At 70.6% G+C, this 54118-nt stretch carries 56 protein-coding genes, 1 tRNA gene and 2 pseudogenes (1 of these 59 cut by a window edge); 29 read left to right on the top strand and 30 right to left on the bottom strand.

The annotated features are described in order from the left end of the window. The 3 genes and pseudogenes from sod to ACQUS7_RS12915 all read right to left on the bottom strand — a co-directional run. Positions 1–203: pseudogene (gene sod, locus ACQUS7_RS12905) on the bottom strand (superoxide dismutase [Mn]); the annotation flags it as partial. A 223-nt stretch (positions 204–426) separates the two neighbouring features. Beyond that, positions 427–1116 (bottom strand): DUF7546 family protein, encoded by a 690-nt coding sequence (locus tag ACQUS7_RS12910; RefSeq protein ID WP_435147529.1) that lies wholly within the window; start codon positions 1114–1116, stop codon positions 427–429. 6 nt (positions 1117–1122) lie between these two features. Continuing rightward, positions 1123–2553, bottom strand: a complete 1431-nt coding sequence (locus ACQUS7_RS12915) for a heme o synthase (RefSeq protein ID WP_435124772.1) — start codon at positions 2551–2553, stop codon at positions 1123–1125. 120 nt (positions 2554–2673) lie between these two features. Between ACQUS7_RS12915 and coxB the strand changes: the two genes are divergently transcribed. Both coxB and ACQUS7_RS12925 read left to right on the top strand, forming a co-directional pair. Beyond that, a complete protein-coding gene (gene coxB / locus ACQUS7_RS12920) occupies positions 2674–3486 on the top strand; it encodes a cytochrome c oxidase subunit II (RefSeq protein ID WP_435147531.1) in 813 nt (270 codons plus the stop codon). A gap of 139 nt (positions 3487–3625) precedes the next feature. Continuing rightward, positions 3626–3772 carry a hypothetical protein gene (locus tag ACQUS7_RS12925; protein WP_435124767.1) on the top strand — a complete coding sequence of 49 codons (147 nt, stop codon included), beginning with the start codon at positions 3626–3628 and terminating at the stop codon, positions 3770–3772. A 170-nt stretch (positions 3773–3942) separates the two neighbouring features. Here ACQUS7_RS12925 and ACQUS7_RS12930 read toward each other — a convergent pair whose 3' ends face one another. Further along, complete coding sequence (locus tag ACQUS7_RS12930) at positions 3943–4221, bottom strand: amphi-Trp domain-containing protein (protein WP_435147534.1); 279 nt, start codon at positions 4219–4221, stop codon at positions 3943–3945. A 200-nt stretch (positions 4222–4421) separates the two neighbouring features. On the opposite strand from ACQUS7_RS12930, the gene ACQUS7_RS12935 reads away from it, so the two are divergent. Further along, positions 4422–4700, top strand: a complete 279-nt coding sequence (locus tag ACQUS7_RS12935; protein ID WP_435126093.1) for a PadR family transcriptional regulator — start codon at positions 4422–4424, stop codon at positions 4698–4700. A 122-nt stretch (positions 4701–4822) separates the two neighbouring features. On the opposite strand, the gene ACQUS7_RS12940 is transcribed toward ACQUS7_RS12935, so the two are convergent. Then, entirely contained in the window at positions 4823–5974 is a 1152-nt protein-coding gene (locus ACQUS7_RS12940; RefSeq protein ID WP_435147536.1) for an AI-2E family transporter, read from the bottom strand. Between the two features lie 208 nt (positions 5975–6182). Between ACQUS7_RS12940 and ACQUS7_RS12945 the strand changes: the two genes are divergently transcribed. Together ACQUS7_RS12945 and ACQUS7_RS12950 are read left to right on the top strand one after the other, a co-directional pair. Next, the gene (locus ACQUS7_RS12945) at positions 6183–7466 is read left to right on the top strand and encodes an MgtC/SapB family protein (protein WP_435147538.1); all 1284 of its coding nucleotides are present in this window, start codon (positions 6183–6185) and stop codon (positions 7464–7466) included. A 72-nt stretch (positions 7467–7538) separates the two neighbouring features. Continuing rightward, positions 7539–8894: an aminotransferase class III-fold pyridoxal phosphate-dependent enzyme gene (locus ACQUS7_RS12950; RefSeq protein WP_435147540.1), complete on the top strand. Its 1356-nt coding sequence runs from the start codon at positions 7539–7541 to the stop codon at positions 8892–8894. A gap of 81 nt (positions 8895–8975) precedes the next feature. On the opposite strand, the gene ACQUS7_RS12955 is transcribed toward ACQUS7_RS12950, so the two are convergent. After that, entirely contained in the window at positions 8976–9296 is a 321-nt protein-coding gene (locus ACQUS7_RS12955) for a hypothetical protein (RefSeq protein ID WP_435147542.1), read from the bottom strand. Positions 9297–9349: 53 nt separating this feature from the next. Beyond that, complete coding sequence (locus ACQUS7_RS12960) at positions 9350–9502, bottom strand: hypothetical protein (RefSeq protein WP_435147544.1); 153 nt, start codon at positions 9500–9502, stop codon at positions 9350–9352. A 130-nt stretch (positions 9503–9632) separates the two neighbouring features. Between ACQUS7_RS12960 and ACQUS7_RS12965 the strand changes: the two genes are divergently transcribed. From ACQUS7_RS12965 to ACQUS7_RS12975, 3 genes are all read left to right on the top strand, one after another. After that, positions 9633–10547: an A/G-specific adenine glycosylase gene (locus ACQUS7_RS12965; protein ID WP_435124749.1), complete on the top strand. Its 915-nt coding sequence runs from the start codon at positions 9633–9635 to the stop codon at positions 10545–10547. 165 nt (positions 10548–10712) lie between these two features. Then, complete coding sequence (locus tag ACQUS7_RS12970) at positions 10713–10859, top strand: DUF7563 family protein (RefSeq protein ID WP_435124747.1); 147 nt, start codon at positions 10713–10715, stop codon at positions 10857–10859. Between the two features lie 205 nt (positions 10860–11064). Next, complete coding sequence (locus ACQUS7_RS12975) at positions 11065–11625, top strand: hypothetical protein (RefSeq protein ID WP_435147546.1); 561 nt, start codon at positions 11065–11067, stop codon at positions 11623–11625. A 125-nt stretch (positions 11626–11750) separates the two neighbouring features. Here the strand turns inward: ACQUS7_RS12975 and ACQUS7_RS12980 are convergent, their stop codons facing one another. Next, positions 11751–12716, bottom strand: coding sequence for an NADPH:quinone reductase (locus tag ACQUS7_RS12980; RefSeq protein ID WP_435147548.1), 966 nt, complete (start codon positions 12714–12716; stop codon positions 11751–11753). Positions 12717–12913: 197 nt separating this feature from the next. Here ACQUS7_RS12980 and ACQUS7_RS12985 point away from each other — a divergent pair, with 197 nt between their 5' ends. The 7 genes from ACQUS7_RS12985 to ACQUS7_RS13015 all read left to right on the top strand — a co-directional run bounded on the left by ACQUS7_RS12985 (position 12914) and on the right by ACQUS7_RS13015 (position 19567). Continuing rightward, positions 12914–13207 carry a hypothetical protein gene (locus tag ACQUS7_RS12985; protein ID WP_435147550.1) on the top strand — a complete coding sequence of 98 codons (294 nt, stop codon included), beginning with the start codon at positions 12914–12916 and terminating at the stop codon, positions 13205–13207. A gap of 202 nt (positions 13208–13409) precedes the next feature. Further along, entirely contained in the window at positions 13410–14558 is a 1149-nt protein-coding gene (gene sucC, locus ACQUS7_RS12990; protein ID WP_435147552.1) for an ADP-forming succinate--CoA ligase subunit beta, read from the top strand. Beyond that, entirely contained in the window at positions 14555–15424 is an 870-nt protein-coding gene (gene sucD, locus ACQUS7_RS12995; protein WP_435124734.1) for a succinate--CoA ligase subunit alpha, read from the top strand. Before sucC ends, sucD begins: the two co-directional genes overlap by 4 nt. A 293-nt stretch (positions 15425–15717) precedes the next feature. Continuing rightward, positions 15718–17577: a GAF domain-containing protein gene (locus ACQUS7_RS13000; RefSeq protein WP_435147554.1), complete on the top strand. Its 1860-nt coding sequence runs from the start codon at positions 15718–15720 to the stop codon at positions 17575–17577. Between the two features lie 387 nt (positions 17578–17964). Beyond that, positions 17965–18564, top strand: coding sequence for a DUF7282 domain-containing protein (locus ACQUS7_RS13005; RefSeq protein ID WP_435124731.1), 600 nt, complete (start codon positions 17965–17967; stop codon positions 18562–18564). Between the two features lie 123 nt (positions 18565–18687). Then, a complete protein-coding gene (locus tag ACQUS7_RS13010; protein ID WP_435147556.1) occupies positions 18688–19287 on the top strand; it encodes a DUF1684 domain-containing protein in 600 nt (199 codons plus the stop codon). 103 nt (positions 19288–19390) lie between these two features. Continuing rightward, positions 19391–19567 (top strand): hypothetical protein, encoded by a 177-nt coding sequence (locus ACQUS7_RS13015; RefSeq protein ID WP_435124726.1) that lies wholly within the window; start codon positions 19391–19393, stop codon positions 19565–19567. A gap of 78 nt (positions 19568–19645) precedes the next feature. Here the strand turns inward: ACQUS7_RS13015 and ACQUS7_RS13020 are convergent, their stop codons facing one another. The 5 genes from ACQUS7_RS13020 to ACQUS7_RS13040 form a co-directional block, all read right to left on the bottom strand. Continuing rightward, a complete protein-coding gene (locus ACQUS7_RS13020; protein ID WP_435147558.1) occupies positions 19646–20392 on the bottom strand; it encodes an HpcH/HpaI aldolase family protein in 747 nt (248 codons plus the stop codon). 135 nt (positions 20393–20527) lie between these two features. After that, the gene (locus tag ACQUS7_RS13025; RefSeq protein WP_435124720.1) at positions 20528–20767 is read right to left on the bottom strand and encodes a hypothetical protein; all 240 of its coding nucleotides are present in this window, start codon (positions 20765–20767) and stop codon (positions 20528–20530) included. A 162-nt stretch (positions 20768–20929) separates the two neighbouring features. Further along, positions 20930–21286 carry a DUF6360 family protein gene (locus ACQUS7_RS13030; protein WP_435124718.1) on the bottom strand — a complete coding sequence of 119 codons (357 nt, stop codon included), beginning with the start codon at positions 21284–21286 and terminating at the stop codon, positions 20930–20932. A 9-nt stretch (positions 21287–21295) separates the two neighbouring features. Continuing rightward, entirely contained in the window at positions 21296–23074 is a 1779-nt protein-coding gene (locus ACQUS7_RS13035) for a nitrite/sulfite reductase (RefSeq protein ID WP_435147561.1), read from the bottom strand. Between the two features lie 89 nt (positions 23075–23163). After that, positions 23164–23466 (bottom strand): hypothetical protein, encoded by a 303-nt coding sequence (locus ACQUS7_RS13040; protein ID WP_435124712.1) that lies wholly within the window; start codon positions 23464–23466, stop codon positions 23164–23166. A 319-nt stretch (positions 23467–23785) separates the two neighbouring features. Between ACQUS7_RS13040 and ACQUS7_RS13045 the strand changes: the two genes are divergently transcribed. After that, the gene (locus ACQUS7_RS13045; RefSeq protein WP_435124711.1) at positions 23786–23941 is read left to right on the top strand and encodes a hypothetical protein; all 156 of its coding nucleotides are present in this window, start codon (positions 23786–23788) and stop codon (positions 23939–23941) included. 277 nt (positions 23942–24218) lie between these two features. On the opposite strand, the gene ACQUS7_RS13050 is transcribed toward ACQUS7_RS13045, so the two are convergent. Both ACQUS7_RS13050 and ACQUS7_RS13055 read right to left on the bottom strand, forming a co-directional pair. After that, on the bottom strand, positions 24219–25628 hold the full coding sequence (locus ACQUS7_RS13050) for a PQQ-binding-like beta-propeller repeat protein (protein ID WP_435147563.1): 1410 nt from the start codon (positions 25626–25628) through the stop codon (positions 24219–24221). 457 nt (positions 25629–26085) lie between these two features. Further along, positions 26086–26234, bottom strand: a tRNA-Met gene (locus ACQUS7_RS13055). Positions 26235–26406: 172 nt separating this feature from the next. On the opposite strand from ACQUS7_RS13055, the gene ACQUS7_RS13060 reads away from it, so the two are divergent. After that, positions 26407–27477 (top strand): DUF7115 domain-containing protein, encoded by a 1071-nt coding sequence (locus ACQUS7_RS13060; protein WP_435124705.1) that lies wholly within the window; start codon positions 26407–26409, stop codon positions 27475–27477. A gap of 84 nt (positions 27478–27561) precedes the next feature. Here the strand turns inward: ACQUS7_RS13060 and ACQUS7_RS13065 are convergent, their stop codons facing one another. Then, positions 27562–27942 carry a DUF5830 family protein gene (locus tag ACQUS7_RS13065; RefSeq protein WP_435124702.1) on the bottom strand — a complete coding sequence of 127 codons (381 nt, stop codon included), beginning with the start codon at positions 27940–27942 and terminating at the stop codon, positions 27562–27564. Positions 27943–28080: 138 nt separating this feature from the next. On the opposite strand from ACQUS7_RS13065, the pseudogene ACQUS7_RS13070 reads away from it, so the two are divergent. After that, positions 28081–28740, top strand: a pseudogene (locus tag ACQUS7_RS13070) (VTT domain-containing protein); the annotation flags it as partial. A gap of 53 nt (positions 28741–28793) precedes the next feature. On the opposite strand, the gene ACQUS7_RS13075 reads toward ACQUS7_RS13070, so the two are convergent. Further along, on the bottom strand, positions 28794–29393 hold the full coding sequence (locus ACQUS7_RS13075; protein WP_435147566.1) for a GNAT family N-acetyltransferase: 600 nt from the start codon (positions 29391–29393) through the stop codon (positions 28794–28796). After that, entirely contained in the window at positions 29390–30757 is a 1368-nt protein-coding gene (locus ACQUS7_RS13080; RefSeq protein ID WP_435124699.1) for a DUF92 domain-containing protein, read from the bottom strand. The genes ACQUS7_RS13075 and ACQUS7_RS13080 overlap by 4 nt, the downstream gene beginning before the upstream one ends. A 157-nt stretch (positions 30758–30914) precedes the next feature. Between ACQUS7_RS13080 and ACQUS7_RS13085 the strand changes: the two genes are divergently transcribed. Continuing rightward, the gene (locus tag ACQUS7_RS13085) at positions 30915–31523 is read left to right on the top strand and encodes an undecaprenyl diphosphate synthase family protein (protein ID WP_435147568.1); all 609 of its coding nucleotides are present in this window, start codon (positions 30915–30917) and stop codon (positions 31521–31523) included. A 93-nt stretch (positions 31524–31616) separates the two neighbouring features. Here ACQUS7_RS13085 and uppS read toward each other — a convergent pair whose 3' ends face one another. The 4 genes from uppS to cofG all read right to left on the bottom strand — a co-directional run bounded on the left by uppS (position 31617) and on the right by cofG (position 35969). Continuing rightward, positions 31617–32561: a polyprenyl diphosphate synthase gene (gene uppS, locus ACQUS7_RS13090; RefSeq protein WP_435147570.1), complete on the bottom strand. Its 945-nt coding sequence runs from the start codon at positions 32559–32561 to the stop codon at positions 31617–31619. A 166-nt stretch (positions 32562–32727) separates the two neighbouring features. Further along, positions 32728–33600 carry a mechanosensitive ion channel family protein gene (locus ACQUS7_RS13095; protein WP_435147572.1) on the bottom strand — a complete coding sequence of 291 codons (873 nt, stop codon included), beginning with the start codon at positions 33598–33600 and terminating at the stop codon, positions 32728–32730. Positions 33601–33738: 138 nt separating this feature from the next. Continuing rightward, complete coding sequence (locus ACQUS7_RS13100) at positions 33739–34617, bottom strand: mechanosensitive ion channel family protein (protein WP_435147574.1); 879 nt, start codon at positions 34615–34617, stop codon at positions 33739–33741. A 119-nt stretch (positions 34618–34736) separates the two neighbouring features. After that, positions 34737–35969: a 7,8-didemethyl-8-hydroxy-5-deazariboflavin synthase subunit CofG gene (cofG, locus tag ACQUS7_RS13105; protein ID WP_435147783.1), complete on the bottom strand. Its 1233-nt coding sequence runs from the start codon at positions 35967–35969 to the stop codon at positions 34737–34739. A 225-nt stretch (positions 35970–36194) separates the two neighbouring features. Here cofG and ACQUS7_RS13110 point away from each other — a divergent pair, with 225 nt between their 5' ends. Together ACQUS7_RS13110 and ACQUS7_RS13115 are read left to right on the top strand one after the other, a co-directional pair. Further along, complete coding sequence (locus tag ACQUS7_RS13110; RefSeq protein WP_435147576.1) at positions 36195–37241, top strand: ring-cleaving dioxygenase; 1047 nt, start codon at positions 36195–36197, stop codon at positions 37239–37241. Then, complete coding sequence (locus tag ACQUS7_RS13115) at positions 37234–37899, top strand: alpha/beta hydrolase (RefSeq protein WP_435147578.1); 666 nt, start codon at positions 37234–37236, stop codon at positions 37897–37899. Before ACQUS7_RS13110 ends, ACQUS7_RS13115 begins: the two co-directional genes overlap by 8 nt. 3 nt (positions 37900–37902) lie before the next feature. Here ACQUS7_RS13115 and cofC read toward each other — a convergent pair whose 3' ends face one another. The 4 genes from cofC to ACQUS7_RS13135 form a co-directional block, all read right to left on the bottom strand. Beyond that, positions 37903–38529, bottom strand: coding sequence for a 2-phospho-L-lactate guanylyltransferase (gene cofC, locus ACQUS7_RS13120; RefSeq protein ID WP_435147580.1), 627 nt, complete (start codon positions 38527–38529; stop codon positions 37903–37905). A gap of 4 nt (positions 38530–38533) precedes the next feature. Further along, a complete protein-coding gene (locus ACQUS7_RS13125; RefSeq protein WP_435147582.1) occupies positions 38534–39328 on the bottom strand; it encodes a hypothetical protein in 795 nt (264 codons plus the stop codon). Next, positions 39297–40478, bottom strand: coding sequence for a tubulin/FtsZ family protein (locus ACQUS7_RS13130; RefSeq protein ID WP_435124676.1), 1182 nt, complete (start codon positions 40476–40478; stop codon positions 39297–39299). Before ACQUS7_RS13130 ends, ACQUS7_RS13125 begins: the two co-directional genes overlap by 32 nt. A gap of 359 nt (positions 40479–40837) precedes the next feature. Beyond that, a complete protein-coding gene (locus ACQUS7_RS13135) occupies positions 40838–41749 on the bottom strand; it encodes a complex I NDUFA9 subunit family protein (protein ID WP_435147585.1) in 912 nt (303 codons plus the stop codon). A 112-nt stretch (positions 41750–41861) separates the two neighbouring features. On the opposite strand from ACQUS7_RS13135, the gene ACQUS7_RS13140 reads away from it, so the two are divergent. The 6 genes from ACQUS7_RS13140 (at position 41862) to ACQUS7_RS13165 (ending at position 47556) form a co-directional block, all read left to right on the top strand. Then, positions 41862–42887: a hypothetical protein gene (locus tag ACQUS7_RS13140; protein WP_435147587.1), complete on the top strand. Its 1026-nt coding sequence runs from the start codon at positions 41862–41864 to the stop codon at positions 42885–42887. A gap of 116 nt (positions 42888–43003) precedes the next feature. After that, positions 43004–44668, top strand: a complete 1665-nt coding sequence (locus tag ACQUS7_RS13145; protein ID WP_435124668.1) for a CTP synthase — start codon at positions 43004–43006, stop codon at positions 44666–44668. Beyond that, the gene (gene guaA / locus ACQUS7_RS13150; RefSeq protein ID WP_435147589.1) at positions 44668–45585 is read left to right on the top strand and encodes a glutamine-hydrolyzing GMP synthase; all 918 of its coding nucleotides are present in this window, start codon (positions 44668–44670) and stop codon (positions 45583–45585) included. Before ACQUS7_RS13145 ends, guaA begins: the two co-directional genes overlap by 1 nt. Positions 45586–45733: 148 nt before the next feature. After that, on the top strand, positions 45734–46063 hold the full coding sequence (locus tag ACQUS7_RS13155) for a DUF7126 family protein (protein ID WP_435124664.1): 330 nt from the start codon (positions 45734–45736) through the stop codon (positions 46061–46063). A 137-nt stretch (positions 46064–46200) separates the two neighbouring features. Next, positions 46201–47067 (top strand): hypothetical protein, encoded by an 867-nt coding sequence (locus ACQUS7_RS13160; RefSeq protein WP_435147592.1) that lies wholly within the window; start codon positions 46201–46203, stop codon positions 47065–47067. Between the two features lie 159 nt (positions 47068–47226). Continuing rightward, complete coding sequence (locus ACQUS7_RS13165; RefSeq protein ID WP_435147594.1) at positions 47227–47556, top strand: cupin domain-containing protein; 330 nt, start codon at positions 47227–47229, stop codon at positions 47554–47556. A gap of 94 nt (positions 47557–47650) precedes the next feature. Here the strand turns inward: ACQUS7_RS13165 and ACQUS7_RS13170 are convergent, their stop codons facing one another. Further along, entirely contained in the window at positions 47651–48031 is a 381-nt protein-coding gene (locus tag ACQUS7_RS13170; protein ID WP_435124658.1) for a 30S ribosomal protein S8e, read from the bottom strand. Between the two features lie 164 nt (positions 48032–48195). After that, positions 48196–48888 carry a DNA repair and recombination protein RadB gene (gene radB / locus ACQUS7_RS13175; RefSeq protein ID WP_435147596.1) on the bottom strand — a complete coding sequence of 231 codons (693 nt, stop codon included), beginning with the start codon at positions 48886–48888 and terminating at the stop codon, positions 48196–48198. A gap of 108 nt (positions 48889–48996) precedes the next feature. On the opposite strand from radB, the gene ACQUS7_RS13180 reads away from it, so the two are divergent. Continuing rightward, positions 48997–49734 carry a hypothetical protein gene (locus ACQUS7_RS13180; protein ID WP_435124654.1) on the top strand — a complete coding sequence of 246 codons (738 nt, stop codon included), beginning with the start codon at positions 48997–48999 and terminating at the stop codon, positions 49732–49734. A 6-nt stretch (positions 49735–49740) separates the two neighbouring features. On the opposite strand, the gene larC is transcribed toward ACQUS7_RS13180, so the two are convergent. Next, the gene (gene larC, locus ACQUS7_RS13185; RefSeq protein ID WP_435147598.1) at positions 49741–51180 is read right to left on the bottom strand and encodes a nickel pincer cofactor biosynthesis protein LarC; all 1440 of its coding nucleotides are present in this window, start codon (positions 51178–51180) and stop codon (positions 49741–49743) included. Between the two features lie 276 nt (positions 51181–51456). Here larC and ACQUS7_RS13190 point away from each other — a divergent pair, with 276 nt between their 5' ends. Next, positions 51457–53685, top strand: coding sequence for a CDC48 family AAA ATPase (locus ACQUS7_RS13190; RefSeq protein ID WP_435124650.1), 2229 nt, complete (start codon positions 51457–51459; stop codon positions 53683–53685). Between the two features lie 373 nt (positions 53686–54058). On the opposite strand, the gene phoU is transcribed toward ACQUS7_RS13190, so the two are convergent. After that, positions 54059–54118 carry the final stretch of a phosphate signaling complex protein PhoU gene (gene phoU / locus ACQUS7_RS13195; protein ID WP_435124648.1) on the bottom strand. The gene runs 615 nt beyond the window's last position, so only the last 60 of its 675 coding nucleotides appear in the window; the start codon falls outside the window, past its right edge; it ends in the stop codon at positions 54059–54061.

Raw genomic sequence — 54118 nt, forward strand, 5'->3', positions numbered from 1 at the left:
TGCGTCACGTCCCGAATCGCGCCCGCAGACGACGACACGTCCCCGGACTCACGGTTCGCCTCCAGCGTCTCCTCCGCGCTGTTCCAGCCGTTCACGTACCCCTGATGGTGCGTGTCGTGATGCCACGTCAACACCTGCTCGGAAATGTGCGGCTCCAGCGCATCGTACTCGTACGGCAACGGATCAAGTTCGTACTCGCTCATGTGCAGTTGAACCAACGGCCCTCCGCACAAAGAGCGTTTTCTGAAGCCCGATTTAGTACAGGAGTTGACAGGTGTGCGGAGCGGCTCGAAGTGCCGGCTCGGCCGCCATCGCAAACGGCGGCTGGACGCGGTCGACTACGCCGGCTGTCCAGTCAGTCCCGACCGGGATTGGCCAGCCGGCTGCGACACGAATTGTCCGACCGGCCGCGTCCGTCGTCCGGACCTACCCGCGCGTGAAGAAGCCGGCACCGGGGCGCCACCAGAGGAGCGCGACGGTGACGAGGAAGACGAGCGTGGACGGCCCGTAGCCGAAGCCGGTGGTGGCCGCGACGAGCGCGCCGCCCCCGCCGAGCAGCGTCGCGGCGGCGCCGGCGACGAGCGGGAGCGTACAGGAGACGCAGGAGAACAGGCCGAGCACGCCGGCGACACCGGCGCCCGCGGCGTCGGCGACGGCGCCGTACAGCAGCAGTGCGAGCGCGGCGTAGCCGAGCACTTTCGCCGGCATCAGAATCGCGTCGACGCCGAACCCGGTGACGAGCAGCGCCGGCCCCCAGCCGGGCGGGAGGAGCGCGACCGAGAGGCTCGGCGTCGCGTTCGCGGACGCGGCGCCGACGACGCCGCCGACGGCCGCCAGGACCGCGAAGTACGCGACGGCGACGGCGGCGGCGCGGCGGCGCGTCGACCGGGCCGCGTCGGGGGCGTCGAACCCGGCGAACACGACGAGGGCGGTGTTCACCCAGACCAGCCCGTACAGCGTGAACGCCGGCGAGGTCATCGCGGCGTTCGTGAACGCGAAGTAGGCGACGACCGCGGCGAGTTCGACGTTGACGACGAGCGTGCCGAGCAGGACGGCGCGCCGGGAGAGCGAGACGTCGCGGCCCGCGAGCGAGACGGAGACGACGGCGTCAGTCATGGCGGGTCAGACGACGAGGGCGTCGACGACGACCGCGAGCAGGACGGCGCCGAGGTAGGCGTTCGACGCGTGGAACGCCCGGAACGCGGCGCGTTCGGTCTGTTCGTAGTGGAGCCGGACGACAGTCCAGAGGAAGACGGCGCCGACTGCGGCGCCGGTGAGCGCGTACAGCCAGTCGAGTTTCCCGATGCCGACCATCGCGGCGCCGACGGCGAGCGTCGCGCCGAAGTACCAGACGATGTGTCGCCGGGTCGCGGTCTCGCCGCGCACCACCGGCATCATCGGGAAGCCGCCGCGCTCGTAGTCGTCCTTGTAGGCGAGCGCGAGGTTGTAGAAGTGCGCGGGCGTCCACAGGAAGATGAGCGCCGCGAGCGCGAGGCCGCCGACGCCGACGCTGCCGGTGACGGCCGCCCAGCCGATGAGCGCCGGGAGCGCGCCGGCGGCGCCGCCGATGACGGTGTTCTGGACCGTGTTCGGCTTCAGGACGACCGTGTAGACGACGGAGTAGAACGCGATAGCGACGAGGCCGAGGACGGCCGCCAGCAGATTCACGGTGGCGAACAGACCGACCGACACCGCGGTGAGCAGCAGGCCGAACGCGACCGCGCTGCGCACCGAGACGAGGTCGACCGCGAGCGGCCGGTCGCTGGTGCGCTGCATCTTCCGGTCGACGTCGCGTTCGAGGACGTGGTTGAACGTCCCGGAGGCGCCGATGCTGAGCGCGCCGCCGGTGAGCGTCGCGGCGACGACGCCTGGGGAGAGCGCGTCGCCGCCGGCGAGCGCCATCGCGGCGGAGGCGACGAGACAGAGCAGCCACATCAGCCGCGGCTTCATCAGCCGGAAGTACGCGGCTGCGGTGAGGCGGCCGCGGCGGAGCGGCGCGTCGGCCCACGACGGGACGTCCGGCGCGCCCGCGTCCGCGGCGTCGAGGTCGTCGGCCTGCTCCGGGTGGCCCGTCGCCGGCGCGTCGTCGGCGCCGGTTTCGGCTTCGAGTTCCCACGCGAGCGCGGCGAGCAGCCCGGCGAACAGGGCGAGGCCGCCGAGCAGGTGAATCGCGGAGACCGTGACGGCGACGCCGGCGACGGTGAGGAGCGTCCCCGCGCCGCCGGTGGCGACGTAGGCGCCGAGCAGCGACTGCGCCGGGTACAGCGCGGTGGAGGCGGCGAGCGCGGCGGCGACGCGGCGGGGCGGCCGGACCCGAATCGCGGTGACCGCGGTGGCGACGACGAGCAGGCCGACCGCGGCGGCGACGACGCGGTGCCCGACGGCGACCCATCCGGCGCTGGTCGACGGGGCGGTGAGGCCGTCGCCGCAGGCGGGCCACGCGGCGCAGGCGGACGCGGCGTCGGTGACCGCCGTCGTCGCGCCGACGACAAGCAGGAGGTACACGCCCATCGCCGTCGCGGCGAGCAGGGCGGACAGCCGGGACCGGTTCATTGTTTGAGGCTACGTGCGGCGACATATCAACCCCGCGTTTCCGTCGTGAAACACGGCGACGGCCGTGCGAACCAGGCGACAACAGCAGCTATTTACGTCCCCTATTCCAAGCCGCCGGTAATGAAGGGCAAGCGTCTCGGGACCCTCTTCGCGGCGCTGGTCGGCTCGCTGCTGTTCGCCGGTACGGCGGCCGCGCAGCCGTCCACGACCGCGGGACTCATCAACGAACTCAACGTGGAACTGCTGTGGGTCGCGGTTCCCGTCACGATTTTCGTGGAGGCCGTCCTCATCTACACCGTCCTGAAGTTCAAGGACGCGGACGAGGCCAAGCCGACGAAGGAGAACCGCCGGCTCGAAGTGACGTGGACCATCGCCACGGCCGTCATTCTGCTGTTCGTCGGCGCCGCCTCCTACGGCGTCCTCGCGGACCCGGCCGTGACCCACACGAAGGACATGGAGATCGCACCGGACGAGAACGACGTGCACGTCGAAGCCGTCGCCTACCAGTGGAACTGGCGGATGAACTACCCGGAGCACAACATCACCGAACTCACCGCTGAAGAAGTCAACGTGAAGCGGGCGCAGGGACTCGAAGGCCCGACCATCGTGGTGCCGAAGGGGCAGCAGGTGTACTTCACGACGACCTCCGAGGACGTCATCCACTCGATGCACGTCCCGAAACTCGGGCTGAAACAGGACTCGGTCCCCGGGCAGCGGAACACCATCATGACCACGCCGCTGAAGACCGGCGTCTACCAGGGGTACTGCGCCGAGTACTGCGGCGTCGGCCACTCCCGGATGTACTTCAACGTCGTCGTGGTGACCCAGGACACGTACGACACGTTCATCGAGAACCAGACGCAGCCGGAGTCAAGCGGCAACAGCACGTCCACGTCCTCCGACCTTGCCGCGCCGTCCGGCCTCGCCGCGTAACGCCGCCCGCTGTTCTCTTCGACGCCAGTTCCGAACGTCGGCTCCGCGACTGCCTCAGCGACCCGCCGAGGCAACCTTCCGGGACGACCCGCCGACTCGGCTGACCGGATTGAAGTCCGCGTCCGCACAACGTGGCGCTATGCGAGACGAAGAGGAGATCCGCGAGCAGTACGAGTTCGTCCAGGAGCAGTTGGCGTCCGAGGAGATGCGCCACGAGGGCGTCAGGCAGATGTTTACGTACTACAAGCGGGCGCTCGGCTGGGTGCTCGAAGAGGAGCACATGTAGCCGCGTCGCGATACCCCGATATCTTTATCCGTGTACCGTCGATACGGAAAGGTGACGCTTCGCTTTGGAGGGCCGAAGCGTCAGCGGGGACCAGAAGGGCGACTGCGCCGCGGATTCGCGGCGCACTCCCTTTCACTTTCACTTTCGCTGGTTCGACGCCGTTGGTGACGCTACTCGATACGGACCGGTGAGTCGTCGGTGTCGGCGTCGCCTTCGTGCCACTCCAGTTCGAATTCGACGCTGAGTTCGTCGGCGCCGCCGGCGCCGGTTTCCCGTTCCGCTTTCACTTCGAAGTCGACGGTTCCGGGGACGTCGAGGGTCAGCGAGTCGTCGCCGGCCGCGAGCGTCACGGTGCCGTCGTCGAGGCGGTCGGCGGCGTCGCGGAGCAGCGCCGCGGCGTCGGTTCGGTCGAGTCGGTCTTCGCTCTCGAAGAGGACTTCTTCGGGCATACGCGTCACCAGGGGCGGCGACGTGATAACGTCGTTGGCGTGTCGACTCGCGGATACTCCGGCTCTCCGAATCGTTTCAGCGTGCGTAGTAGTTCGATGTGCCTCGGAGCGCCGGTTCGAACGGGGGAGCGGACGGTACGTCCGCCCAACTCCGATATACTTATTTCGAACCGACACGAATCGGGATGCAGACAGTACAGATGTACGACCTGACAGGGTTCCAGCGAGACCTCCTGTACGTCATCGCGGGGCAAGACGAGCCGCACGGCCTCGCCATCAAGGACGAACTGGAGGACTACTACGAGAAGGAGATTCACCACGGCCGACTGTACCCGAACCTCGACACGCTCGTCGACAAGGGCCTCGTCGAGAAGGGGCAGCGCGACCGCCGCACCAACTACTACACGCTGACGCGGCGCGGCCGCCGCGAAATCGAGGCGCGCCGCGACTGGGAGTCGCAGTACGTCGACCTCGAATAGCCCGGCTCACCACCGCCTTCTCTCCCGCCCTCCGCTGCCTGCCGTCTCTGTTCCCCGCCGTCCCCGCTCCCTCCCGTCTCTGTTCCTGCCGCCTGCGTCCTCTTCCGTCCCGCTCGCCGCCCTTACTCCTCTTCGACGTCGCCGAAACGGAACGGCCCCTCCGCGGTGAGATACGACGGGTCGACCGCGTACGGCTTGATCGGTTCGCCGGTGAGCAGCTCCGGGAGCACGATGCGCGCGAAGTGCACCGCGAGCACCAGCAGCATCGGCATCAGGAAGATGCCGTACCAGCCGAACAGCAGCGGGCCGAGCGTGTACGCGAGCATGACGGCGCCGACGTGCAGCGACCGGCCGGAGACGTACGGCCGGAGCACGAGGTCCGGGATGGTGTCGACGACGACGAACGACGCCAGCGCGAACACGGCGACGAACCACAGCGTCCCGACGTCGCCGTTCGCGGCGGCGCGAATCGCCATGAAGCCGGCGACCGGGAAGTACACGAGTTTCATACCGACGATGGGGACGAGGCTCGCGACGCCGGCGAGCAGGCCGACCAGCGCCGCCGCTGGGATGTGGTTGCCGGCCGGCGCGGCGACGTTGAGCAGCGAGTAGACGATGACGCCGATGGTGCCGGTGAGCATCGCGTTCAGAATGTTGCCGAAGAAGATGCTGCGGTAGTCCCGGTCGACGGCGCGGCCGTACGCCTGGATGACGCCGTTCTGGTCGGCGAACCGCGTGAAGAACCGGGAGAGCCGGCCGCCGTCGCGGAGGAGGTAGAACGCGAGCGCGAGCATCACGAACAGGTGGATGGCGCCGGTGCCGAAGAACGCCACCGCGTCGAGCACGTTCGAGACGGACCCGGCGAGCCGACTGATGGTGTCGACGGTGAGATACTGCCCCCAGTCGAGCGCGAGAATCGCCTCGGGGTCCGACAGCGTGTCGAGCAGCTCCTGGTCGATGCCGGGGATGCGCGTCGGGTCGAACACGCCGCGGTTCGTGAGGTCGTACAGCTGGTTCGCGACGATGAGGAGGGCGTAGCCGACGAGCAGCATCGCGGGGAGCGCGAGCGCGAAGATGGCGACCGCGGCGGCGACGCTCGGCTGCGGAATCCGGCGGCGGATGCGGTTGTACACCGGCCGGGTGGCGTAGTAGATGAAGACGCCGAAGACGAACGTGCCGACGAACGAGTAGACGACGTAGGTGAGCGCCGCCACGAGCAGGCCGCCGACCCCCCACCAGACCGCGCGGGACCGGTCGACGTCGTTGAAGGGCATACCGTGACACCTCCGCGGAACCGACTAAAGTGTATCGTGGCCGAGAACCCGGCGGCGTCGACGAGCGGTCTCGGAGCGGCGTCGACGAGTCACGTCTGCAGCGGTGTCGGCGAGCCGCGTCTGCGGCGGCGTCACAGAGTCGCGTCGTCGCCGGCGGCGAGTCGCCACGGCCCAATTTTAAATACGGTGGTCGAGTCAGACACAGCCCATGGCTACGGTGGAGACGTTCCTCGCGGCGCCGCTGTCAGAGCCGGTCGTCAGGCTCGTGTTAGCGGCGGCGCTCGGGCTGTTCTTGGGGCTCGAACGGGAGTGGTCCCAGAAGTCCGCCGGCATCCGGACGTTCTCGCTGACGAGCCTCGTCGCCGCCGTGTTCACGCTGCTCGCCGAGCGGTCGACGGTCGGCGAGTCGCTGCTCGTCGTCGGCGGCGTGCTCGTCATCGTGCAGGGCGTGCTGCTCGCCGCCCGCGGCCTCCGGATGGGCTCGGAGTACGAGTCGCTGTCGCTGACGACCTCGGTGTCGCTGCTGGCCGCGTACGGCGTCGGCGCGCTCGTCGCCGCCGGCTACATCCTGGAGGGCGTCACGGTCGCCGTCGTCTCCTCGACGCTGCTCGTGTTGAAGCGGGAGCTGCACGGCTTCGCCGGCGGGCTGCGACGCGAGGAGCTCCGGTCGATGACCGAGTTCGCCATCCTCGCGTTCGTCGTCTACCCCTTGCTGCCGGCGGGCGAGATGGCCGTGTACGGCGTCCCGTTCGATCCGCGGGTCGCCTGGCTGATGGTGGTCACCGTCGCCGGCATCGGCATGGCGAACTACGCGCTCATCCGGACGTACGGCGGCCGCGGCATCGCAGTCACCGGGTTCTTCGGCGGGCTGGCTTCGTCGACGGCGGTCGTCGGGTCGATGCTCGACTACGTCACCGAACGCGAGGACGCCGTCTCGTACGCCGTCGCCGCGGTGCTGTTGGCGGACGCCGCGATGGCGCTGCGGAACCTCGCCATCGCCGTCGCGTTCACCGTCGGCACGGACGCGCCGGTGCTGGTGGGCGCGCTCGTCCCGCTCGGCGTCGTCGTCCTCGGCAGCGTCGCGGTCGCCGCCGTCACCGCGGACTGGCGCGAACACGTCGACGTCGACCTGGAGTCGCCGTTCTCGCTGCGGAACGCGCTCGCGTTCGGCTCCGTGTTCCTGTTCATCCTCGCGGGCAGCACCGTCGCGCAGTCGGAGTTCGGCACCGCCGGCCTGTACGTCACCGCCGCCGTCTCCGGGCTGGTGTCGTCGTCGGGGGCGACGACGTCGGCGGTGCTGCTGTACCGCGGCGGCGCCATCGACTCACACACCGCGGTCGTCGCCGTGCTGCTGGCGACCGCCTCGAGCGTCGTCGTGAAGGCCGGACTCGCCGCCGCGGGGCCGCGGACGTTCGCGCGCCGCGTCGCCGCCTGGAGCGCCGCGCTCCTCGTCGCCGCCGGCGTCGCCACCGTCGTCACCGGGCTGCCGTGACCGGGTCCGCGGCGTGAGGCGCGCCGGCAACATTTACCACGGATTTATCCGGAGGCCACGCCTGCGGTCGGTATGGACCGCGACACTGCCGAACCTCGGGTGACCGAGATGCCCGGCGAGCGCGCCCGCGAGTGGGCCGACTACCACCGCGACGTCGCCGCGACCAGCACCTACGTCTACGACTTCGTCTGGGACATCACCGCCGACGCCGAAGGGCCGTTCTGCACCGACGTCGACGGCAACGTCCTCCTCGACTTCACGAGCCACGTCGCCGCCGCGCCGCTCGGGTACAACAACCCGAAGATCGTGGACAAGATGGCGGAGTTCGACCTGACCGACCCGACGAAGATCGCGGGGCAGGACTTCTACGTCTCCGACGGCGCCGACCCCGGCGAGTCGACGCTGCCCGGGCCGACCGACCTGATGCACCGGCTCACCGACCGCACCGGCCACTACGGCCTCGACACCGTGTTCCTGTCGAACTCCGGCGCCGAAGCCGTCGAGAACGCCATCAAGATCTGCTACGACAACAGCGGTGGCGGGAAGTACGGCGTCACGTTCGACGGCGCGTTCCACGGCCGGACGCTCGGCGCGCTCTCGCTGAACCGCTCGAAGTCCGTCTACCGCCGCGACTACCCGGAGATTTCCGGGGTCAGCGACGTCCCGTTCTGCGACTCGCGGACCTGCGGCGACGACGCCGGCGACTGCACCTGCGGGTTCTTCGTCGACGGCGGCGACAGCTCCGCGCTCCGCGAGAAACTCCACCCGGAGCGCGGCAACGTCGACCCCGAAGACGTGTCGTACATCATCGTGGAGCCGATTCAGGGAGAGGGCGGCTACCGGTTCCCGTCGGACGCCTTCATGGAGGAGCTCGCCGCCGTCAGCGACGAGTACGACGTGCCGCTCGTCGCCGACGAGATCCAGTCCGGGATGGGCCGCACCGGCGAGCTGTGGGGGTCGGACCACTACGCCATCGAGCCGGACGTCATCACGGCCGCGAAGGGCGCCCGCGTCGGCGCCACCATCGGCCGCGACGACCTGTTCCCCGACGAGCGCGCGCGGCTCTCGTCGACGTGGGGCGCCGGCGACGTCGTCTCGGCGATGCAGGGCGCGTTCACCCTCGACGCCATCGACGAGTACGACCTGCTCGACAACGCCGTCGCCCGCGGCCGGCAGTTCATCGAGACGGTGCGCGACGCCGACGCCGCCGGCGTCGACGACGTCCGCGGAAAGGGGCTGATGCTCGCCGTCGAGTTCGACACGAAACAGCGCCGCGACGCCGTCCAGGAGGCGGCGCTGAAACGCGGCCTGCTCACCCTCGGCTGCGGCCGGTCCGTAATCCGCATCCTCCCGCCGCTTGACGTCCGCGAACGCGAAATCGACATCGGCGCGTCGATGCTGCTCGACAGCATCGCCGACGCCGCCTGAACGCGACGCTCGTTCGCTCCGGCCGCACCGACATCCCGCCTCGCGTCTCCGACCGCGTCGCCGCCGCGGACCGCTGCGCCGTTACTGCTGGTAGCGCCGCTCGTCGCTGCGCTGCGGGTACTGGTCGGCGCCGGTCATCTCGTCGTACGTCATGCCGGCGAGGTACTCGTCGTAGGTGACGTCGAACGCCTCCCGGAGGTGGAAGTCGAGGTCGCCGGTGTCGACGGTGCTGCGGAACAGCTGGTGGATGCCGCGGCGGAACAGTTCGTCGCGGTCGCCGCCGAACGCGGCGACGAGCAGCGCGAGCTCGTTTTTCGTCTCGCGGTCGAGTTCCACGTCGACCTCGTCGTTCATGTCGCCGTACGCCTCGGCAACCGCTTCGTCGAGCGCGTCGAGTCCCATACCGGGCCGAGCGGCGGACGCCGGATACCGGTTACGCTCCAGAATCCGTCCCGTCAGCCGTCGGTGGTGAGCGCCGCCGCGACGGCTGCAGAGCCGGCGAGTCCCGCGAGCACGCCCGCTGCACCGAACGCGGCTCCGGCGGCGAGCGTGAGCGGAGCGCCGAGCGCACCGACGCCGGCACCGAACGAGACGGGAGAGTCAGACACGTCCGAGAGGGAGGCGCCGCCACTGGTAAGTCTTGTGCGCGCAGCCGACGCGGACTCTGACGCCGACGCCGCTTCGGCCGCTCCGCCCCCGGACCGAGAGCCATAAACGCCGGGCGGCGTACCTCCGCGTATGACCGACCGCCTCCCCGACGGCGCGGAGCGCGACCGGGTTCGCGAGGCGCTGGTATCGTGGTACGAGGCGGACCACCGCTCGTTCCCGTGGCGCCGCACCGACGACCCGTACGCGGTGCTGGTGTCCGAGGTAATGAGCCAGCAGACCCAGTTGAGCCGGGTCGAGCAGGCGTACGAGGCGTTCCTCGACCGGTGGCCGACGGCGGCGGACCTCGCGTCGGCCGACCGCGGCGACGTCGTGTCGTTCTGGTCGGCGCACTCGCTCGGCTACAACAACCGCGCGAAGTACCTCCACGAGGCGGCCGACCAGGTCGTCTCGGAGTACGGCGGCGAGTTCCCGGAGTCGCCCGACGAACTGCAGGAACTGATGGGCGTCGGCCCGTACACCGCCAACGCCGTCGCGTCGTTCGCGTTCAACAACGGCGACGCCGTCGTCGACACGAACGTCAAGCGGGTGCTCCACCGCGCGTTCGACGTCCCTGACGACGACGACGCCTTCGAGCGCGCGGCCCGGGTGCTCATGCCGGACGGCGAGTCCCGCGTCTGGAACAACGCCGTCATGGAGCTGGGCGGCGTCGCCTGCGGGAAGACGCCGAGCTGCGACGAGGCGGGCTGCCCGTGGCGCGAGTGGTGTCACGCCTACGAGACCGGGGATTTCACGGCGCCGGACGTCCCGGAGCAGCCGAGTTTCGAGGGGAGCCGCCGGCAGATGCGGGGCCGCGTGATTTCGACGCTGAAGGAGTACGACGAGCTCCCGCTGGACGAGCTCGGGCCGCGCGTCCGCGTCGACTACGCGCCGGACGGCGAGTACGGCCGGGAGTGGCTGCGCGGCCTGCTCGACGACCTCGACGGCGACGGCCTCGTGGACGTCGACGACCGCGGCGACGACGCGGTCGCGAAACTCCGGCGGTGAGCCGTCGCAGCCGGGCGGCGGCCGCCCCTCGAAGTTCGTTGTGTGACGTTGAGATGTTCGGTCGCCGGGCGCGCGGTTCGGCCGTGTCAGCGCGACCCAAGTGACGGCGTCACACCGACGCCGTGGACCGGAAACGGTTTATTCGGCGTGTTCCCCGGACGTGGTATGCCGACCTGCCAGAACTGCGAGTCGTTCGTCACCGAACGATACGTGAAGGTGTTCGAACCCGAGGGAATCACCCGTCCCCGCGCCTGCCCGCACTGTGAGGACATGGTTCGCCGCGGGAAGGACGTCCGCGCGAAGAAGAACTGACGCCGCTGCCGACGCCGACTCGACCGCGCCACCGACTCGACCGCGCCACCGACTCGACCTGGCTGCCCCATCGACTCGACAGCCACGTCACCCCGAACGCCCCGTCGACTACCGCACCGCTCTCCGCTCCCGGTTCTCTCTGCTTGGCTCGGCGAATCGACGCCCGACCGACACCTATTCGTAGCGGTCCAGACAACGCTCGGACATGTCCGGTCCCCCCTCCAGCGACCAGTCTGCGTTCGGCAGCCTCCACCGCCTCGTCGAGCACTACACGCCGGACGGCACCCTCGGCCGGCTGCTGCTCGGCGTGCCCGCGCTCCTGTGCGCGCCGGTGCTGTTCCTCGGCGGCATCGCCACGATGGGCAGCGCGGTGTCGTTCGTCCTGTTCCTCATCGGGGCGCTGTCTCTCGCGGCGTCGGTGCCGGCGCTGGTGGTCGGCGTCGCGACGCTGTGGCCGGTGTACCTCTCGCTCATCGGCAACGTCGACTCGCCGGCCGACTACCCGCAGCGGTCGGCGCCGAACCGCCAGCAGCCGTCCTCGAATCCGCAGGCGCCGTCGCCCGCCGGTCGCGACGATGACGAGCAGGGGCCGGAGGCCGAGTTGAAACGCCGGTACGCCGCCGGCGACATCGACCACCATGAGTTCGAGCGCCGGCTCGACGACCTGTTCGGCGCCGGCGAGGACGGCCGGCGGAGCGGCGTCGACGAGGGCGCCGAATCCGAGCAGGAGTCGTCCCGCGACAAGCAGCGAGAGCCGGAACGGTAGCGGAGGTCGGCAGACCGAAACGGTAGCGACGCCGGCGGACCGAAGCCACAGCGGCGCCGTCAGACCGAAGCAGCAGGACGGCCGGCAGGCCGGTGAAAAGTCGGCGTCGAGACGCGGTCAGCCGGTCAGGGCTCGATGACGAGTTTGCCGAGGAAGCTGTCGGCCATGACGTCGCGCTGGGCCTCGACGGCCTCGACGATAGGGTAGGTCCGGGCGACGTCGACGGTGAGGTCGCCGGCGGCCCACAGCGCGGCGACGTCGGCGAGCGGGTCGGCGAGCCGCGGCGTGTTGAACATCGACAGCAGCGTCACCTGCAGGTCCTTGCCGCGGGCGGCCGAAGAGCGCGCGAGCCCGATTTCGTCGTCGTTCTCGCCGATGCCGACGACGCGGCCGCCGGCGGCGGCGACGTCCGCGTCGAACTGGAGGTAGTCGTCGAGCCGGTGGTCGAGCGTCACGTCGACGCCGTCGCCGCCGGTGGCGTCGGTCACGGCGTCCGCGAGGTCGTCGCGGCCGTAGTCGAAGACGGCGTCGGCGCCGAGCGCTTCGAGCCGGTCGTGGTACTGCGGCGCCGCGGTGGTGATGACGCGGGCGCCGGTCGCGGCGGCGACCTGGACGGCGACGTGGCCGACGCCGCCGGAGCCGCCGTGAATCAGCGCGGTCTCGGCGGGCCGGAGGCCGCCGTGGTCGACGAGCGCGCGCCACGCGGTGACGGACGCGACGCCGGCGCCGCCGGCGGCCGTGAGGTCCGCGCCGTCGGGGAGGACGGCGATTCGGTCCTCGGGAACCGCGACGTACTCGGCGTAGCCGCCCGGCCGGTCGCTGGACAGCCCGGTCGCGAACACGGCGTCGCCGGCGGCGATTCGGTCGACGTCGGCGCCCACCTCGACGGCCTCGCCGGCGGCGTCGACGCCCGGAATCGCGGGGAGGCCGTACGGCGTGTACGACCCCTCCCGGAAGTACGTGTCGACGGGGTTGACGCCGGCCGCGGCGACCGCGACCAGCACCTCGTCGGAAGCCGGCTCGGGCCGGTCGACGTCGTCCACCTGCAGTACCTCGGGTCCGCCGTGCTCGTGGAAGCGTACAGCGCGCATCACCGGACGATGGGCGGCAGGCGGCATAAATCCGGCCGCGCCCCCGACGAAGACCGCTCGGCTGACTGCACGGGAACGGCTTACTGCACGCTGCCGGCGGCTCGCGCGGGGTCGGGAGCGAACGGCCGAGTCGCGCCCGGACGCCGCGGTGTGCGGGAACCGACGGAGTGAACCCGGAGGCCGCAGAACGGCCGCCCATGACCCTCCGCCGCGTTGGCGTGACGACGTTCGCGGCCGGTTTGCTCGTCGCGACGGTGCTGTTCGTGCTCGGCCCGGTCGTCGCCGCGACGCAGGCGTACTGTCCGGGGCCGGAGCCGCTGAGCGCGTACGCGCTCCAAGGCGTCCAGCTGTGGCCGCCGCGGGTGACGTACACCAACGGCTGCAACGACTTCGTCGTGAGCGGCCTGCTACTCGTCGCGTCGGCGGCGTCGCTGCTCGGACTCGCGGTCGCCGCCGGGTCGCAGGCGGCGGCGTCGCTCCGGGCCGACTGAGCCGGGACGCGGCGGACCGAATCGGACCGGACAGCGTCGGGCGGGCCGAACAGCGCCGAGCGGGCCGAACACGACCGGGGCGTCCCGGGAATCGGGCGACTGCGGGCGGACTGGTTCTGGGGGTGTGACGGCGGGGCGTGGGACGGCAGCACGTGACCGAATCGGCGGGATTTAAGCGCGCGTCGTCCCGGTTTACGGACGCATGAAACTCCACGAGTACCAGGCGAAGGAGATCTTCGCCGACGCCGGGATTCCGGTGCCTGACTCGCGGCTCGCGTCCACCGTCGAGGAGGTCATGGACGCGGTCGACGACATCGGCTACCCGGCGGCCATCAAGGCGCAGGTCCACGTCGGCGGGCGCGGCAAAGCCGGCGGCATCAAGATCGCGACCGACGCCGAGGAGGCGCGCGACGCCGCCGAATCCATCCTCGGGATGGACCTGAAGGGCTACACGGTCGAAGAGGTCCTCGTCGAGGCCGGCGTCGACTTCGAGAACGAACTGTACGTCGGCATCACGATGGACCGCGGCGAGGGCGAGCCCGTCGCGATGGTATCCACCGAGGGCGGCGTCAACATCGAGGAGGTGGCCGCGGAGACGCCCGAGGCCATCGCGCGCGAACACATCGACCCGGCGTTCGGGCTGCACCCGTACCAGGCCCGGAAGGTCGTCTACGACGCCGGGATTCCGCGCGACGTCGCCGGCGACGTCGCCGGCATCCTCACGACGCTGTACGACCTCTACGAGGCGCGCGACGCCTCCGAAATCGAGATCAACCCGGTCATGATTACGGCCGACGGCGACGTCGTCGCCGCCGACGCCGTCATGAACATCGACGAGGACGCGCTGTTCCGGCAGCCCGAACTCGCCGAGATGGAAGACGAGACCGCCGGCGACGAACTGGAGGCGAAAGCCAACGAGTACGGCTTCGACTACGTCCGGCTCTCCGGGAACGTCGGCATCATCGGGAACGGCGCCGGCCTCGTCATGACGACGCTCGACCTCGTGGACTACTACGGCGGGTCGCCCGCGAACTTCCTCGACATCGGCGGCGGCGCCAAGGCCGAGCGCGTCGCGAACGCGCTCGACATGGTGTTCTCCGACGAGAACGTCGACTCCGTCGTCTTCAACATCTTCGGCGGCATCACGCGCGGCGACGAGGTCGCGAAAGGCATCAACGAGGCGCTCGAGCAGTTCGACGAGATTCCGAAGCCGGTCGTCGTCCGCCTCGCCGGCACGAACGCCGAAGAGGGAATGGAGATCCTGAACACCGACCTGGTGCAGGTCGAAGGGACGCTGGAGGACGCCGTTCAGCGTGCGGTCGAGAACGCAGCGGAGGTGAGCCAGTCATGAGTGTATTCGTCGACGACGACACCCGCGTCGTGGTGCAGGGCATCACCGGCGGGGAAGGGAAATTCCACACCGAGCAGATGATCGAGTACGGGACCAACGTGGTCGCCGGCGCCGTCCCCGGGAAAGGCGGGCAGGAGGTCCACGGCGTCCCGGTGTACGACACGGTCCACGACGCCGCCCGCGAGGAGGACGCCGACGCGTCCGTCATCTTCGTGCCGCCGGCGTTCGCTGCCGACGCCATCTTCGAGGCGCTCGACTCGCCCGTCGACCTCGCCGTCGCCATCACGGAAGGCGTCCCGACGCAGGACATGGCGAAGGTGAAAAAGCGGCTCTCGGAGGTCGACACGCGGCTCATCGGCCCGAACTGCCCCGGCATCATCACGCCCGGCGAGGCGAAACTCGGCATCCTCCCCGGCAACATCTTCGAGTCCGGGAACGTCGGGCTCGTCTCCCGGTCGGGGACGCTGACCTACCAGGTCGTCTCGAACCTCACCGAGCGCGGCATCGGCCAGACCACCGCCATCGGCATCGGCGGCGACCCCATCATCGGGACGTCGTTCGTCGACGCCCTCGAGGCGTTCGAGGCCGACCCCGACACGGACGCGGTCGTGATGTGCGGCGAAATCGGCGGCGAGGACGAGGAGGACGCCGCCGCGTTCATCGCGGAGAACATGGACACGCCGGTCGCCGGCTTCATCGCCGGCCGCACCGCGCCGCCGGGCAAGCGGATGGGTCACGCGGGCGCCATCGTCAGCGGCTCGGGCACCGGCACCGCCGAGTCGAAGATTTCGGCGCTCAACGACGCCGGCGTCCCCGTCGGCGACACCCCGAACGAAGTCGCCGACCACATCGAAGACTTCCTGTAAGCCGGCCGCAGCGCCGCAGACACCCGGTTTCTTTTCGGACTCGCGACCCGGCAGCGCCGTCTGCGGCGTCAGCGTCGCCGCCGCGACGACGCGGAGACGACGCGACGACGGACTCGGCGTCCTCGTCGACGCGGCCTCGTCCGCGACCGTGCCGCCGCTCGCCCGGACGTGTGAGCCGTCCGTCAGTTATTCCCACCACGTATTTACCGTCGAATCCCTACGTGCGGACATCACGGTTCGTACATCCATGACGGCAACACGCGTTGGCCGCGGCGCGCCGGCCGGTGACGCCGGTGAGTGACGCCGCCCGCATCACGGTGCTGCACGTCGAAGACGACGCCGGCTTCGCCGACCTCACCGCCGAGTTCCTGCGGCGGAACATCGGCGACGTGGAGGTCGTCACCGCCGCGTCGCCGGCGGAGGGCGCCGACGTGCTCGCGGACCGAGCGGTGGACTGTCTCGTCAGCGACTACGACATGCCCGGGCGGACCGGCATCGAGTTCCTCGAATCCGTCAGGGAGACCCACCCGGACCTGCCGTTCATCCTGTTCACCGGGAAGGGAAGCGAGGAGGTCGCGAGCCGGGCGTTCTCGGCCGGTGCGACCGACTATCTGCAGAAGGAGCCCGGGACCGACCAGTACATTGTGCTGGCGAACAAGGTGACGAACTACGTCGAGAAGTACCGCACGGAGCGGCAGATGTCGCGGCGCGCGCAGGCGATGGAGACCGCGAACGATGGAATCGCGATTCTGGACGCCGACGGCCGGTACACCGAGGTGAACGAGGCGTACGCGGAGCTGTCCGGCAGGACGCCGTCGGCGATGGTCGGCGACCACTGGACCGTGACGGTTCCGGACGCGGAGGCCGAGCGGCTCCGCGCGGAGGCGTTCCCGGAGATGGAGGAGACCGGGTCGTGGACCGGCGAGGCGCTCGGGCTGCGCGCCGACGGCGACACGTACGCGAAACTGCTCTCGCTGTCGGCGCTCGAGGACGGCCACGTCTGCGTCATCCGCGACATCACGCGGCGGAAGGAGCGCGCGACGGTCATCGAGGAGCTCCACGAGACGGCGCGGTCGTTCATGGCGGCGCGGACCGCCGAGGCCGTCGCGGAACGCAGCGTCGACGCCGTCCGCGACGTCCTCGGTATGCCCATCAACGGCGTCCACCTGTACGACGAGGCCGAAGACCGGCTGCTTCCGGTGGCGTGGACCGACGAGGGCGAGGCGCTCGTCGACGAACTCCCGTCGTTCGCCCCGAACGAGGGCATCGCCGGCTCGGTGTACGAGTCCGGCGAGGAGCGGCTGCACAACGACGTGTCGTCGGACCCGGACCGGTTCAACCGGGACACGGCGGTGCGGAGCGAGATTTACCTGCCGCTCGGCGACCACGGCATCCTGCTCATCGGGTCGGGCGAGCCGAACGCCTTCGACGAGGCGGACGCGTCGCTCGCCCGGATTCTCGCCGCGCACGCGACGACCGCGCTCGACCGCATCGACCGCGAGCGCGAACTCGAACGGCAGAACGAACGGCTGGAGAAGTTCGCGTCGGTCGTCAGCCACGACCTCCGGAACCCGTTGAACGTCGCCGAGGGCCGGCTCGCGCTCGCCCGCGAGGACCCCGACGGCGGCCACCTCGACGGCGTCGCCGACGCGCACGACCGAATCAGGGCGCTCATCAAGGACCTGCTGTCGCTCGCACGCGCGGGCGAGCGACCGGCGGACGCCGAGGAGGTGTCGCTGGCCGCGCTCGCCCGCGACTGCTGGCAGCGCGTCGACGCGCCGGAGGCGACGCTCGTCGTCGAGACGGACCGCGTCGTCCGCGCGGACCGCAGGCGGCTCCAGCAGGTGGTGGGGAACCTGCTTCAGAACAGCGTGGAGCACGGCGGCGACGCGGTGACGGTCACCGTCGGCGACCTGCCGGACGGCTTCTACGTCGCCGACGACGGCGTCGGCGTCAGCGACGCGGACCGCGACAGCGTCTTCGACACCGGCTTCTCCGGCAGCCCCGACGGCACCGGCTTCGGGCTGAGCATCGTCGAGGAGGCGGCGCGGACGAGCGGCTGGACCGTCTCGCTCGCCGACGGTGACGGCGGCGGCGCGCGGTTCGAAGTCACCGGCGTCGACCGCGCCGATTCAGTCGAACCGGCCGAGTAGCCGGGGCTCGGACGGGCGTCGTCACTCCGCGGAACGGGGTCGGTTCCGTCGAAAGGGGGAGACGCGAGCAGGGGGGCTCGCGTCCGGTGCCGCATGTCAGAGACGTTCACGTGTGGATGACCCACCAGTGAACGGGACAGTGTACCGCGACAATCCCCGTAAATCTATGGTCACGCTGATGACCTGACCGGACCCGGCCCGACCGCGTCCGACCGGGTCCGCCGAGTCGGTCGCACCTCACCGACCGTCCGGGCTGGCTCCGGTCCGCACGGGAGCCACCCCCACGCCGTATGCGGACTTTCCGCATTCGGTTCCGACGGCCTCTTTACAGCCAGACCGGTAGGGCGCGGTACACGTCGACGCGACCGCGTCGATGCACGACTACCAATGAAGGGACGCTATCTGCTCTCCGCGATGGTACTGCTCTCCGCGCTGACCGTTCTGGCCCCCGCCGCTGCGGCCGCCGACACCGCGACCGCGACGCCGGCCGCCAACGAGTCCGCGAGCATCGACTACCCCGACCAGCAGGCGACCGAGTCGGTCACCGTCGAGTCCGCGACGCTGCCCGACGGCGGCTACGTCGTCGTCTACAACGAGTCCGGGCAGCCGGTCGGCCACACCGGCTACCTCGACGCCGGCGCCCACGAGAACGTCACGGTAGAGGTGACGCCCGCGTTCTCGCGCAGCCAGATATCCGTCGCCCAGGTCCACGCCGACGACGGCGACCAGACGTACGAGCAGGCGAACGACACCGCCTACGGCACCGGCGCCGGTGCGGCGGTCGCCGACACGGCGTTCATCCGCCTGAGCGACTCCGCGCGGACGACGACCGCGGCAGCGACGACGTCCGCGGACGCGGGGACGACCGCGGCCGCGACGTCCGCCGAGACGACGTCCGCCGGCACGACGACGGCGACGACGCCCGGCTTCACCGCCGCGCTCGGCGTCGTCGCGCTCGCGGGCGCAGCGCTGCTCGCCCGCCGGTAACGGCGACGCGGCGCCCGCCGTCGACGGCGAGACACCGCCGCAGGAACCGACTGTTCTTTGCGACGACGACGGACCGCCCGTGAGAGCGCGGGATTGAACCGGCCGCGGCCGCTACCGGACGGTATGACCACGAACGGCGACGCCGCGGCCGACGCGGAGACGGTCGGCGCGGCGAGCGACGCAGACTGGGAGGCGCAGATTCGCGCGAACCGCGACGAGAAAGACGAGTTCTTCGCGGAGCACCCGCAGTCGCCGCTGGACGCCGCCGACCGCGACGGCTTCGACGGGCTGGACTACTTCGAGCCGGCGCCGGAGTACCGCGTCGAGGCCGACGTCGCGGTCCACGACGACCCCGAGCCGCTCGAACTCACCGTCGACGACGCGCCGAACCAGCGGTTCCTCCGCGTCGCGACGTTCACGTTCGAGCTGCCGAACGCCGACGGCGAGCCGGTGGAGCAGTCACTGTGCGCCTACCGGCAGGAGGGCGCGGACGCGCTGTTCGTCCCGTTCCGCGACAAGACCACGGGCCAGCAGACGTACGACGGCGGCCGGTACATGGACCTGCATCCGGACGGCGACCTCGGCGACGACGACCCGGTGACGGTCGACTTCAATCTGGCGTACACGCCGTTCTGCGCGTTCAACGACGCGTTCGCCTGCCCGCTGCCGCCGACGGAGAACTGGCTCGACGTCGCCGTCCCCGCCGGCGAGAAGGCGCCGTAGCCGGGCGGCCGACGGCGGCGCCGAGGACGCGGTGAGGCGACACCGCCGCGGCTCGCGGCGGGCGACAGCAAGTCTCATTAGCCACGCGGACGGCACACCGGGTATGAACCGTCAGGTGCTCATCGGCGTCGCTCTGATGATCGTCGGCACGGCGCTGTTCCTCCCCAGCATCCAGCCGCTGTCCAGCCAGCTCACCGCCGTCGCGCTCGCCCCGGCAGCCATCCTGCTCACGGTCGGCACGTACCTCGTCGGCACCAGCGAAGGCGGCCGGCCGGTCTGAACGGGGCGCGTCCGGCGCGGTCGACAGTGCGGTTCGACCGCGGACCGCACCCGGAACCGCGACGGCAACCACACCGACTCAGTACCGGTCGAGCGACGCCGCGACGCCGCGGGCGAGCGCGTCCGCGTCGGTCGCGACGATCTGATAGTCGAAGCCGAGTTCCTCCCAGTAGTCCACTTCGTCCGGCGCCGTCGCCAGCGTCCCGACCGGCACCTCGCTCTCCGCGAGCACCTGTTCGACCGCGGCGACGAACCGGTCCGACTCGTACTCGCCGAAGACGCCGAGCGACGCCGACAGGTCAGCGGGGCCGACGAACAGCGTGTCGACGCCGTCGACGCGGCTGATGGCGGCCGCGTTGTCGACGGCGCGCCCCGACTCCACCTGCAGGACGGCGGCGACGCGGTCGTTCGCGGTCGCGACGTAGTCGTCGAGGTCGCGGCCGTACGCCGACGCGCGGGTGCCGGCGACGCCGCGGCTCCCCTCGGGCGGGAAGCGCGTCATGTCGACGACCGATTCGGCCTCGGCGGCGGTGTCGACGTTCGGCACGACGATGCCGCGGGCGCCGGCGTCCAGCGCGTACTTGACGCGGACGAGGTCGTCTTCGGCGACGCGGACCAGCGGTGCGACGCCGCCGGCGGCGTCGACGGCTCGAATCATCGACTCGACGGTCTCGGTGTCTGTCGGCGCGTGCTCCGTGTCGACGACGACGAAGTCGACGCCGGTCAGCGCCACCTGTTCTGCGACCTGCGGCGACGGCACGGAGAGCCACGCGCCGGCGGGTCGGCCCTCGCGCAGCGCCGCGCGGATACCGGAGTCGTCGGTCATACAGTCGGGTTCGTCGCCGGCGGCGTAAAGCGAGGGGTGACGGTCGTCCGTGCCGGAACGTCGGCGGCCGGCGGCGACGCTGGACGGGCGAACGCGGGAAACAGGGGTACTCGCGGTGGCCGCCGAGTCGGCCGGCTACGACGCCGAGGCGTGTCTGACCAGTCCGGCGACGAACGCCGCGCCGCAGACCGCGACGACGACGACCGCGGCGGCGACGACGACCTCCGGGGAGTTGTCGATGTACGCGACGACCGCGGCCGCGGTCGAACGCAGCCACTCACGAATCGCCGGGCGGAACGGTAGGTGGAGGTACGCGAGCGCGGTGACGGCGCTTACCAGCAGATAGTCCACGACGTCCCGCTCCCGAACCCACATGCGTCTCCGTCCCGCTCGGGCGGGCAAAAGGGTTCGCTCCGGGTTCTCAGCCGCGAGAAGCAGACGTGACGGCGCAGCGAACGGATGCGGCGGCGGAACGTGGGGCGGCGGAGAGAGCGGTGGGGCGACGGAGCGGCGGCCGTTGGAGCGGTGAAGCGGCGGTCAGTTGTCGCCGCCGTCGTCGTTGCCGCTGCCGTCGCCGCTGCCGCTGCCGTCGCCGCTGCCGTCCCCGCCGTCGTCGGACTGGGCGGCATCGACGCGGTCCGCGTACGACTCCAGTTCGGCGGCGAGTTCGCGGGCCTCGTCGGCGGACAGCGTGACGCGGTCGGCGTGCGCCGGGAGCGCCTCCAGCCCGGTGTTGTCGAGTTCGAGTTCGAGCGTGACGTGGTCGGGGTTCTGCCGCGGCGCCGTGACGTTCAGGACGGCCGGCGCGGACTCCTCGAATCCGTGGCCGGTCGCCGTGCCGTCGAGCAGGTCGAACGTCGTGTAGGCGTTCACGCGGATGAGCCGGTCGGGCATACTGTCCGGTCAGTCGTCCGAGGTGATGGGCGTTCCGTCCGCCGTCGCCGGCGCCGGGCTGCTCCCCATGTCGTCGTCCTCGGCGTACGGGTACCACGTCATCTTCGTGTTGTGCATGTACGGGTCGTCGTAACTCGTCTCCTCCGGCTCGATGAACGCTTCGAGCGCCTCCTCGTCGTGCCGCTCGACGAAGTCGCGGAACGTCTCGTCGCCCTCGCGGTGCTCCGTGAACGTCTCGATGAGGTTCGCGATGGCGCCCGGCACCTCGTCGGCGGGGACGCGCTGGCCGACCCAGTCGACGAACCGCGGGTTCTCGCCGAGGCCGCCGCCGAGGCCGATGTCGAGCGCCTCGACCGGCTCGCCGTCCTTCCGGGTCTTCATGCCGCGAAGGCTGATGTCGGCAATCTGCGGCTGCGCGCAGGAGGCGGTGCAGCCGGACAGGTGGATGTGGAAGTCCTCGACGCCGTCCGGGAGGTCGACGTTCTCCTTCAGCCAGCGGGCGTACCGCACCTGCCGGTTCTTCGTCTCCACGATGGACAGCGAGCAGAACTCGGTGCCGGTGCAGGCGATGGAGCCGCGCATGAACGGGTGCGGGTCCGGCGAGTAGTGCTCCAGCAGCGGCTCGTCGAGCAGCGCGTCGAGGTTCTCCTCGGGGACGTCGGTGACGATGACGTTCTGCCGCTGGGTGAGCCGGACTTCGCCGGAGCCGTACTCGTCTGCGAGTTCGGCGAGCTCGTATACGTCGTCGACGCCCATCCGGCCGACGAGGACGTTCAGGCCGACGTAGTAGTTGCCGTCGTTCTGCTCGTGGACGCCGACGTGGTCGTGGTGGCCGCCGGTGGCGCGCCCCGAGTTGTACGAGTAGCTCTCGCGGAGGTCGTCGCCGGCGGTCTCCAGTTCGAAGTCGACGAAGTCCTCCTGGAGGACGCGCCGGACCTTGTCGGCGCCCCACTCGTCGACGAGGAACTTGATGCGGGCGGAGTAGCGGTCGTCGCGGTTGCCGTGTTCGCGGAACAGCGCGGACATGCCGCCGGCGACGGCGTCGGCGTTCTCCGGCCGGACGAACACGTCGATGTCGCGGGCGAACCGCGGCTCGTTGCGGGCGAGGCCGCCGCCGACGCGGACGTTGAAGCCGCGGACCTCCTCGCCGTCGATCTCCTTGGTCGCCGGCTCGAACGCGAGGTCGTTGATGTCGCCCTGGCCGCAGCCTTCGCGGCAGCCGGTGACGGCGACCTTCCACTTCCGCGGGAGGTTCGAGTGGTCGTCGTCGCCCTTGAACGTGTCGTGGAGGTCCATGGCGACCGGGAGCGCGTCGACGTGCTCGTGTTTGTCCTTGCCGGCGACGGGGCAGCCGACGATGTTCCGCCAGGAGTCACCGCAGGCCTGCTGGGTGGAGAGGCCGGCGGACTCCAGTTTGTCCCAGATCTCCGGGATGTCTTCGAGCCGAATCCAGTGGAGCTGGATGGACTGCCGGGTGGTCCAGTCGCAGTAGGCGGCGCCGAACTCGGGGTTCTCGCCGGGGCCGCGGGCGTACTCGTCTGCGACCTCCGCGACGACTTCGAGCTGGTCGGGCTTCAGCACGCCGTTCGGCGTCCCGATGCGCATCATGAAGTAGCTCTCCTGGCCGGAGCGCTGGTGGTACAGCCCCCACCACTTGAAGCGCTCGAACCAGGCGTCGTGTTCGTCCTCCGGGATGGAGTCCCAGCCCTGCTCGGCGAACTCGAGCAGGTGCTCTCGTATCTCGTTGCCGTACGTCTCCGACTTCCACCGCTCCACGTCCGTGGGCATGTTCGGTCACACGCGCCCGTCCCCGGTAAAGCACGCCTCGGCGTCAAACCTCCCCGGTACACCCCCATACAGGACAGTGTTGCCCCTTCTCAGTTGGTCGGCGGAGAACGGACGGCTCCGGCCGCGAACGGCTCGAATTCGCCGTCCACGATGCGGCCGACCGGGAGCGGACCGGTGGTGACGGCCTCGCCGCACTCGATGCACTGGCCGTACGTCTCGGCGGCGACGGTGCGGCCGTCGACGGCGACGTCGGTGAACCCCTCCACGACGAAGTCGGTGAGCTGGCAGCCGCACAGCCCGTCCACGTACCAGAGTTCGCTGACGCTGACCCGGCGAGAGTCGTCGACGGACACCCACGCACCGTCGTCGAGGACGCGAAGCGAGACAGTCATGACGCGACGGTACGCGCTCCGACCGGGTAGGGGCGTCGCCGAACGCAACGCAGTCGTTTTCCGGTGACGCCGCCGTGAATCAAACCCCGTCGGTGTCGGGCGATTCCGGCCGTCTCGACGCGAACCAGATAGCGGCAACAGTATCCTGTACCGGGGAGCGCCGGTAGCGATTGTCCGGGTGGGCCGCCTTATGCGTGCGGGACCCGTGGACTACACTGATGACCGACGCCACCACCACGACCGACGCCGCCAGGGCGGTTCAGCAGGCGTCCGCCGACGTCGCCCCCGAACTGCTCGACAGCGACGAGGTGCGGACGGAATGAGCGCCGACGCCCCCGACGAAGACGGCGACGACGTCGACGACGCGACGGCCCACCTCGACGACGTCCCGACCGGCGCCGGCTGCACCGAAATCTGGGAGACGCTCAGCGAAGGCCGCGACGAGGACGCCGACGGCGACGACGCCGACGACTGACCGGCGACCCACCGCGGACGGGACAGCCACGATTTTCTCGTGGCCACAGCACCAGCGCCGTGTTCGACAGCAGTAGTCGACGATACGGTTTCTTTACTCAGTGTACTAGGTGAAACAGCCGGTTAGTTCAGGTGAACGAGTTAGTAGCCTACTCTCAGATTCCAGATGAATTGAGTAAACTTCGACTGTCGAAATCGCCCGCTGCTACCAGGATTGAGCGACGATCTGGTACGTGGGAGTCCGCGATATCTTGGTTCTGGGGAGTAGCAGCGTACTGTCAGTCCGAGTCGTTGTCTGTCAATGCAACGACGGTCCCCTGTTGGCCACCGACGTAGAGCCGGTTGCCTGTTCTCATTACGTCTTGGGGTGCAATCGAGAGGGTGGAACGCCACTGGACTTGGCCCGCCGCACGCGAGAGTGCAACTACCTCGCCATGGCCTGTCCCCTGCTCAGGATTCGTTCCGTATCCGACGACGAGCGTCCCCCCGGTAACCGCAGGCTGGCAGAGCCTGAATTCATCACCAGCACCGACCGACACGTTCCGGTCCAAGAGTGATTCACGGTGGAGCCACTCCAGTTTCCCCGTTGCCGCCTGCAACGCGAACACGACCAATTGCTCCTGCTGTTCGTAGCTCGCAGCAACGAACACGTGATCGCCGTCAGTCGCCAACGGTGAGTAGGCTGCCGCGCCCTCGCCCGCATACCCGGGGAACTGCCATTCAACGTCCTCGCCAGCTACACCGACGGCCAACGTCTCCTGGGGGCTCGTCGCCCACACAATATCGTGTGTGAGGACCGCTTCTCGGTCACCAGTAACCACCGGATGCGACGGGAATTCGAGCGGCAGACCCGTCCGCTCAATTTCGAGGGTCCCGTCAGACAGTCGGACCGTGAACAGCGCCTGAACGTTGCCACCGTAACTCGCCCACACCCGCCGGGGAGTCACCGCTAGGCCGTAGGGATACTCAAGGGCAGCTTCGTCAATTTGATCCCCCAGATACAACCGCCACCGTTCGCTTCCATCGCCGGGGTCGATCCCGTGCAACCCGTAACTACTCTGAATATACACGGTCTCCGGCGTCGCTACTGGAATGGGGGAAAAATCCACCGCAGAGTTAGACGGGGATAAGAACCTCTCGGGCACGGCGTCGGCGACCTGGTCGTAGAGGTTTCGTCGCCACTGAATCGTGCCGTCACTTGCATTCACGGCGATAACATCGGTGCCGCCGTCAGTCATGTAGAGCGATCCATCGACGAGGCCACCGAATCGCGGTACTCGACGCCCCGACTGATACTGGATACGGCGGTTCCATTGGCGCTTGCCATCGATGGCATCGTAGGCACGCAGGTGGAGTTCGCTGTCGAACCGACCCACAGTAATCACCTTGTCCGGGGTTGCAGCGACGAGTTCGCCAGAGATCAGGGGGGCGGCGGAGGTATCAGTAATGCGGTCCTGCCACTTGATGGTCGGTGGCGTCTGAATCTCCTGGGGGCTCCTTGCTGTGTTCTGTAAATCAGCGTACTTGAAGCGCCAGGTATCCGTTGAGGGCGACCAGGAGGTTCCTAGTGTATCTGGTGGGCGTTCGTTCGGGCCATTTCTGAGTGGTAACGAACTGCACCCAGCGACGCTCGCTACACCGGCGAGACCGATTGTTCGGAGGGCATCACGACGAGAGAGGGAGGGCATTCATAGTTGGATTTACACCAATTGGCAAAATATCTGGTGAAGGCCGTACGTATGAGTACTATCGCCAGTTAGTGCGCACACCTTCGTACCGATTTAGCCGTTTCAGGCACCTTTTGAATACAGAAGTCGCGCTAACAACTACTGATAGCCGACCGCCCCCGTCAGCGACCGCGACACGGAGGTATCCGCGACGAACAGCCACGGGCTGGTGGCGCGCGGCGGCCGCGCTGCGTCGCGGCCGGAAGCGCGAGGGGCGGCGCCGCGACCGAGCGGCAGCGAGGCCGCGGCGGCGTCGGCTGGGGAGGGCGAAGAATCGAGCACCGACCAGCCGCAATCGACAGTCGAGCGAGACGCACCGCTGCTCAGAAATCAGTCACAGACGGCGGTCTCGGCTCTCGGAGTCCAGGTGTCGACGGGAACGAAGAGTGACGGTTGCTGCTCCGAACCTGAAGGAGAGTGCCGGGGGTGGGCTCCGAACCCACGATCTCCGCATGGCCCAGGTACGAGGCTCGGCGGGCCCCGTTGGGGCGGAGGCTTCCAAGGCGTTCCGCACCGAATCTCGAAACCCTATGAGTGCGGCGCTATGTCCAGCTAAGCCACCCCGGCTCGTTCGAACGTGGCGCGGTGAGACTCTTGAAGCTTCCCATCCGGATTGGGTGCGGGAAACCGACACACGCTGTCCGGGTCGGTGCCGCGGCGCGGCAGCGAGACCGGGCGGGTCGCAGCGACGCCGCGGCGACCCGGCGGTTTTAAGCGTCGGCGACGGCGAAACGGACGCATGAGTCTGCCGGAACTGGTTCAGGGGGAGCTCGGAGACGAGCAGCCAGTCGCCAGGGTCCACCTCGGCGGCGACGACGAGCTGTTCGTCACGCCGACCCGCACCCTCATCTACCGCGCGGACGGGCTGCTGTCCGACGAGTCCGTCGAGGAGTACCCGCACGACGCCGAGCGCGTCTCGCTGTCGGAGTCCCGCCGGAAGGCGAAGCTGACGCTGGACTACGGGCTGGACGGCGAAGAGAGCTTCACGATGCCGCGGAAGAAGCTGTCGAGCGTCCTGCACCCGGTGCTCGCCGGCGTCATGTCCGCCTCGGACATCACGGACCCCGGCGAAACCGTCGAGCGCACCTTCCGGTTCTCCGAGTTGACGCTGCTCGTCACGTCGTCGCGGCTCGTCAAGCACGTCGGCGCCGCCGTCTGGGACGACGACTACGAGGAGTTCCACTTCGACGACGTCACCGACCTCACCTTCGAGGAGGGGAGCGTCGCCACCTCCATCGTCCTCACCGTGAACGGCCGGCAGGAGCGGTTCAAGGCGCCGACCGAGGACGCCCGCGCCGTCAAGGAGTCGCTGACCAACGCGCTGCTCGCCTACTACGACGTCGAGTCGCTCGACGAGCTGCGCGCGCTCGCCGCGGAAGCGGAGGGCGACGCCGAGGAGGGCGAGGCGTCCAGCAACGTCGACTTCGGCGACGGCCCGGACCCGCTGTCAGCGGAGCCGGCCGAGGTCGACGACGCCGCCAACGGCACCCGCGAAGAGCCGATGGAGGCCGCCGCGCCCGGCACGGGAACCGACAGCGGCAGCGGCGGCGCGCAGCACGAACGCGCCGCAGCGGCGGAGTCGACCGCGGACGCCGAGCCGGCGGCGCAGAATGCCGACGACGGCGCTGCGGGAGCCGCACAGGGCGGCACGAGCTTCGAGGACTCCGGGTTCGAGGCGGCGACCCCGACCGACGACGCCGCCGAGGAGATCGCGTCGCTCCGCGCCGCCGTCGAGCGGCAGGGCGAGCGGCTCGACCGGCAGAACGAACTCATCGAGCAGCTCATCGAAGAACTCCGCCGCGGCCGCTGACCCGCCGGCCGCGACCGCGACGCCGCCAGTTCCGCCGTCTCGTCCGTCTCCCCGTTCGCCCGTCCGTCCGTCGGTGTCCGCCGGCTACTCCGATTCTCTCCCGGTCACTTTCCTGACGCAGGACGAGCCGAACGGTCCGAGTTCTCCGGACTCCAGTCGGACGAAGTGACCCGTCGAAATCCCGGCGCCGCAGCGCCGACACTCGAAGTCGCCGTCGCGCTGCACCACCTGCGAGTCGAACCGGACGAAGCCGCCCGTCCGCACCCGGACGGTCGCGTTTTCGCGGTCGATGACGCCGCGCCGCTCCGCCTCGTCGAGCACGGCACGGGTGACCGCGGGGCTGGTCGACACCGTCTCGATGCGGTCCATCGCGTCCGCCAGCGAGAGTTCGTCGTCGTCGAGGTGTGCGAGCAGCTCCACGCCGAGCTCGATCTTGTCCTGGCGGCTCCGGTCGTCGTCGGCCACGTCGTCGTGCGGTTCGGCGCGGCCGCGCTTAAGCGTGTTCCGCGAGCGGCGCCCGAACGCCGTCGGACGCCGCCCGAGCGCCGCGGGGCTCGCACGGGTGACCGCCGTGCTTTTGCCGGCGGCGAGGGGAACGCCGGTGTGAATCGACGGGTCGTCGCCGGCGCCGCCGCGGCGCTGCTGGTGCTGGTCGCGGCGCTCGCCGTCCCGCCGGACGTGGCGTTCGCGCGGCTCGCGTGGCTCGCCGCCGACCCGGTCCGGCTGGTCGCGGCGCTGCTCGTGCTCGCCGCCGTCCGGCCGTTTCTCGCGTGGCCGACGACGCTGCTGGCGGTGCTCGCCGGCTACGGCTTCGGCCTCGCCGGCGCGCCGCTGGCGCTGGCGCTCATCACGCTGACGTCGGTGCCGACGTACCTGCTCGCGCGGCGCGGCCGGACGGACCTGAGCGCGGCGGCGACGTCCAGCCGGCTCGCCGCGGGCGCCGTCCGCGCAGTCGACGCGGGCGAGCGCGCGGTCGCGGTCGCGGGCGACACCCGCGCGGTCGCCGCGAGCAGGCTGGTCCCGGCGCCGTCGGACGTCGTCTCCGTCGGCGCCGGCCTCGCCGGCGTCCCGCTGTGGCCGTTCCTCGTCGGCACCGCGGTCGGCGAAGTGCCGTGGGCGGTCGCCGGAACGGTCGCCGGCGCGTCCGCCGGTCGGCTGGCCGCGGGCGGCGTGGCCGCCGTCTTCGACCCGCGGCTGATTCTCGCCGCCGCGGTCGCCGCCGTGCTGCTGGTCGCGGGGCCGGCGTACCGACACTACGCCTCCCGCGACGTCGACGCCGACGGCGAGGCAGCCGTCGACACCGACACGGGCCTCCGCTACGACGGCCGCGACGACGAAGCGGCGTCGGGGTCGGATTCCGAGTCTGAGCCAGAAGCGGAAGCAGAATCAGAAGCGGAAGCGGAAGCAGAATCGGAAACAGAGTCGGAATCGGAGCCGTAGTCTGCGGCGTCGCGCGCCAGCAGCAGCGCGTCGGTGTCGCCGTCGTCGTAGAAGTCGGGGCGGCGCCGCCGGATTGCGAACCCGAACTCGTCGTACAGCGCGATGGCGGCGTCGTTCTCGGGGTGGACGAGCAGCGTCACGCGTCCCTCCGACGCGCGGCAGACCGCGTCCAGCAGGGCGCGTGCTCGGCCCTCGCGGCGGTGGTCGGGGTGGACGACGAGCTCCGCGAGGTGGCGGTTGCCTGGGTCGCCGGTCGCGAGGAGGTAGCCGACCGGGACGCCGCCGGCGTCCGTCACGAACACCGAACTGGTGGTGAGGCCGTAGCGGAGCAGGTCGGGGCTCGGCTCCCGCAGGTGCGCCTGAAGCGCCTGCAGCGCCGCGGCATCGCCGACGGAGCCGTAGCTGACCGGGTGGCGAGCGGCGGGCGAGTCGGGCGCATCGGGCGCGTCGGGCGGCGACTCCGGCGGCACCGTCACAGCGCACCGAGCAGCGACGCGAGCAGGCCGAAGACGATGCCGGCGAGCGCGCCCGAGAGCGTCGCGGAGAAGTTCACGGCCTGGTTGCCGACGGTGTCGCCCTCGACGGTGGCGCCGAGGACGCTGTCGACGGTCATGCCGACGACGCCGGCGGCGACGACGACCGCGACGGCGCCGACGGACGCGTCGACCGGCATGAACAGGACGGCGACGACGGCGACGAGGAGCGCGCCGAGGACGCCCGCGACCTCGCCCTGCCACGTGACGGCGCCGTCGGTGCCGGGTTCGACCCGTTCGAGCGTCGTGACGAGCCGCGGCTCGTCGAACAGCCCGCCAATCTCCGACGAGAGCGTGTCGGCGAGCGCGACCGCGACGGAGCCGGCGAACGCGTACGCGAGCAGCGTCGGGACGCCGACGCCCGCGACGTCGACCGACGGCACGAACCGGACGGCTGCGGCGTACGCGACGACGGCGAACAGCGCGACCGCGGCGTTCCCGAGGACGTTCCCGGAGCCGCGCGCGCCCTCGTTCTCCTCGGCGACGCCGCGGCGCTCCTTCTGCTCGTACCGGAACTTCGTGGAGAGCGCGCCGACGCCGAAGAACGTGAGCAGCGTCGCGAACCAGCCGTAGTCACCGAGCACGACCGTGAGGACGCACAGCAGCACGCCGGTCAGCATCCCGGGGACGGAGGCGGCGTCGAGCGCGTACGACAGCCAGCCGAGCGCGACCGCGACGGCGAGCCCGGCGGCGACGACCGACGCGGCGGCGGTCGGCGTCAGCGCCGACAGCAGCCACAGCAGGAAGCCGACGGAGACCATCACGAGCGGGTCGTCGCGGGTGAACAGCATCGACCGCAGCAGCGCCGCGGCGAGCCCGCCGACCACCGCGAGGAACGCGTACTCGGGGACGGCCGCCACCGCGAAGGCGTCGGCGACGAACGCAGTTGCGGCCTGCGCGGCGGTGCCGGCGACGAAGCCGGCGGCGACGAAGCCGGCGGTCGTCGCGAACTCGTCGGCCGTGTACTGCCGGACGAACTCGCGGCCGAGGTTGCCGTACGCCAGCGTGACGACGGCGGCGGCGTACACCGTCGTCGGAAGCGGGGGCGTGTTCGGGCCGCCGATAGCGGTGAGAATCCCGAGTCCGGTCGCGGCGAGCGCGAAGCCGGCGAGCCCGTTGAGTCTGCCGTCCTCGAAGTCGCCGGGACGGGCGAACAGCTCGAACAGCCGGCCGTCGTCGACGACGAACGCCGCGAGCACGGCGACGACGGCGAACGGGACTGCGGCCGCCGAGCCGAGCGCGGGCGCCGCCACCGCCAGCGTGGAGACGGCCGCGAACCCCCCGGCTCGCCGGAGTCGGTGTGTCACGCCGAGGGATTCCGCGGACGGTCACTTAACGGTCCCGACTGGGGTGTTCCGCGGCGAGCGGCGTGTGAGCCGCCGAACAGGAACGAAACAGCGGACAGGAACCGGGTCGGCGCCGAGAGACAGCCTTTTGAGCGACAGCGGCGCAGGTGCAGCAAACGTGGGGCTGTACGACACGTACCTCGCGGTTCGACACCGGCTGCACGAGGCGTCGCCGCCGCGGCACGTCGCGGTCGTCATCACGGAGCGCGACCTGCTGGAGCAGGGCGCCTACGAGACGGTCGAGACGTTTCTGGGCTGGGCGTTCGAGTACGGCGCCGACCGCGTCACGGTCTCCGTGTCGGTGCTCGACGAGGCGGTCGTCGACACCATCGCCCGCGAACTCGCGGAGGTCGACGCGCCGCGCCGCGTCGCGGTGCGGACGCCCGGCGACACCGAGCGCGCAGACGCCCCGATTCGGGTCAACATCGGCCTCGGCGGGAAGCGGGAGTTCGCCGCCGCGGTCCGCGACGTCGCCGAGGCGGTCGACGCCGGCGACCTCGCCCCCGAGGACGTCGACGAGACCGACATCGAACGGCGGCTCGTCTTCCCGGAGGAGCCGGACCTCGTCATCAAGACCGGCGCCGAGCGGCTCTCCGACTTCCTCATCTGGCAGTCGGTCTACTCGGAGCTGTACTTCACCGACGTGAACTGGCGCGACTTCCGCCGGCGCGACTACCTCCGCGCAGTCCTCGACTTCCAGAACAGACAGCGCCGCTTCGGCCGGTGACGCCGACGCCGGTGCCGGCCCGGTGAAGACGTCGGCCACCCGGCTCCCCGTCCGGCTTCGCTGCCGGCTTCGTCGTCGGCTTCGCTTCCCGCGTCAGTCCGCCGTCTCGGCGGTCTCCGCGGCGGCGTCGGCGTCGAGCGCCTCGTCGACGGCGTCGGCGTCGCCCGGCAGGGTTTCGCGGAGGCGGGCGGCGACGCGGCGCGTCTCCGCGACCTCGACGTCGGCGAGCGCCCGGACGAGCGCGGCGGCGCGCTCCGCGCGGCTCCGGCGCCACGACTGCTCGCGCGCCTCGTACGTCCGGATGCCGCGCAGCAGGTCGAGCTTGCTGAACTCCGGCCAGTACGGCGTGCAGAAGTAGACGGCGGCCTCGTTGCCGTTGGCGTGCCACGGCAGGAAGTTCGAGGTGCGCTCGTCGCCGCCGGTGCGGATGATGAGGTCGACGTCGCGGACCGGCCGGCGGTACAGCCGCGACTCCACCTCCGCGACGTCGACGTCGTCCGGAGAGAGGTCGCCGGCGTCGACGTCGCGGGCGACGTCCCGGACCGCGCCGAGCAGTTCGTTCCGGCCGCCGTACGCGAGCGCGACGTTCAGCGTGAACTCGTCGTAGCCGGCGGTGCGGCGTTCGGCGTAGTCGACGGCGTCGCGGACGCGCTCGGGCAGCATCGCGACGTCGCCGAGCGCGCGGACGCACACCTCCTGGTCGTGGATGCGGTCGGCGTCAGCGAACTCTCGCAGTTTCGCCTCCAGCAGGTCGAACAGCGGCTCCAGTTCGTCGTCCGGCCGGTCGAAGTTCTCGGTGGAGAAGGCGTACAGCGTCAGCTCCGCGACGCCGAGGTCGGCGCACCACTCCAGCACCTGCTCGGTGGTGTCGGCGCCGGCGCGGTGGCCGTCGGGGGCGTCGCCGCCGCGTTCGCGGGCGTACCGGCGGTTGCCGTCCTGGATGATGGCGACGTGCGCCGGCGCGCCGTCGACCTCGCGGCGGAGCACGGCCTCGTAGCCGCGGTCGACGGCGTCGCGGAGACGCGAACGGAGGCTCACTCTGCGTCCCCCTGGGGCGTCACGGAATATGTGTCTTGTGAGACCCGCGCGGCCGGCCGAGAGGGCGCGTGCCCGAAGCCGGCTCAGCCGGCGGACGACCGAGAAAGCGAAACCGGGGTGGGCGGCGAGGACAATGGCGCCGGGAGGTGTCGCCAAGACGGCGCCGCTACGGCTCGTCGGCGACCTGTTCGAGCACCTCGACCTCGCCGGTGAGCTGCCGGTAGACGTACGGCATGTCGATGCCCTCCTCGTCGAACCGCTCCTTGACGGCCTGGACGTACTCCGAGCGGACCCGGACGAAGTCGCCGCGGTCGGGGTCCGCGATCCAGAAGCGGCTCTGCAGGCCGACGGCGGAGTCGCCGAGTTCGGTGACGCGGACGGACGGCGCGGGGTCGTCCAGGATTTCGTCGTGCGCCTCCGCCTCCTCGACGAGGCAGTCGGTGGCGTGGTCGATGTCGTCGTCGTAGCCGATGCCGAACGTGAACTTCTGCCGGAGCGTGTCGTACGCGACCGGGTTCGTGATGGCGTTGTTCGCGAGGTCGCCGTTCGGCACCGTGATGCGTTCGTTGTCGAAGGTGCGGACGCGCGTGACGCGCAGGTCGACGTCCTCGACGCGGCCGCCGTTGCCGTCCCACTCGATCCAGTCGCCGACCTCGAACGGCTCGTCTTTGATGATGAAGACGCCGGCGACGAAGTTGCCGACGAGGTCCTGCGCGGCGAAGCCGACCGCGAGCGCGAGCGCGCCGCCGAGCGTCGCCGCGGCCGTCAGGAACCGCGGGAACCCCGCGGCCATGAACCCGATTGAGACGGCGAGGACGACGACGACCGCGGCGACGAGGCTGTCGGTGAGGCCGCGCATCGACTCGTCGAAGCCGCGGGCCGACAGCACCCGCCGAATCAGCGGCGCCAACACGTACCGCCCCAGGAGGTACGTGAGCGCGAAGCCGACGACGAAGCCGACCGCGTTGTCGACGTACCCCTGTAGTTGCCGGCTCAGTGCAGCGACGTCGACGCCCGCCTGCAGCACAACTGGCTCCATTCGCACATCCGTACGGGAGTGTTTTTAAAGAAACTACTGGCGGCGCGGCGGGCCCCAGGCCGCGACCGGACAGCCTCCGCAGCGGCCGACGCGGACGAATCCGACTCGGCGCTCCCGGTCACCCTACGCCGCACCCGGTCACTCCTCGGCGACGACCGAGCCGTCGCGCGCCGCGCCGAGATCCACCGAGAGGTCGCCCGAGAGGACGCGCTGCGGCCCCGGCATCTCGTAGCCCTCGGCGTCGAAGCGGCGCTGGACGGCGACCGCGAGGTCGGTTTTGACGCGGGCGACGTGGTCGCCGTCGGGCGTGTCGACCCAGAAGACGGCGTTGAGTTCGAGGTACGACGGCGCGAGCGACTCGACGCGGACCTCCGGGGCGGGGTCGTCGAGGATGGCGTCGACGCCGGCGGCCTCCTCGCGAATCGCCGCCATCAGCTCCGCGGGGTCGTCGTCGTAGTTCACCTGGAACAGGAACTCCTCGCGGAGCCGGCCGTACGCGACCGGGTTCGTCACCTCCTGGTTCGCGAGCCGGCTGTTCGGCACCGTGATACGCTCGTCGTCGTACGTGCGGACGCGCGTGACGCGCAGCCCGACGTCCTCGACGCGGCCCTCGCGGCCGTCGGCCCACCGGATCCAGTCGCCGACCGCGAACGGCTCGTCTCTGATGATGAACGCGCCGGCGACGAGGTTCGACAGCAGGTCCTGCGCGGCGAAGCCGCCGGCGAGCGCCGCCGCCGAGCCGAGCGTCGTGAGCGCCGCGAGGAACGTCCCGAAGCCGGCGACCGTGAAGCCGACGACGGCGGCGGCGACGTAGCCGGCCGCGCGGCAGACGGAGACGAGCAGGCTCCCGGCGGTCTCGTCGACGCCGCGGGCCGCCGGCGTCGCGACGATGCGTCGCACCACCGGCCCGGAGAGCGCCCGAGCCGCCGCAGCGACGACGAGCGCCGCGACACCGCCGGCCGTCACGCGAACCGCGAACGCGACGGGGAACGCCGGGAGCACCTCGGGCGGAGTCATCCGTGGCTCCGGCTTCGTCGGCCGCGGAAAAGGCGGTGTGTGAACCCACGGATTCGGGGCAGCGCAGCCGGAGTCCGCAGAGAGAGCGCGGGGCGAGGCGGCGCTACGGCGACGGCCGGCTACTCGTCAGCGGCGGCGCCGGGGTCCGTCGAGAGCGGGCCGTCGCGGCGGGCCACGTCGCGGAACCGGGCGGCGTGGACGTCGTCGCCGGCGAGCGCCGCCGGGACGTCGCCGTGGAGCCACCGGTCCGCGTCCTCGCGCGTCGAATCAGCGTCCTCGCGAGGCGAGTCGGCGTCTTCGCGCGAATCGGCGGCGGGAACCGTCGCGGCGGCGACGTCGTCGCGGCGGAAGCGGTCGGGGAGGAAGCGGTCGTGGACCGGGAGGCGCTCGTACAGCGGGACGCCGCCGGCGTCGGCGACGTCGCGGAGTTCCCGGAGCGCCGGCCAGGCGTAGTCGGGGTTGATGTAGTCGTCCGTCACCGGGGAGACGCCGCCGAGGTCGTCGACGCCGCAGTCCAGCAGGTCCGCGACGGGCGCGAGGTTCGGCGGGGACTGCACCGACACCGACTCCGGCAGCGCCGCGCGCGCCATCGCCGTGACGCGGCGCATCGTCTCGGTCGACGGCGCGTCGAAGTCGGAGCGGTCGTTCGGGACGACCGGCTGGACGATGACCTCCTGGACGTGGCCGTACCGCTCGTGGAGCGCCCGAATCGCGAGCAGCGACTCGGCGCGGTCGCGCCAGTCCTCGCCGATGCCGACGAGGATGCCGGTCGTGAACGGGACGCGCGCCTCGCCGGCGGCGCGAATCGTGGCCAGCCGCTGGGCGGGCGTCTTCCGCCGCGAGCCGCCGTGGGCGTCGACGTCGGCGGTCGTCTCCAGCATCACGCCCATCGAGGCGTTCACGTCGCGGAGCCGGCGGAACGCCGCCTCGTCGAGGTCGCCCGGGTTCGAGTGCGGCAACAGCCCCTCCTCCAGCGCGATTTCGCAGGCGCGGACGTGGTAGTCGAGCAGCGAGTCGAACCCCCAGTCGTCGAGCCGGTCGAAAATCTCGGTGTAGCGGTCGTCGGGCCGGTCGCCGAACGTGAACAGCGCCTCCGTACAGCCCGCGTCGGCGCCGACGCGGCACTGCTCGCGGACCGCCTCCGGCGACATGAGCGACGCCTCCCCGGGCGGGTCGTAGTAGGTGCAGTACGTGCAGGTGTACCGGCAGGCCGTCGTGAGCGGCAAGAACACGTTCCGCGCGAACGTCAGCTCCGCGGCGGCGTCGACGTCGGCCGGCGTGACGGACAGCAGGCGGTCGACGGCGTCGTCGTCGACCGCGACCGAGACGCCGCCGCCGGCGTCCGCGCTCACGGTGACCGCGTCCGCCGCGTCCGCGACGCCGTCGAGAGACACGACTGGAGGTGGCGCAGCGACCGCCAAAAACTGGTCGGTCCCGGAGACGCGGCGGCGGCCGGCTCCGGTCGCCGAGCCGGCGGTTCGGCCTGCGGAAGCGTCCGGGCGCCCGGTGACACGGACGTCACCGGCTAACGGCCCGGTCAGCGAGTACTTATCCCGGGGAGCGCCGTACGTAGTATCATGACGCAACTACAGCCCATCGACGGGCTTCACCACGTCACGGTGATGTCTGGCGACCCCGAGGCGAACGTCCGGTTCTTCCGGGACGCGCTCGGGCTCCGACTCGTCAAGCGCACCGTGAACTTCGACGACGCCGGCACCTACCACCTCTACTACGGCGACGAGACCGGCCAGCCCGGCACCGCCTACACCGTCTTCCCGTTCGGCGAGGGCCGCCGCGGCCCGAGCGGCACCGGCGAGGTGTCGGCGACCGGGTTCGCCGTCCCGGCGGGCAGCATCGACTACTGGCGCGACCGCCTCAGCGACGCCGACGCGTCGGTCCGCGAGCCCGAAACCCGGTTCGGGAGCCGCGTCCTCCCGTTCACCGACCCGGACGGGCAGGAGCTCGAACTGGTGGAGACGGACGCGTTCGGAAGCGTCGAGCCGTGGGACGGCTCCCCGGTTCCAGCCGAACACCAGATTCGGGGGTTCCACAGCGTCTCGCTCCGGCTCGCTGACGCCGAGCCGACCGCCGACCTGCTGGAGTTCATGGGGTTCGACCGCGTCGACGAGGCCGGCGACCGCGTCCGGTTCCGCGGCGCCGGCGACCACGCCGCCGTCGTCGACCTCGTGGAGCGGCCCGACGCGGGCCGCGCCGGCAACGGCATCGGCTCCGTCCACCACGTCGCCTTCAGCGTCCCCGACGACGAGACGCAGACGGCGTGGCAGGCGGCGCTCCGCGACCGCGGGCTGCACGCCACCGAAGTGAAAGACCGCCAGTACTTCCGCTCCATCTACTTCCGCGAGCCCGGCGGCGTCCTCTTCGAGTTCGCCACGGACGGCCCCGGCTTCACCGCCGACGAGTCCGTCGCGGAACTCGGCTCCGGGCTCCGGCTCCCCGAGTGGCTGGAGGACGACCGCGACCGCATCGAATCCGCGCTGCCCGAACTGGACGTCTTCGAGGCGAGCGACGACGGAGCCGGTGACCACGCCGGCGACGATGAGGCCGGTGACAGCGCCGGCGGCGATGCCGACGCCGGCGACGAGGAGGTGCCCGCCGATGACTGAGCCGTCGCTCGACGGCGTCAGCGGCCCGCACGGCGGACAGCCCGTGACGACCGCCGGCGCCGACCTCGACGAGGCCCGCGCGGCCGTCGTGCTCGTCCACGGCCGCGGCGCGTCCCCGCACAGCGTCCTCGGGATGGCCGAGGAGTTCGGCACCGACCACGTCGCCTACCTCGCGCCGGCCGCGGCGCAGAACACGTGGTACCCGCGGTCGTTCATGGAGCCGCTGGCGGAGAACCAGCCGTGGCTCGACTCCGCGCTCGAAGCCGTCGGCGCGCTCGTCGACGACGCCGCCGCGGCGGTCGGCGCCGAGCGCGTCGCGCTGCTCGGCTTCTCGCAGGGCGCCTGTCTCTCCTCGGAGTTCGTCGCGCGGAACGCCCGCCGGTACGGCGGCCTCATCGCGTTCTCCGGCGGCCTCATCGGCCCCGAGGGAACGCCGCGCGAGTACGACGGCAGCCTCGACGGCACCCCGGTGTTCCTCGGCTGCTCCGACGTCGACCCGCACATCCCGCTCGAACGGGTCCACGAGACCCGCGACGTCCTCGACGACCTCGGCGCCGACGTCGACGAACGCATCTACGAGGGCATGGGCCACACCGTCAACCGCGACGAACTCGGCGCGGCGAAAGGCGTCGTCACCAGCCTCGAATCCGAGCGCTGATTCTCAGCGGCGCGTCCGCGTCGCCGTGACGCGGCCGCCGTCGGCGTCGAGTTCGAAGCCGGCGTCCCGCAGCCAGTCGTGGGCCGCGCCGTCGCCGTGCAGCAGCACCTCCGCGAGGTCCGCGCGCTCGTCGACGTCGACGGCGAGCCGCCGGGAGTCCAGTTCGCGGACGGAGGCGCCGACGCGGCGGGCGGCCCGGAGATGGTCGAGGAAGGAGGCGCCGTGGTAGTCCACGCGGAACGCCGGGTGGCGAACGGCGAGCGCGTTCGTGCCGCCGCCGCGACCCGCCGCGACGACGACGTCGCCGCCGGCGGACAGCCGGGAGACGGCGCGCGGCGTCGCGAGCGCGAGGTCCGCCATCACGACGCCGACCGGGTCGTCGGGGCCGGCGCCGTGCTCCGCGAGCGCGTCGTTGACGGCGGCGGTGAGCGGGCGCTCGTCGACGGTCTGTGTGACGTCGCGGTCAACCCGCTCGGTCGTGAGAAGCTCCGGCGAGAAGCCCGCGCCGCGGAGCGCCGCGAGCACGTCGTCGAGCATCGCGGCCGCGAACGACCGGCGCTCCGGCCGCGACAGCGCGTCGGCGAGCCGCGTCTTCGGCCGCTCGGCCGCGAACGGCACGAGGACGCGCATCGCGTCAGCCGAGTTTGTCGTAGCTGTCCTGCTGGGAGCGCCAGTACAGGACGCCGCCGACGACGAGCGCGACGACGACGAGCGCAGCGACGCCGTACATGATGAGCCGGTTCCGCTGCTGGGCGCTCTGAGCCTGTTTCGCCTGCTTCTCGGCGGTGTTCGCCAGGTCGATGGCGTTGTCGAAGTTACCGGCGTTGTACGCCGAGACGGCGTTGTCGAACGTCTTCGACGCCTCCGGCGCGTTCCCGGCGGCGTCGATGGCGGCCGCCGCGGCGTCGAGCGCCTGCCGCGCCTCCCTGCTGTCTTCGGTGTAGTGCGTCGCGGTCCGCGACAGGATCTCGTTGGACGTGCCGCCGGACCGGGTCTGCTGCAGTTCGACGAGCAGGAACTGCTGTTGCGGCTCGTAGCTGAACTGCTCGATGGCCGGGACGGTCCCGGTCACCTTCACCTGCACCTCGGCGTGGTTCTCCGCTGCGCTGACGGTGGCGCCGGAGAAGTTCCCGCCGTCGAACGACTGCTGGTTCACCTTCGCGCCGGTCTGGTCGTACCACGTCACGGTCCACGTGACGTTGTTCAGCCCGGTGGAGCCGGCGAGTTGCCACTGTTCGAGCGACGGGTCCTTGTACAGCGCGTCGAGCGTGACTGTCGCGGTCACCTGCGTGCCGACCTCACCGGTGTCCGGCGCGTCCGTCGACGCGACCGAAACCGCCGCAGCCGGGGCGACGGCAGCGGTGAGGAGGGCGAACATGGCGAGGGCCGCGAGCAGTTTAGAAGAGTGACTCAAGTTCGTCTTCGTCATCACTGACCAGGTTATCGAGGTTGTCGTCGCTCTCCTCGCGGATCTCGTCGATGTTGTCCTGCGCCTCGATAGCCACCTGCTGCAGCTCCTTGATGCGCGGAACGTTCGTGACGCCCGACAGCAGGATGACGGCCGCGACGAACCCGGAGCCGCTCACCGGGTAGTCGCCGCCGCGAACCTCCATCGAGCCGGTCTGCTCTTCGAGCCACTTCCGGCCGCGTTCGATGCCCTTCCGGTTCAGGTGCTCGGGCGGCCCCGCCATGACGAGCAGCGCGCGCTCTGCACCCTCGATTTCGCACGGCAGCGTGAGCCGGCCGAGCGCCGCCTTCCGCACCAGCGACGTGATGCGGTTCGTCGTGTGCGCGGTGTCGAGGCTGTCGTCGCTCTCCTCGCTGCCGGTGAGCCGCGAGAGCAGCCCGCCGGAGGACGACTCTTCGACCTCCTCGGAGGCGTAGCCGACCGTGGAGACGCCGCCGCCGCTGAGCGTGTTGATGATTTCGCTGGAGTCGACGACGGACTCGGCGACCTCCTGGCCGGCGTCGACTTCGCCGGCGCCGAACAGGATGCCGAACCGCTTGACGATCTCCTCGTTGATCTCGTCGTAGCCGCCGGAGACCGACTCGCCGGTCTTCCGCCACGCGTCGTTGTCGAACACCATGAGGTTGTCCACCTCACGGACGAACGTCTGGAACGACCGCGCGGCGTTCAGCGTGTAGATGCCGCCCTCGTCGCTGCCGGGCAGGATGCCGAGCCCGTAGACGGGTTCGGTGTAGATGCGCTTGAGGTGCTTCGCGAGCACCGGCGCGCCGCCGGAGCCGGTCCCACCGCCGAGCCCCGAAATCACGAGGAACGCGTCGACCTCGTGGACCGGAATGGAATCGACGGCCCCCTGAACTTCGTCGATGTCCTCCTCGGCGATCTCCGCGCCGAGTTCGTTGTCCGCGCCGACGCCGTGCCCCTTGACTCGACTCTGCCCGATGAGGACCCGCTGGTCCTTCGGGATGTTTTCGAGCCCCATCAGGTCCGCTTTCGCGGTGTTGACGGCGACCGCGGCACGGACGATGTCCGAGCCCGTGCGCTGGTCGTAGGCGACGAACTTGTCGACGATCTTCCCCCCCGCCTGGCCGAAACCGATGAGTGCCAGTTTCATGCGTCTCCCCTCCTCATTAGCCGAGAAACAGTCGGAGCGCGGATAAAAGGTTTGTGATGCGGGTATCATCCATGAGACGCCGAAACAGGGGTGAACCGCCCCCGAAACCGCACGACAGAACCGACCCACACCGTGGCATTCCCACGCACGAACCGGCCGGCCGCCCGGCACCGACCTGTCATTTATACCTTTCGTCAGACAGCACCCAGAACTGACTCGTTCCGGTCCGCGACGGCCAAATCGGGGCGTCGCGCGCGCCGCGGTCCGGTCGCGCGCGCAGAGACACGAACAGCCGTTGGTCCCATCACGGACCCCCTCTCGTCGGCCGCCGACCACCGGCCGAGTTCGGCTCGGCGGCGTCAGTCCGATTCGTCGGCGACGCCGAGGTACGCCGCGAACGACGTCAGGTCCGCCTCGGAGACGCCGAACGCGTCGACGTCGTTGTCGTCGGTCGTGTTGTCGAACTGCAGCGACCGGTACTGGTCCGGCCCCATCGGGAAGCCCAGCGCGCCGAGGACGGTCAGCCCGAGTTTCGCCATCGCCATCGGGAGGCCGACGACGGTGACCGACTTCCCCTCCGACTCGTACACCAGGTTCGTGATTTCGCGGAGCGTCAACACCTCCGGGCCGCCGAGTTCGTACGTCTCGTTGCGGTGTTCGTCCTCCGCGACGGCGTCGGCGATCATCGGCGCGACGTCGCCGACCCAGATGGGCTGGAACCGGGTCTTCCCGCCGCCCGGCAGCGGGTACACCGGGACGCCCGGCGCGAACAGCCCCTTCAGCCGCTTCGTGAACGAGACGAACTCGCCGCCCTCGCCGAACACGACCGAGGGCCGCAGGATGACGTGCGCGAGTTCGGACGACCGGACCGCCTCCTCGGCGCGCCCCTTCGCGCGGATGTAGTGCGTGTCGCCGTCCGGGTCCGCGCCGAGCGCCGACAGCTGGACGAACCGGTCGACGCCGGCCGCCTCCGCGGCGCGCACGAGGTTCTCGGTCCCCTGCCGGTGGAGCACGTCGTGCATCTCGTTGCCGCCGTCCGGCGTGAACAGCGGCGAGAGCGCCACGAGGTTCACGACGACGTCGGCCGACTCGACCGGCCCGACAAGCGTGTCGTAGTCGGTCACGTCGCCCGTCTTCTCGACGACGCCGTCGGGCAGGTCGGCGTCGCCGGGCGAGCGCGACAGCGCGACGACGTCGTGGCCGCGGTCGTCCAGTTCGGTACACAGGTGCGTCCCGATGAAGCCGGAGCCGCCGGCGACGACTACTCGCATATCGTCTACAGGTGGGGCGGAGACACCGTAAAGGTGCGGGCGTGACGCGCAGCCGCGGTCGGCGGCGTCCGCTTTCCGAACGGCTTTGCCGCCGGAGCCTCTCGGACGGCCCATGGTCGTCGACGGGAAGGAGGCGCCGCCGAACCCGGAGCAGCCGTCCGGGCCGCGGACGGCGCTCCGCCGCGCGTGGACGTGGGTGTTGCTCGACGGGTCGCGGTGGTGGGTGACGGCGGCGCTGCTCGCGCTGCTGTTCGTCGTGCTCGGCCCGGTCGGCCACGCGCTGTTGGCCGTCGTCGAAGTCGAGACGGCGCTCGCGGAGCGGCACACCGTGGTTCCGCTGGTGTCGACGTTCCTGTCCGGGAACTTCCTCCTGGTCTCTATCGTCGTCTCCGTGAGTTCGCTGTTCGTGAGCCAGGAGCAGAACACGCTTCCTCAGCAGTTCGGTCGGGTGCAGAGCGTCGTCGAGTACCGCCGTCGCCTGGAAGACGTCGCGGGGCTCGACCACGCGCCCGCCGCGCCCGAACGGCTGCTGCGGGTGCTGTCGGCGGAGGTGCTCGAACGCGCCCAGCAGCTGCAGGACGAGCTCCGCGCCGTCGACGTGGACGTCCGCGCCGACGTCGACGCGTACGTGTCGTCGCTGTCGGCGGAGACCGGCGAGATGAACCGGGAGCTGGACGGCGGCGCGACGACGTTCGACGTGATGCTGGCGACGATGGACTACGACCACGACCGCCAGATAAACGACCTCCGGGGGCTGCGCGCCGAGTACGGCGACGCGCTCGACGAGCGCGCGGAGGACCGCATCGACGAGCTGCTGACGCTGCTCCAGTACTTCGCGACCGCCCGCGAGTACTTCAAGACGGTGTACATGCGCCAGGAGTTCGCGCGGCTCTCGCGGAACCTCGTCGTCGTGAGCCTGCCGACCATCGGGCTGGTGTCGTTCGCGCTGCTGCACCTGAATCGGCTGCCGCAGAGCCACTACCTCATCGTCACGGTGCACGTCGTCGCGCTCGCGCCGTTCACGCTGCTGTCGGTGTACGTGCTGCGTGTGAGCGCGGTGAGCAGCCGGACGCAGGCGGCCGGCCAGTTCGTCGCCGGCAGGAGCGGCGGCGACATCCGCGGGCCGCGCGAGGACTGACCCCGGAAGACGCGGTGCCGTGGTGCTGCGGCCGGTGGCCGGCCGGCGGTCCGACCGTTCGGCCAGTTCCGTGCTCGCTCCGAAACGGTTTTCCTGAACCCTGACGCACGGTCAGTATGCCGACAGAGGAGACGGGGTACGACCCGAGTCTGGGTCGCAAATTCATCTTCGTCACCGGCGGGGTGATGTCCGGGTTGGGCAAGGGCATCACCGCCGCCTCCACCGGTCGCCTGCTCGCCAACGCAGGCTTCGACGTAACGGCAGTCAAAATCGACCCGTATCTCAACGTGGACGCGGGCACCATGAATCCGTATCAGCACGGCGAGGTGTACGTGCTGAAAGACGGCGGCGAGGTCGACCTCGACCTCGGGAACTACGAGCGGTTCCTGGGCGTCGACATGACCTCCGACCACAACGTCACCACCGGGAAGACGTACAAGCACGTCATCGAGAAGGAGCGCGCCGGCGCCTACCTCGGGAAGACGGTGCAGGTCATCCCGCACATCACCGACGACATCAAGCGGCGCATCCGCGAGGCTGCCGCCGGCACCGACGTCTGCATCGTCGAAATCGGCGGCACCGTCGGCGACATCGAGGGGATGCCGTACCTGGAGGCGCTCCGGCAGTTCGCCCACGAGGAGCCCGAAGAGAACGTCCTGTTCACGCACGTCACGCTCGTCCCGTACTCGAAGAACGGCGAGCAGAAGACGAAGCCGACACAGCACTCCGTGAAGGAGCTGCGCAGCATCGGGCTGCAGCCGGACGTCCTGGTCGGCCGGTGCGAAGACGAACTGGACGACAGCACGAAGGAGAAGATCGCGCTGTTCTGCGACGTCCCGACGGACGCCGTGTTCTCGAACCCCGACGTCGACGACGTCTACCACGTCCCGCTGGTCGTCGAAGAGGAGGGGCTCGACGAGCACGTCATGGACCGGCTCGGCCTCGCGGACGAGGCGCTGCCGGAGTCCGAGCGCGAGTCGCGGTGGCGCGAACTCGTGACGCGCGAACGCACCGGCGAGGTCGACGTCGCGCTCGTCGGCAAGTACGACCTCGAGGACGCCTACATGTCGGTCCACGAGGCGCTGAAACACGCCGGGCTGGAGCACGGCGTCGACGTGAACGTCGTCTGGGTGAACGCCGACAAAGTGGGCGGCGAGCACGCCGACCGGCTCCGGGAGGCGGACGGCGTCGTCGTCCCCGGCGGCTTCGGGTCGCGCGGCACGGAGGGGAAAGTCGAGGCGATTCGGTTCGCCCGCGAGAACGACGTGCCGTTCCTCGGGCTGTGTCTCGGCTTCCAGATGGCGGTCGTCGAACACGCCCGGAACGTCCTCGGCTGGGAGGAGGCGAACTCCGCCGAACTCGAGCCGGAGACGCCGTACCCGGTCATCGACCTGCTGCCCGAACAGGAGGACGAAGAGGAGATGGGCGGCACGATGCGGCTCGGCGCGCACGACACCGACATCGAGCCGGGGACGCTCGCCGCCGAGGTGTACGGCGACGACTCCTGTACGGAGCGGCACCGCCACCGCTACGAGGTGAACCCCGAGTACATCGACGAACTCACCGCCGGCGACCTGACGTTCTCCGGGACTGCCGGCCGCCGGATGGAGATCGTCGAGCGCGACGACCACCCGTACTTCATCGGGACGCAGTTCCACCCCGAGTTCCGGTCGCGGCCGGACCGGGCGTCGCCGCCGTTCGTCGGGCTGCTCGACGCCGTCCTCGACGACACGGACCCGCGGGACGGCGCCGCCGCGGCCGACGAGGAGGTGAGCGCCTGATGGTGGACGTCGAGGAGTTCATCGCCGACGCCACCGCGGAAATCCGCGACGAGGTCGGCGACGCGAACGCGGTCATCGCGCTGTCGGGCGGCGTCGACTCGTCGGTCGCGGCGGCGCTCGCTTACCGCGCCATCGGCGACCAGCTCACGCCGGTGTACGTCGACACCGGGCTGATGCGGAAGGGGGAGACCGCCCAGATTCGCGAGACGTTCGCCTACATGGACTCGCTCCGCGTCGTCGAGGCGCAAGACCGGTTCCTGGACGCGCTCGACGGCGTCACCGACCCGGAGGAGAAGCGGCACGTCATCGGCGAACAGTTCATCCGGGAGTTCGAACGCGAGGCGAAAGACACCGACGCCGACTACCTCGTGCAGGGCACCATCTACCCGGACCGCATCGAGTCCGAGGGGAACATCAAGAGCCACCACAACGTCGGCGGGCTGCCGGACGTCGTCGACTTCGACGGCATCGTCGAGCCGGTCCGTGACCTGTACAAAGACGAGGTCCGCGAGGTCGCGCGCGCGCTCGACCTCGAAGCCGTCGTCTCCGAGCGCATGCCGTTCCCGGGGCCGGGGCTCGCCGTCCGCATCGTCGGCGAGGTCACCGAGGAGAAACTGGAGGTGGCGCGCGAGGCGTGCCACGTCGTCGAAGCGGAGACCGAAGAACACGAGCCGTGGCAGGCGTTCGCCGCCGTCATCGGGAAGGCGACGGGCGTGAAAGGCGACAACCGCGTCCACGGCTGGGTCGTCTCGGTCCGGTCGGTGGAGAGCCGCGACGGCATGACCGCCCGCGCCCAGAACCTCCCGTGGGAGACGCTCCAGCGCATCCAGAGCCGCATCACCGGCGCGAACGACAACGTCGCCCGCGTCGTCTACGACGTCACGCACAAGCCGCCGGCGACCATCGAATACGAGTAAGCCGCCGCGACCATCGAAGAGGAGCACGCCGCCGGCCGCCACGGACACCAGTACGCCGCCGCCACTACGCCGACGGACGCCGGCCTGTGCCACCGTGCCGCACGGCGAAGGCGGTCAGTTTTTCCGCGCAGCCGCGCTGTGTACAGCCATGACAACGATTTCGGCCGTCGTCGCCGGCCCCGACGAGGACGGTATCGGCGCGGCCCTCGAATCGGTCGGGGTCGGCGTGACGCGGCTGGAGGGCGTCGTCAGCGGCGCCGACCTCGACGACGCCGGCATCGCGGACGCGGCGCTGTACGTCCTGACCGACCTCGAAGAGGCGACGAGCATCGCGGTCGCGAAAGACCGGAACCCGGACGTCCGCGCCGTCGTCTACGCGCGTGAGTCGCTCCCGGAGTTCGCGAAGGGACAGACCGACCTCGCCGTCGACCCGGGGCTGCTCGCCGCCGACGTCGTCGCCGAAGAGCTCGCGGAGTAGCCGGGGGCGCGCCGGCGCCAACCGCCTCGGTCGACGGTTAATCGAGCTTAATCCGGCTTTAGACGCCCGCGAAACCCCTGAATTCAGGTTCGGCGTTTACCCCCTTCAAGAGGTCGGGGGGCGTGGCATCGACCGCGATGAACGTCCGACGACTGCTCGCGGTCACCGTCGCTGCGCTCCTGGTGAGCGCCGGCGCCGGTACCGCAGCGACCGGAACTGGAACAGGAACCGTGTCAGCGGACACGTCCGCGGACGCCTCCGACTACGAGGCCGACGCGAGCATCGACAACGGAACCGTGACGTTCGTCGTGACGGCGAACGGCTCGGCCGCCGAGGGGGTCGCCGTCAGCGTCGAGGGCGACTCCGTCGGGACGACCGGCGCCGACGGCGCGGTGACGTTCGAGACGAACGCCTCGGAGTTCACCGTGACCGCGGCCGCCGAGAACGTCACCGGCGAGTTCACGTACGCCGTCGAGAACGGCACGCTGAGCCTCGTCGACGGCGGGTTCCAGGCAGTCGAGGACGACGCCGCCGAGAACGAGACGGACAACGAGACGCGCGGGCCGCCGACCGACATGCCCGCCGCCGTCCCGGACCGCGTCGAGCGCATCCACGCGGTCATCAACGCCTACCTCGCGGGCGACCGCAACACGTCGCTCGGGACGGCCGTGAGCGCGGCCGCCGCCGGCGACGCGCGCCCGGACCACGCAGGCGGTCCGACGAACGAGTCGGCAAACGCGACTGACGAAGACGACGAGCACGAGCGCGGGCCGCCCGCGAACGCCACCGACTCGGCGAACGAAACCGAGTCCGACGACGAGCGCGGGCCGCCCGAGCACGCCGGACAGTCAGGCGCGGACGACAGCGACGACGGCGACGACAGCGAGGGCAGCGACGCGGAAGACGACGAGACGGACGAGACTGACGGCGCGGAAACCGAATCCGGTGACAGCCCCGGAAACAGCGGTTCCAACGGACACGGCAACGGCGACGGCCGGCAGTGAACTGACGCGCCGACGAACGGGCGGCGAATCGAGACGCGACAGGGGCCCCGGGCGACCGGGGAGAGGCACACGACGCACGGACGACGGGTGACCGCGGGGCTGGGGGGCCTCGCGGACGCACCCACCGACGTTTTTGCTTCGGCGGAGCCGTTCACGTACGTGGACGAACTCACCGACGTACTCGCGGAACTGGACCCGGCGGACGGCGACGTCGCCTCCGCGGAAGTCGTCGTCACCGACGACGTGCTCGTGAAGGCGTTCGTGCTCGGGGCGGGCGCGGCGCTCGACCCGCACGAACACGGCGACAGCACGAACGTGTTCCACGTCGTCGACGGCACCGTCACGGTGCTCCGCGGCGACGAGGAGGCCGACGTGTCGGCGCCGGGCGTCGTACACCACGAGCGCGGCGCGGTCCACGGCGCCCGCAACGACACCGACGAACAGGCCGCGTTCACCGCGAGCCTCTGCCCGCTCCCCGGAAGCGGCTGAGTCTGAGCGGCGCGAACCGGAGACGGCGCAGTCACGTCGCCGGCGCAGCCGCTACGACGTCACGGTGTCGGCGACCCGGAAAACGGCGCGACGGTTACTCGTCGTCGACGACGACGGCGTTCACCTGCCCGGTCTGGCCGGGGCGGGAGGTGACGCGGGCGCGGCCGGCGCTCGTCTCGATGACGGCGCCCTTCGTGATGATGTTCCGGCGGACGTAGTTGACGTTCGACGGGTTCTCGACGACGTCCTCGATTTCGGCGGTCTCGGTTTCGCCGTCCGTCGCGACCTGCGCGGTGTCGGCGGAGAGCGCGCGAATCTTCTCGTTGTCGCCGCGGGCGTCGATGGTTCGGAACCGGGGTTCGCCGACCGTCGTCTCGGTCGGTTCGCGCCCGAGGCTGTGTCGCTTCTTGTTGCGGAACGTGCGGCGTCGGCCGCCGGTGCGCTTGCGCTTCTGGCGACCACTCTGGTCTTTCATACGTCGGTGCAGGCCCGGCGCATACTTGAATCGCTCGACTCTGCCGTCGCCGGCTCTCGCGGCCGTTCCCGGCCGTTCACCGACGGCTGACGGCGATTCGCGGCGGTGAGCCAGTCCGGACTGCCGGGATGCCCGCGGTCGCGGCGGTACCGCCCCGCCGCTGACTACGGCTCCTGGACGTCCTCGATGCCGGCGTCCGTGATTTCGAACCGCGCGGTGCCGCCGGCGGGCTGAGAGCGGTGCTTCTCGATGGTGGCTCGGCGGTTCCCGCCGCGGAACCGTTCGAGCCGGACGACGACACCCGTCCAGTGTTCGAGCGTGTTGCCGCCGAGCGGCCGGGTGCGGTCGGCGTCCGGGTCCGTGAACACCTGGTTGGTGAGAAGCACTGCGAGGTCGTGTTTCCGGGCGAGCGACAGCAGGTGCGTCACCTGCCGGGCGACGGCGCGGAGCGCGTCGCCGGCGGCGGCGTCGCTGTTGCGCTCCAGCCGGTAGAAGCCGGTCGCGGAGTCCAGCACGACCAGGTCGACGCTGTCCGCGAACTCCTCGGCGTCCTGCACCGCCTCGCCCTGCTCGTCGAAGCTCATCGCCTCCGTGACGATGAGCCGCGAGGCGACCTCCTCGACCGGCTCGTCCGTCCGCGCCTCCGAAATCTGTCGGAACCGCTCCATCGACAGGTCCTCGGTGTCGATGTAGAGGACGGAGCCGCCGGCCGCGGCGACCTCGACGGCCGCGGTGAGCGCGACGTTCGTCTTGCCCGCGGCCGGCGGTCCGTACAGCTGCGTGACGACGCCGCGTTCGATGCCGCCGCCGAGCAGGTCATCGAGCGCCGCGCAGCCGGTGGAGAGAGGGTCGGGCACGGTGGACGCTGGGGCGTCACCGCATATGAACTCCCCGACCGGCCGCTCGCCGACCGCCGCCGTCGGCAGCGACACGGTAAAGCGTCCGAGCCGCCCTAGAGGCAACTGTTGATCGTCGTCGTCACCGAGGATTTCGGGCTGTATCACGCCGCAGTCGGCGAGCTGCGCGACCGCGGCGCCACGTTCACCACCGCGGAGCCGGACGAGCCGCTCCCCGAGCGGGCCGAGGTCGTCATCTCGGCGGCGGACGAGGGCGTCACCGCCGCCGACGACGTGACCCACGTCACGACCACCGCGGACGACGTCCGGGCGGGCGTCGACGCCGCGCTCGGCTCGCTCCGCGGCGGCGACGACCGGCTCGTCGTCGGCGTCGACCCCGGGGAGCGCCCCGGAATCGCGGTCTGCGTCGGCGACACCGTCGTCGCGGCGTTCCACGTCCCGCTCGCGGACGCCGTCGCGACCGTCCGTGAAGAGGTCGCCGGCGAACCGGACGCGCTCGTCCGCGTCGGCGACGGCGCCCGGCTCCAGGGCGCCCAGATCGTGAACGAACTGGAGGACGTCGCCGTCGAACTGGTCGACGAGACCGCGACGACGCCCGCGCTCGGCGCCGGCGCGAGCGGGAAGGGGATGGCGGACGTGCTCGCCGCCGTCAACATCGCCCGCCGGGAGGGCGACCCGGTGGAGACCCGCGACGTCGACCCGACGCCCGGCGAGATTCAGCGCGTCAAAAACGAGTCGCGCGAGCGCTCCGACGGCGAACTCACCATCGACGCCGACCTCGCCCGCCGGGTCGCGCTCGGCGAACTCACGATGACCGAGGCGCTCGCGAGCTACCGCGGCGACTAGGACCGGTCAGTCCAGCCGGTCGTGGACGGCCGCTTCTGCGCGCCGCAGGACTTCGCGGGTCGGCACGCCCGACTCGCCGGCGACCGCGGCCGCGTCGTCGTACTCGGCGCTCACGTCGTAGACGTCGCCGTCTGCGTCGGAGGCGACCTTGACGGACACCTCGTAGCTGTCGCCGTCGACGTCCAGTTCGGCGGTTTCGAAGCGCCGCTCGGCGACCCAGCGGTGGCTGGCGCCGCCCTCGCGGACGCCGAGCGTCCCGGTCTCCTCCGCGAGCCGCCGCGCGACCGCCTCCGCGTCGTTCGGTTTGCAGATGACCTTCACGAGGTGGCCGGGCCGGGACTTCTTCATCGTCGCCGGCAGCACCGACACGTCGCGCGCGCCGGCCGCCCGCAGCGACTCGTGGAGGCCGCCGAGCACCTCCGGGGCGGCGTCGTCGAGGTTCGTCTCCAGCACCGCGATGTCGTCGCGGACCAGGTCCGTCGCCGCGTCGTCGCCGCCGTCGGTCGTCGACTCGCCGACGGTGGCGCGGACGACGTTCGGCCGGTCCGGGAAGTCGCGGTCGCCGGCGCCGTAGCCGGAGTCGTCGACGCGGAGCGACGGGAGCCGGTCGACGCCGTCCGCGAAGTGCGCGAGGACGGCGGCGCCGGTCGGCGTCAGCAGTTCGGCGTCGGCCGGGCCGCCGCGGACCGCCCAGTCGGCGCGCTCCGCGATTTCGACGACCGCCGGCGTCGGCACCGGGTAGACGCCGTGGCTGAACTCGACTTCGCCGTCGCCGGTCGCCACCGGCGTCGTCACGACCCGGTCGGGGGCGAGGTCCGCGACGAGCAGACAGCAGCCGACGACGTCCGCGATGGCGTCGTCCGCGCCGACCTCGTGGAAGTGCGTGTCCGCGAGCGGCTGGCCGTGCACGGAGGATTCGGCCTCGCCGAGTATCTCGAAGACGTCGAGCGCGTCGCCTTTCACGCCCTCGGGCACCGCCATCGCCTCGACGAACTCGACGACCTCGGCGTAGGTGCGCTGGGAGCCGTGGCCCTCTGCGCCATGCTCGTGCGCGTGGTCGTGCCCGCGCGGACACCGGTCGTCGGCGTCGCCGTCGCCGTGGCTGTGCGAGTGGTCGTCGGCGTCGCCGTCGCCGTGGCTGTGCGAGTGGTCGTCGCCGTCGCCGTCGCCGTGCGAGTGGTCGTCGCCGTCGCCGTGGCTGTGCGAGTGGTCATGGCCGTCGCCGTGGTCGTGTTCCGCCGCGTCGTCGCGGGGCGCTTCGTCGTGGACGACGCGGGCGCTGGTGGCGGAGATGCCGCACTTGTCGACGGTTTCGAACTCGACCGTGACGGGCAGGGCCTCCTCCACGGGCTCCAGGACGGCGGGGTCGGCGCCGGCCGCGACGAGCGCGGCGAGCAGCATGTCGCCGGCGGCACCCATCCGGCCGTCGAACGCGAGGGTACGCATACCGTGACCGTGGGCCGCCCCGCGAAAAAGCGTTCGGAGCGACGACCGGCGGCGAGCGCGGCCGCTGACCCGGACGAAGCCGCCCGCCGGAGCGCCGGCTATCCGGGGCGGTGTGCGACGGCGTCTGACGGACCCGGTGGTGTTTTCCGTGCCGCCGACGTACCGTGTTATCGTCTAGCACTCGGCCGGGCGCCGAGGTCGCGAACCGTCGGTAGCGTAGCACTTAACCCCGGCCGTGGCAGAGACACCGCACACGAACACCCCGCCTCCCAAACAATGAACGAAGTCCAACTCGAAGTGGCGAAGGCCTACCCGAACGACTCGGGGCGCGGCATCGCGCGCCTCGACCCCGACACGCTGCTGCACCTGAAGCTGTCGCCCGGCGACATCATCGAGATCGAGGGCGCCGAGACGACCGCCGCGAAGGTGTGGCGTGCCGACCGGCAGGACTGGAACACCGACACGGTCCGCATAGACGGCTTCACGCGGCAGAACGCCGACGTCGGCATCGGCGAGCGCGTCACCATCCGGAAGGCGGAGGCGAAGAAGGCGGAGTCGCTGACGCTCGCGCCGCCGGAGGAGGCGTCCGTCCAGTTCGGTTCGGACGCCGCCGGCATGGTGAAACGGCAGATCCTGAAGCGGCCGGTCGTCGAACGCGACATCGTCCCGGTGATGTCCAGCACGAACCACCCGTTCATGCGGTCGCCGGGGCAGGCGATTCCGCTCATCGCGGTCGACACCGAGCCCGACGGCGTCTGTCTCATCACGGAGGACACGGACGTCGAACTCCGCGAGGAGCCGATATCCGGGTTCGAGAAGACCGGCGGCGGCATCACCTACGAGGACATCGGCGGCCTCCAACAGGAGATTCAGCGGGTCCGCGAGATGGTGGAGCTGCCGATGAAACACCCCCAGATATTCAAGAAGCTCGGCATCGAGCCGCCGCAGGGGGTGCTGCTGCACGGCCCGCCGGGCACCGGGAAGACGCTGCTGGCGAAGGCGGTCGCCAACGAGACCAGCGCGTCGTTCTTCTCCATCGCGGGCCCCGAAATCATCTCGAAGTACTACGGCGAGTCCGAACAGCAGCTCCGCGAAATCTTCGAGGACGCGAAAGACGAGTCGCCGAGCATCATCTTCATCGACGAACTCGACTCCATCGCGCCGAAACGCGAGGACGTCACCGGCGAAGTGGAGCGCCGCGTCGTCGCGCAGCTGCTGACGATGATGGACGGCCTGGAGACGCGCGGACAGGTCATCGTCATCGCGGCGACGAACCGCGTCGACAGCGTCGACCCGGCGCTGCGCCGCCCCGGCCGCTTCGACCGCGAAATCGAAATCGGCGTCCCGGACGAGACCGGCCGGAAGGAGATTCTGCAGATTCACACGCGCGGCATGCCGCTCAGCGACGACGTCGGGCTCGACCGGCTCGCCGACGAGACGCACGGCTTCGTCGGCGCCGACATCGAGAGCCTGACGAAGGAGGCGGCGATGAAGGCGCTGCGGCGCTACCTCCCCGAAATCGACCTGGACGAAGAGGACATCCCGCCGAGCCTCATCGACCGCATGATCGTGAAGCGCGAGGACTTCCAGGGCGCGCTCGCCGAGGTGGAGCCGTCGGCGATGCGGGAGGTGCTCGTCGAGCTCCCGAAGATTTCGTGGGACGACGTCGGCGGCCTCGAAGACGCACAACAGCAGGTGAAGGAGGCGGTGGAGTGGCCGCTGTCAGACCCGCAGAAGTTCGAGCGGATGGGCGTCGAAGCCCCGAAGGGCGTGCTGCTGTACGGGCCGCCCGGCACCGGGAAGACGCTGATGGCGAAGGCGGTCGCGAACGAGACGAACGCGAACTTCATCTCCGTCCGCGGCCCGCAGCTGCTCTCGAAGTGGGTCGGCGAGTCCGAGAAGGCGATTCGGCAGACGTTCCGGAAGGCCCGGCAGGTGTCGCCGACCATCATCTTCTTCGACGAGCTGGACAGCCTCGCGCCGAGCCGCGGGCAGGAGATGGGGAACAACGTCTCCGAGCGCGTCGTGAACCAGCTGCTCACCGAACTCGACGGGCTCGAAGAGATGGGCGACGTCATGGTCATCGGCGCGACGAACCGCCCCGACATGATCGACCCGGCGCTCATCCGCTCCGGCCGGTTCGACCGGCTCGTCATGGTCGGCCAGCCGGACGAGGAGGGCCGCGAACAGATTCTGCGCATCCACACCGACGACACGCCGCTCGGCCCCGACGTCAGCCTCCGCGAACTCGCCGAGACCACGGACGGCTACGTCGGCTCCGACCTGGAGTCCATCGCCCGCGAGGCCGCCATCGAGGCGCTCCGCGAGGACGACGACGCCGAGGCGGTGTCGATGCGGCACTTCCGCGCCGCCCTCGAGAACGTCCGGCCGACCATCACCGAAGACATCCTCGACTACTACCAGAACGTCGAAGAGCAGTTCAAAGGCGGCGGCAGCGAAGGCATCCGCCGCGAACAGGGCGGCGGCCGCATCGGCTTCCAGTAGAACCTCTTTTATCGGGGGTCCTCCTCGCTCGCTGCGCTCGCTCGTCGAACCCCCGTAAAACCCGTTCATGCCAAAACCGCCGCGCTCGAACGCAGTGAGAGCGCGGAGAACCGCTCGCTTCGCTCGCGGATGCCCGCAGCACACTTGCGGGCCTATCGAACGACGTTTACTCCGACCGACTCCGAAAGTCGATGCCGACAGCATGAATCTGCAAAGTGAAGCACCGCGGCGGCTGCGGTCAGCGCGAGCGCACCTGCCGTGAGCGAGGGAGCGAAGCGACCGAGCGAACGGAGTTTTGGCATCGACGGGTTTTGCGGGGGTTCGACCGAGTGAACGAAGTGAACGAGGGAGAACCCCCGTCAAAAGAGGTCGGTTAGTAGATGAGTTCGTCGTCGTTTTCGAGCATGTACAGCGTCCGCGCGGCGATGTTGAC

Source organism: Halobaculum sp. P14 (assembly GCF_051195155.1).
Lineage (GTDB): Archaea > Halobacteriota > Halobacteria > Halobacteriales > Haloferacaceae > JBNTKA01.

What these genes read in the sequence shown, in the direction of transcription:
- ACQUS7_RS13010 (WP_435147556.1), top strand. Translation starts at nt 18,688, where the DNA reads ATGACCACGAACGGCGACGCCGCGGCCGACGCGGAGACGGTCGGCGCG.
- ACQUS7_RS13115 (WP_435147578.1), top strand. Translation starts at nt 37,234, where the DNA reads ATGACTGAGCCGTCGCTCGACGGCGTCAGCGGCCCGCACGGCGGACAG.
- ACQUS7_RS13170 (WP_435124658.1), bottom strand. Translation starts at nt 48,031, where the DNA reads ATGAAAGACCAGAGTGGTCGCCAGAAGCGCAAGCGCACCGGCGGCCGA.
- ACQUS7_RS12925 (WP_435124767.1), top strand. Translation starts at nt 3,626, where the DNA reads ATGCGAGACGAAGAGGAGATCCGCGAGCAGTACGAGTTCGTCCAGGAG.
- ACQUS7_RS13110 (WP_435147576.1), top strand. Translation starts at nt 36,195, where the DNA reads ATGACGCAACTACAGCCCATCGACGGGCTTCACCACGTCACGGTGATG.
- ACQUS7_RS13125 (WP_435147582.1), bottom strand. Translation starts at nt 39,328, where the DNA reads ATGACGAAGACGAACTTGAGTCACTCTTCTAAACTGCTCGCGGCCCTC.
- ACQUS7_RS12915 (WP_435124772.1), bottom strand. Translation starts at nt 2,553, where the DNA reads ATGAACCGGTCCCGGCTGTCCGCCCTGCTCGCCGCGACGGCGATGGGC.
- ACQUS7_RS13060 (WP_435124705.1), top strand. Translation starts at nt 26,407, where the DNA reads ATGAGTCTGCCGGAACTGGTTCAGGGGGAGCTCGGAGACGAGCAGCCA.
- ACQUS7_RS13140 (WP_435147587.1), top strand. Translation starts at nt 41,862, where the DNA reads ATGGTCGTCGACGGGAAGGAGGCGCCGCCGAACCCGGAGCAGCCGTCC.
- ACQUS7_RS12985 (WP_435147550.1), top strand. Translation starts at nt 12,914, where the DNA reads ATGACCCTCCGCCGCGTTGGCGTGACGACGTTCGCGGCCGGTTTGCTC.
- sucC (WP_435147552.1), top strand. Translation starts at nt 13,410, where the DNA reads ATGAAACTCCACGAGTACCAGGCGAAGGAGATCTTCGCCGACGCCGGG.
- ACQUS7_RS13130 (WP_435124676.1), bottom strand. Translation starts at nt 40,478, where the DNA reads ATGAAACTGGCACTCATCGGTTTCGGCCAGGCGGGGGGGAAGATCGTC.
- ACQUS7_RS13040 (WP_435124712.1), bottom strand. Translation starts at nt 23,466, where the DNA reads ATGACTGTCTCGCTTCGCGTCCTCGACGACGGTGCGTGGGTGTCCGTC.
- ACQUS7_RS13100 (WP_435147574.1), bottom strand. Translation starts at nt 34,617, where the DNA reads ATGACTCCGCCCGAGGTGCTCCCGGCGTTCCCCGTCGCGTTCGCGGTT.
- coxB (WP_435147531.1), top strand. Translation starts at nt 2,674, where the DNA reads ATGAAGGGCAAGCGTCTCGGGACCCTCTTCGCGGCGCTGGTCGGCTCG.
- cofC (WP_435147580.1), bottom strand. Translation starts at nt 38,529, where the DNA reads ATGCGCGTCCTCGTGCCGTTCGCGGCCGAGCGGCCGAAGACGCGGCTC.
- ACQUS7_RS13160 (WP_435147592.1), top strand. Translation starts at nt 46,201, where the DNA reads ATGAACGTCCGACGACTGCTCGCGGTCACCGTCGCTGCGCTCCTGGTG.
- ACQUS7_RS13190 (WP_435124650.1), top strand. Translation starts at nt 51,457, where the DNA reads ATGAACGAAGTCCAACTCGAAGTGGCGAAGGCCTACCCGAACGACTCG.
- ACQUS7_RS13025 (WP_435124720.1), bottom strand. Translation starts at nt 20,767, where the DNA reads ATGTGGGTTCGGGAGCGGGACGTCGTGGACTATCTGCTGGTAAGCGCC.
- ACQUS7_RS13020 (WP_435147558.1), bottom strand. Translation starts at nt 20,392, where the DNA reads ATGACCGACGACTCCGGTATCCGCGCGGCGCTGCGCGAGGGCCGACCC.
- guaA (WP_435147589.1), top strand. Translation starts at nt 44,668, where the DNA reads ATGGTGGACGTCGAGGAGTTCATCGCCGACGCCACCGCGGAAATCCGC.
- sucD (WP_435124734.1), top strand. Translation starts at nt 14,555, where the DNA reads ATGAGTGTATTCGTCGACGACGACACCCGCGTCGTGGTGCAGGGCATC.
- ACQUS7_RS13045 (WP_435124711.1), top strand. Translation starts at nt 23,786, where the DNA reads ATGAGCGCCGACGCCCCCGACGAAGACGGCGACGACGTCGACGACGCG.
- ACQUS7_RS12965 (WP_435124749.1), top strand. Translation starts at nt 9,633, where the DNA reads ATGACCGACCGCCTCCCCGACGGCGCGGAGCGCGACCGGGTTCGCGAG.
- ACQUS7_RS13155 (WP_435124664.1), top strand. Translation starts at nt 45,734, where the DNA reads ATGACAACGATTTCGGCCGTCGTCGCCGGCCCCGACGAGGACGGTATC.
- ACQUS7_RS12935 (WP_435126093.1), top strand. Translation starts at nt 4,422, where the DNA reads ATGTACGACCTGACAGGGTTCCAGCGAGACCTCCTGTACGTCATCGCG.
- ACQUS7_RS13095 (WP_435147572.1), bottom strand. Translation starts at nt 33,600, where the DNA reads ATGGAGCCAGTTGTGCTGCAGGCGGGCGTCGACGTCGCTGCACTGAGC.
- ACQUS7_RS12950 (WP_435147540.1), top strand. Translation starts at nt 7,539, where the DNA reads ATGGACCGCGACACTGCCGAACCTCGGGTGACCGAGATGCCCGGCGAG.
- ACQUS7_RS12940 (WP_435147536.1), bottom strand. Translation starts at nt 5,974, where the DNA reads ATGCCCTTCAACGACGTCGACCGGTCCCGCGCGGTCTGGTGGGGGGTC.
- ACQUS7_RS13035 (WP_435147561.1), bottom strand. Translation starts at nt 23,074, where the DNA reads ATGCCCACGGACGTGGAGCGGTGGAAGTCGGAGACGTACGGCAACGAG.
- ACQUS7_RS12980 (WP_435147548.1), bottom strand. Translation starts at nt 12,716, where the DNA reads ATGCGCGCTGTACGCTTCCACGAGCACGGCGGACCCGAGGTACTGCAG.
- ACQUS7_RS13015 (WP_435124726.1), top strand. Translation starts at nt 19,391, where the DNA reads ATGAACCGTCAGGTGCTCATCGGCGTCGCTCTGATGATCGTCGGCACG.
- ACQUS7_RS12975 (WP_435147546.1), top strand. Translation starts at nt 11,065, where the DNA reads ATGTCCGGTCCCCCCTCCAGCGACCAGTCTGCGTTCGGCAGCCTCCAC.
- ACQUS7_RS12910 (WP_435147529.1), bottom strand. Translation starts at nt 1,116, where the DNA reads ATGACTGACGCCGTCGTCTCCGTCTCGCTCGCGGGCCGCGACGTCTCG.
- ACQUS7_RS12955 (WP_435147542.1), bottom strand. Translation starts at nt 9,296, where the DNA reads ATGGGACTCGACGCGCTCGACGAAGCGGTTGCCGAGGCGTACGGCGAC.
- ACQUS7_RS13145 (WP_435124668.1), top strand. Translation starts at nt 43,004, where the DNA reads ATGCCGACAGAGGAGACGGGGTACGACCCGAGTCTGGGTCGCAAATTC.
- ACQUS7_RS13135 (WP_435147585.1), bottom strand. Translation starts at nt 41,749, where the DNA reads ATGCGAGTAGTCGTCGCCGGCGGCTCCGGCTTCATCGGGACGCACCTG.
- ACQUS7_RS13030 (WP_435124718.1), bottom strand. Translation starts at nt 21,286, where the DNA reads ATGCCCGACCGGCTCATCCGCGTGAACGCCTACACGACGTTCGACCTG.
- ACQUS7_RS12945 (WP_435147538.1), top strand. Translation starts at nt 6,183, where the DNA reads ATGGCTACGGTGGAGACGTTCCTCGCGGCGCCGCTGTCAGAGCCGGTC.
- ACQUS7_RS13005 (WP_435124731.1), top strand. Translation starts at nt 17,965, where the DNA reads ATGAAGGGACGCTATCTGCTCTCCGCGATGGTACTGCTCTCCGCGCTG.
- ACQUS7_RS13050 (WP_435147563.1), bottom strand. Translation starts at nt 25,628, where the DNA reads ATGCCCTCCCTCTCTCGTCGTGATGCCCTCCGAACAATCGGTCTCGCC.
- ACQUS7_RS12970 (WP_435124747.1), top strand. Translation starts at nt 10,713, where the DNA reads ATGCCGACCTGCCAGAACTGCGAGTCGTTCGTCACCGAACGATACGTG.
- larC (WP_435147598.1), bottom strand. Translation starts at nt 51,180, where the DNA reads ATGCGTACCCTCGCGTTCGACGGCCGGATGGGTGCCGCCGGCGACATG.
- ACQUS7_RS12930 (WP_435147534.1), bottom strand. Translation starts at nt 4,221, where the DNA reads ATGCCCGAAGAAGTCCTCTTCGAGAGCGAAGACCGACTCGACCGAACC.